The following is a 56,966-nucleotide window of genomic DNA, read 5'->3' on the forward strand; positions in this document are numbered from 1 at the left end:
TGCCCCGCATGATCCACGAACAGAACGGCGTTTTGGGCCGCGTGAACGAGCTGTTTTCCAAACACGTCGATGTGGTTGCCTGTGGCACATGGCCGACCACTTTGCCTGACGGGGTTCAGGGTGTGCATGTAGGCAATCCAGTGCGCAGGGCTGTGCTTGAGCGGGCGGGAGCGGGGTACATCCCGCCGGGCAACTACCCGATGGAAATTCTGGTGATGGGTGGCAGTCAGGGTGCACGCATCCTGAGCGATGTGGTGCCGCCAGCGATAGCGGGCCTGCCGATGGACATGCTAAAAAACCTGCGCATCAGTCATCAGGCGCGCAACGAAGATGGCCAGCGGGTTGCGGATTTTTATGCGCAAGCCGGGATTGACGCCGATGTGCAGCCGTTCTTTGACGACGTGCCCCGCCGCATGAGCGAGGCCCAACTTGTGATTAGTCGCGCAGGGGCGTCATCAGTGGCGGATTTGTCTGTGATTGGGCGGCCTTCGATTTTGATCCCTTTTGCCGCTGCAACGGGCGATCACCAAACCGCAAATGCACGGGGGCTGGTCGAGGCCGGTGCGGCAATCATGGTACCAGAGAGTGCTGCCACCCCTGAAAGTCTGGGCGCGCAAATTCAGTTGATTTTGGGCGATTCCGATGGTGCCTTGAAAATGTCGTTGGCAGCCATTTCAATTGCCAAACCTGAAGCGGCCGAGGCCTTGGCGCAGATCGTCGAAGAACTTGCGAAAAAAGGAAATGACAAATGAATGCAGCGGCGACAAAACTGCCTACCGACGTGGGGCCGATCCATTTTGTGGGGATCGGTGGGATTGGCATGTCAGGCATCGCCGAAGTGCTGTTGAACCATGGATATACCGTGCAGGGGTCTGACCTCAAAGCGACCAAGATCACCGATCGCCTGGCCAAGCTGGGGGCGTCGATTTTTGAAGGCCAGGAGACCCAGAATATAGAAAACGCCGAAGTCATTGTCATTTCATCGGCGATCAAGCCCGGTAACCCGGAACTGGATGCCGCGCGCGCACGGGGTCTGCCGATTGTGCGGCGGGCTGAAATGCTGGCTGAACTGATGCGGCTTAAATCCAACATTGCGGTTGCCGGAACGCACGGCAAGACAACGACGACGACACTTGTCGCCGAACTGTTGGTCGCAGGCGGTATTGACCCAACTGTGGTCAACGGCGGCATCATTCACGCCTACGGGTCCAACGCGCGGATGGGTCAGGGCGAATGGATGGTGGTTGAGGCGGACGAATCTGACGGCACCTTCAACCGTCTGCCCGCGACAATCGCAATTGTCACGAATATCGATCCAGAGCATATGGAACACTGGGGCGACTTTGACACGCTGCGTCAGGGGTTCCTTGATTTTGTGTCCAACATTCCGTTTTACGGGTTGGCGGTTTGCTGCACGGACCATGAAGAAGTGCAAAAGCTGGTTGGCAAGATCACCGACCGCCGGGTTTTGACCTATGGTTTCAACGCCCAGGCCGATGTGCGCGCCACCAACCTGCATTACAAAGCGGGTGTTGCCTATTTTGACATTGATCTGCAGTCCGAAGAGATCACGATCAAAGACTGCAGCCTGCCGATGCCCGGCGATCACAACGTTTCCAACGCCTTGGCGGCTGTTGCTGTGGCACGGCATCTGGGCATGAAGGCTGATGAAATTCGCGACGCACTTGCCAAGTTTGGCGGCGTGAACCGCCGCTTTACCAAGGTGGGCGACGTTGATGGGGTGACGATCATCGACGATTATGGCCATCACCCGGTTGAGATTTCTGCGGTACTCAAGGCCGCGCGGCAGGCCACCGAAGGGCGGGTGATTGCGGTTCATCAACCGCATCGGTATTCACGGCTTAGCCACCATTTCGAAGACTTCTGTGCGTGCTTTAATGACGCGGATGTCGTGGGCATTGCCGATGTGTATGCCGCCGGTGAGGACCCGATTGAAGGGGCTGATCGTGACAGCCTGGTTGCTGGATTGATCCAGCATGGCCACCGCCATGCCCGCGCGGTTCAGGGTGAAGATGATTTGGCGCGGCTTGTTGCCGAACAGGCGCGCCCCGGAGATATGGTTGTGTGTTTGGGCGCGGGGACGATTAGCGGCTGGGCCAATGGCCTCCCGGATCGGCTGCGTGCGCTCAAAGGGGCGGCGGCATGACCCTGCTTTGGCTCTCGATCCTGTGGGTCTTTGCCTCTGCCTGCGTTGCGATGTTGCCGATGCGCAGGCAGTATGTTCCGGGTGTCATCTTGCTGCTTGCGGCCCCGGCTTTGATTGTGATGATCGGCATGCAGGTAAACTGGGTCGCGGCGCTGTTGGCGCTGGCGGCCTTCGTGTCGATGTTCCGTAATCCGTTGAAATTTCTGATTGCAAAGCTCAAAGGTCAAAATCCGGAGGTGCCACGATGAGCATGTCTTTGTTGCTGGCGTGCCTCTGGGCTGTCATCGCAAATGTGCTGGCGATGACGCCCAGCAAGGATCATCATTGGCGCAATGCCTATGTCCTGATAGCCGTCGGTATCCCAATTCTGGGCTATATAACCGTGCAGCATGGGCCGTGGATTGGTCTGTTGGTGCTGGCGGGTGGGTGTTCCGTGCTGCGCTGGCCGGTGATCTATCTGGGCCGGTGGGTGCGCCGGAATGTGGCTGCGGTGAAAGGTCCGGCGGAATGAGTATGACAGTCACGACGATGCTGGCGCTTCTCGCGGTTTGGATGCTGGTCTGTGCGTGGTGCGGATACCGGATAAGGGTGATTGCATTTCTCGGGCTTCTGCTGCTTGGGATTGGGCTGAACATGGCTTGGATTGTGTTCGGGCTGAAAGCCGCTCCGTTTGAGGCGCATGCGCTGATGGCTCAGGCCGCGCTGGCGATGTATGGTATTGGAACGTTTGGTATCGGCTTTCTGGTGGGGCGTCTTGCACGCCAGTTTCGGGCCAGCCGGGTCGAATAGGCGCGTTGCCGGTTTGCCCTGAAGCAAGGCGAAAGCTAAGGTATATCTATGGACAAGCTGACACTGCTAACGCCGCGCGGCAGGCTCACGCCGGACCGGCCCCTGAACGATTTGACATGGTTGCGAGTCGGCGGGCCTGCTGATTTTCTTTTTTCTCCGGCGGATGTGGATGACCTGCGCGATTTCTTGCGCGCATTGCCGGATCAGGTGGCGGTTTTCCCCATCGGCGTGGGCAGCAATTTGATCGTCCGCGACGGTGGGCTGCACGCAGTGGTGATCCGATTGGGGCGCAGATTCAACAGCATTGAAATTGACGGCGACCATGTGACGGCGGGGGCTGCGGCATTGGACGCGCATGTGGCCCGCAAGGCGGCTGACGCGGGACTGGACCTTACTTTCTTGCGCACCATTCCAGGCAGCATCGGAGGTGCGGTGCGGATGAATGCAGGCTGCTATGGGAGCTATACGGCCGATTGTTTTGTGAGCGCACAGGCGGTCAACCGGAAAGGGGAAATGATCACGCTGACTGCTGCCGATCTGAATTTTCGGTATCGCCAGAGTGACTTAGCGGATGGTTACATCCTTATTTCAGCGACCTTTGAACCGCCGGGGGGTGATCCCGAAACTTTGCACAGCCGTATGGCCGATCAATTGCGCAAGCGTGATGAAACGCAACCGACCAAAGACCGCAGTGCGGGCAGCACGTTCCGCAATCCGGCGGGCTATTCCAGCACGGGCCGCGCCGAAGATGTGCATGACCTCAAGGCTTGGAAGGTGATTGATGATGCGGGAATGCGCGGGGCCATACGCGGCGGCGCACAGATGTCGCCCAAGCACCCCAATTTTCTGATCAACACGGGCAATGCCACGGCTGCCGATCTTGAAGGATTGGGCGAAGAGGTGCGAAAAAAGGTTTACGATTCAAGTGGTATAAGGCTAGAATGGGAAATCATGCGCATCGGTGAATTTGCAGGTGATCCGGTGCCTGAGGCATAAGCCGCAAAGCGGCGAACAGAACGACAAACGACAACAATAATCAGGGCCGCAAAAGGTCCGGGACTTAAAAGGCACCAAGGTGGGTACGTCGAGCAGGACAACCCCGACAGTGGCGGTATTGATGGGTGGCCTCTCGGCAGAGCGCGAGGTGTCACTGGACAGCGGGCATGCCTGCGCCGCCGCATTGCGGGAACGGAATTACAAGGTGGTCGAGGTCGATGCAGGCCGCGACCTTGCTGCCGTTTTGGCCGAGCTCAAACCAGATGCGGTCCTGAATTGCCTGCATGGCCGCTGGGGCGAAGATGGTTGTGTACAGGGTTTGCTGGAATGGATGGGTGTCCCATACAGCCATTCAGGCGTGTTGTCCTCATCCTTGGCGATGGACAAAAACCGCACCAAAGATGTTTACCGTGCCGCCGGATTGCCCGTTGTGGACAGTGTGATCGCCGCGTCCGCCGATGTGCGCAGATCGCATGTGATGGAACCGCCTTATGTGGTCAAACCCAACAACGAAGGATCCAGCGTCGGCATTTATCTGGTGAACGAGGATGCCAACGGCCCGCCGCAGCTTGACGCAGACATGCCGGAGTTTGTGATGGTCGAAGCCTTTGTGCCGGGGCGCGAGTTGACCACCACGGTCATGGACGGGCGGGCGCTGACGGTCACTGATATCCTGACGACAGGATGGTATGACTATGACGCCAAGTACAAAGAGGGCGGATCGACCCATGTGGTGCCTGCCGAAATTCCCGCGGATATTTTTAATCTGTGTCTCGATTTCGCATTGCGTGCTCATGTGGCCCTTGGTTGTCGCGGCCTGAGCCGGACGGATTTTCGATGGGATGAAGCCAAAGGCGCGGACGGTCTGGTGCTTTTGGAAACCAATACCCAGCCCGGCATGACTGCAACATCGCTGAGCCCCGAGCAAGCCCAGGCTGTTGGCATTTCCTTTCCTGATCTATGCTCCTGGATGGTGGAGGACGCGTCATGTTCAAGATGAAGCGCCACACCAACAGACCAGCCAAGTCAGACCCCGCACCATCGCGCTGGGCATGGCGTATGCAGCGGTTGATGTTGACGCCAGCGTTTCTATTCGGGCTGCGCGTCGGGGTGCCTTTTTGCATCACATTGCTGGCTGGTACGATTTACCTCTCGGATGCCGACCGCCGCACTGCCATAACGGATGCTGTTGCAGATGCGCGCGCCGGCATTCAGGAACGACCGGAATTCATGGTCAAGCTGATGGCGATTGACGGGGCCGAGGATAAACTGGCCGCCGAAATCCGTGCCGCTGTCCCGCTGCGGTTTCCGCAAAGCTCCTTTGACCTTGATCTCAAGGAAATCCGAGCTGATATCGATGCGCTGCATGGTGTCAAAAAGGCCAGCGTGCGCATTCGCCCCGGCGGCATTTTGCAAATAGAAGTGACACCGCGCGTGGCTGCCGCGATTTGGCGCAGCGAAGATGGTCTGACCCTGATCGACGAAACCGGCGCGCATATCAGCAACATCACCTCGCGTTCAGAATTTCCGCAGTTGCCCCTGATCGCCGGGGAAGGTGCGACACGGGATGTGGCCGAAGCATTGCGGTTGAGCCGCGTTGCCGGTGCGCTGGGCAATCGGCTGCGCGGTGTTGTGCGTATCGGTGGGCGGCGCTGGGATGTCGTGCTGGACCGTGATCAGCGGATCATGTTGCCTGAACAGGGGGCTTTGCAGGCTCTGGAACGGGTGATCGCGCTGGAACGCGCCCAAGAGATTCTCACCCGCGATGTGGCGCGTGTGGACATGCGGTTGGCGCAACGGCCAACCGTCCGAATGAACGAAGAGGCCACCCGCGAATGGTGGCACATCAGGCAGAGTGCAGGACAGTAACTATGATGGACCTTTACGACAGTCAAAGATCAATGCGGAACATGCGCAAGCTTGCCATGCAGCGTGGTGTGGTCGCAATTCTGGACGTCGGCAGTTCGAAGATCGCCTGCCTTGTGCTGCGGTTTGACGGCCCAAGCCAGCTTGATACGGACGGTGAGATTGGATCGCTTGCCGGGCAATCCGGGTTCCGGGTCATTGGCGCGGCGACCACCCGGTCACGTGGCGTGCGCTTTGGCGAAATTTGCGCGATGGGCGAAACCGAACGCGCGATCCGCACCGCCTTGCAAGCCGCCCAAAAGATGGCTGGTATCCGCGTCGACCATGTGATCGCCTGTTTCTCAGGGGGTGAGCCGCGCAGTTACGGGTTGGATGCTCAAATCGATCTGGACGGACAGGTCGTATCAGAACAGGACGTGGCTCAGGTGATGGCCAGCTGCGATGTGCCCGAGTACGGTGAAGGGCGCGAGGTTCTGCACGCGCAACCGGTGAATTTTGCGCTTGATCACCGCTCAGGGCTGAGCGATCCGCGCGGCCAGTTGGGCAATGCATTGTCCGTGGACATGCATATGCTGACCGTCGATGCCGCCGCCGTGCAACATTTGGCGCATTGTATCAAACGCTGTGATCTGGAACTGGCGGGCATCGCGTCTTCGGCCTATGTTTCGGGCATTTCGTCACTGGTTGAGGACGAACAGGAACTTGGTGCTGCCTGCATCGATCTGGGGGGCGGATCGACCAGCGTCTCGATCTTTATCAAGAAACACATGATCTATGCTGACACCGTGCGTATGGGAGGCGATCACGTGACCAGTGACATTTCGATGGGTTTGCAGGTGCCGACCGCCAATGCCGAGCGGATCAAGACGTTTTATGGAGGCGTGCATGCCACCGGGATGGACGACCGCGAGATGATCGAGATCGGTGGCGACACTGGTGACTATGAACATGATCGCCGCACCGCCAGCCGCGCTGAACTGATTGGCATCATGCGCCCACGCGTTGAGGAAATTCTGGAAGAGGTGCGCGTGCGTCTGGACGCCGCAGGCTTTGACCATCTGCCCAGCCAACAGATTGTTCTGACCGGAGGCGGCAGCCAGATCCCCGGCCTTGATGGGTTGGCAAGCAAGATTTTGGGACAGCAGGTGCGGTTGGGCCGACCGTTGCGGGTGCATGGATTGCCGCAGGCCGCAACCGGCCCCGGCTTTGCATCGGCAGTGGGTCTGGCGCTCTTTGCGGCACACCCGCAGGATGAGTGGTGGGATTTTGACATCCCCGCAGACCGGTATCCGTCGCGGTCATTGAAACGCGCGGTTAAATGGTTCCGGGACAACTGGTGACCGCAAAATGCGGTGCCTTGATCGATATAAGGTCGAATGTGGCAAGAAATTGCCCATATTTAGCGTCAAAATGGCGTTTTTTAGGTGACGTTACGGTCCCATACCGTTAGGATTATGGGAATTTAGACGGTCAAACCCCGCGGGACGGGGGCAAACATAACAGGCGGACAACATATGACACTCAACCTATCGATGCCCGGACAGGAAGATCTGAAGCCCCGTATCACCGTGTTCGGTGTTGGTGGTGCCGGTGGTAACGCGGTCAATAATATGATCGAAAAACAACTGGATGGCGTAGATTTCGTCGTGGCAAACACCGACGCGCAGGCGTTGCAACAGGCCAAGGCAGAGAACCGTGTTCAGCTTGGGATCAAGGTTACCGAGGGTCTAGGTGCAGGTGCACGGGCAAGCGTGGGCGCCGCCGCCGCGGAAGAATCAATCGAACAAATCGTCGACCATCTGGCGGGGGCGCATATGTGCTTTATCACCGCTGGTATGGGCGGTGGCACCGGTACAGGTGCCGCGCCAATCATCGCGCAGGCCGCACGCGAGTTGGGTGTTCTGACCGTTGGTGTTGTGACCAAGCCGTTTCAGTTTGAGGGTGCCAAGCGCATGCGCCAGGCCGAGGATGGCGTCGAAGCGCTGCAAAAGGTTGTCGATACGCTGATCATCATTCCCAACCAGAACCTGTTCCGTCTGGCGAATGAAAAAACCACCTTCACCGAAGCGTTCTCCATGGCGGACGATGTTTTGTATCAAGGTGTTAAGGGTGTGACAGACCTGATGGTCCGTCCCGGCCTGATCAACCTCGACTTTGCCGATGTGCGTGCCGTGATGGACGAAATGGGCAAGGCGATGATGGGCACCGGCGAGGCCGAAGGCGAAGACCGCGCCATTCAGGCCGCCGAAAAGGCGATCGCGAACCCGCTGCTGGACGAAATCAGCTTGCGGGGTGCCAAGGGTGTGCTGATCAACATCACCGGTGGTCATGACCTGACCCTGTTTGAACTGGACGAGGCCGCCAACCGCATTCGCGAAGAAGTGGACCCAGAGGCAAACATCATCGTCGGTTCGACAATGGACGAGAATATGGGCGGCCTGATGCGTGTCAGTGTCGTTGCAACGGGCATCGACGCCACGGATGTGAACACAGAAATGCCCGTGCCGCGCCGGTCCATGAGCCAGCCTTTGAAGCAGCAGGCGGTTTCAGAAGAAGCGCCAATGGCCACCGCAGCGGCTGCAACCCCGGTCGCAGCTGAGATGTCGCAAGAAGAAGAACAGCAGCAGATGTTCGACGATATCGATGTACAGCGTGCTGCGGCAGAAGATCAGGCCGAAGACATCTTTGCGGATGACGCATCGGACGACAGCGACGACTTGCCTGCGCCCGCGTATCAGCCACAGGTCGCGGCATTTGAGCCCCGCTCAGAAGAGATGCTGGACGTAGAGCCGGAGACCTTTGTTGCCCCGCGTGCGCCAACACCCGGCACGCCGTCACCAGAGGCGATGGCGCGTTTACGTGCAGCAGCACAAAAAGCATCACCAGAGCAGCAGCGCCCGATTGCCGCGCAAGCTCAGCAGCGACCAGCCGCAGTGCCCCAGCATGGCAGTGAGAAACCGCGCTTTGGGATTAACTCTCTGATCAACCGGATGACCGGCCATGCAGAGGGCGAAACGCAAGCTCAGCGCCCTGTACGCCAGCAACCACCGGTCCAAACCCGCGCTTCAGCGGCAGCGCCACAGCCCCAGGATGCGGCTGATGCGGATCAGGAACGGATCGAAATTCCTGCGTTTTTGCGCCGCCAGGCGAACTAATTCAGTCACATATTCTTTGAAAAGGGTTGCCTGAGGGTGGCCCTTTTTCTTTTATTATCAATGCATTGAAAAATAGACGGCGTGTTTGCGCCCAATTGTAACGGGCATGTTTCAGTCGGTTGCAAAGGTTGAATTGTCTAAAAGGAACGCCCCGCTTAGTTCAGTGTTCAAGCCCGGACAGCGATCTGGGAATGATGAGGACGATTCTTGTGCAGAACACGATCAAATCAGCGATGAGCTTTACCGGCAAGGGGTTGCACTCTGGCCAGCAAGCAACTGTGACTGTTCGTCCTGCAAGTGCGCACCATGGCATTTGGTTTGCGCGCACGGATGTGGTTGTGGGCGACCGGATGATCCCGGCGCGCTGGGATGCCGTTAATCGGTCGCCTCTGTGTACCAAACTTGAAAATGCAAATGGTCTGTCTGTCTCTACTGTTGAACATCTGATGGCGGCACTGGCGGGGTGTGGTATTCACAATGCGCTGGTTGAAATTGACGGCCCCGAAGTGCCAATACTTGATGGATCCGCGATCCCGTTTGTACGCGGGTTCATGGAACGTGGGATCCGCCGCCTTGCTGCACCGGTGATGGCATTTGAAGTGCTGAAAACCGTGACAGTAACAGACGGTGACGCTTCTGCGACACTGGCACCCTCCCATACCCTGCGGATTGATTTTGAGATTGATTTTGTTGATGCCGCCATTGGGCATCAGAAAAAATCACTGGTGATGAACAACGGGTCCTTTGCCCGCGAACTGTGTGACAGCCGCACGTTCTGCCGCAAGGCGGACGTTGATGCGATGCAGGCGAACGGTCTGGCACTGGGCGGTGAATCTGGGGAAAATGCCGTCGTTTTTGAGGGCGATCATGTGATCAGCCCGGGTGGTCTGCGCCATGCAGACGAACCCGTGCGCCATAAAATGCTGGATGCGTTGGGTGATCTGGCCTTGGCCGGTGCGCCGCTTTTGGGCCATTACACCGGAAACCGTGCCGGTCATTCGCTGACCAACACCTTGTTGCGCAAGCTTTTTGCGACGCCCGGTGCCGTGCGCATGGTTGAATGCGACGCATCTATGGCGTCACGCCTGCCGGGCTATGGACTGGTCTGGGATGAGATCCCGCAAGTCGCCTGAGACTGCATTGATTTTGCAGATAAAATCCCCAATGCGATATCTGAAACAACGCTTGCCATTGATCGTACAGGGTTGCGCATGTATTCAATTGCAAGCGTGGTTTTTGGACATGCACTATCGCTTTTGTGTGACGCGGCGCAGCTAAGTGTGGAATGGGCGTTTTGCATCGCAAATTATTGTGTTAGCTAGGTGCAAAGAGGGGTCAAAAATTGGCCATGGATGTGACGATGCAAAGGATGCAGGCATGACAGGTGCAGGGTCGCGTATGCGAGTGATCGGTGCAGTGTGCATTGTGGCAGCGCTTGCAGCGTGCGGCAACCGTGATGCCGGTCGTTTTACGGGGAACTTCTTTAACCCTCAGGAAATTCCCCTTGAAACTTATTCGGCAGAACAGATCTTTGAGCGTGGCGAATTTGAACTGAACCGCAGCCGTCCTGAAGATGCGGCGTTCTATTTTGCAGAGATTGAGCGCCTGTATCCCTATTCGGAATGGGCCAAACGCGCGCTGATCATGCAGGCGTTTTCCTACCATCAAGACAAGGATTATCCCAACAGCCGGTCCTCGGCGCAGCGGTTTATCGACTTTTATCCCGATGATGATGACGCCGCATATGCACAATATCTCTTGGCGCTCAGCTATTATGACCAGATCGACGAAGTGGGCCGTGATCAGGGTCTGACATTTCAGGCGCTGCAGTCCTTGCGCCAAGTGATCGAAGGATACCCGGACAGCGAATATACAAAATCGGCAATTTTGAAATTTGATCTGGCCTTTGATCATCTGGCGGGCAAAGAGATGGAAATCGGGCGTTATTATCTGCGCCGCGATCACTATACATCGGCGATCAACCGGTTCCGGGTTGTTGTCGAGGAATTCCAGACCACGACCCACACCGCCGAGGCACTGCACCGTTTGGTTGAAGCCTATCTGGCGCTGGGTCTGAATGAAGAAGCCCAGACTGCCGGTGCTATTCTGGGCCACAACTATCAGTCGACCGAATGGTACGAAGACAGCTATAAATTGCTGACCGGTCAGGGGCTTGAACCGAAGTTTTACAAAAATAACTGGTTGAGTGCCGTTTACCGTCAGACGATCAAGGGCGAGTGGCTGTAGGGGCGGTGGGTTTCACCCATCCGTTGGGGCAACGACATGCTGCGCGGACTTGATATTTCGGACATGCTGATCATTGATCGCCTGGAACTTGCGTTTCAGCCGGGGCTTAATGTGTTGACTGGGGAAACCGGTGCGGGGAAATCCATCCTGTTGGATTCGCTGGGTTTTGTACTGGGCTGGCGCGGACGTGCCGATCTTGTGCGTCAGGGCGCAGATCAGGGTGAAGTAACGGCATGGTTCGACCTCGCGCCGGGTCATCCGGCCCATGCGGTGTTGAAAGAGGCCGGTTTGCCAGCGGGCAATGAGCTGATTTTACGGCGCATCAATTCAAGCGACGGACGCAAAACAGCCTGGGTCAACGACCGCCGCTGTTCTGGTGAGGTGCTGCGGGAATTGTCGGACACTTTGGTTGAGCTGCACGGGCAGCATGATGACCGGGGGCTGCTTAATCCGCGTGGGCATCGGGCAATTTTGGATGGGTTTGCCGGAAATGACGCGGCAAAGGCCAAGGTGCGCGCGGCGTGGCAAGCCCTGAGTGCCGCACGTAAGGCGGCCAAGGCAGCCGCCATTGAACGCGAGGCTATTCAGGCCGAAGAGGAGTTCCTGCGCCACGCGGTTGCGGAACTGGACAAATTGGAGCCTCAGGCAGGCGAAGAGGCCATTTTGGACAGCAAGCGGCGGCTGATGCAAAGCGCTGAAAAAATCCGCGCGGATGTCGTCAACGCTTATGAGATACTGGGGCAGGGTGGTGCCGAAACCAGCCTTGGTGATGCGCTGCGCTGGCTGGACGGTGTGGCCCACAAAGCCGAAGGCGCGTTAGAGGCACCGATGGCTGCGTTGAACCGTGCGATGTTGGAACTTGACGATGCGATGTCAGGGGTAGCCAATGCCATTGACGCGATGTCGTTCAACCCGATCGAGCTGGAAGAGGCGGAAGAGCGGTTGTTTGCGATCCGTGCTTTGGCGCGCAAGCATGACGTGGCCCCGGACGATTTGGCCGGATTTGCAGAGATCCTGCGCGGCAAGCTGGCGGCACTGGACGCAGGCGAGGCGCAGCAGGCGGCTCTCGAAAAGGCAGTGCGCGATGCACGCGATGCTTATGATGCGGCGGCGGATGCTCTGGGTCAGGCGCGGCGCACCGCCGCGACAAAGCTTGATAAAGCAGTATCGTCTGAACTGGCCCCGTTAAAAATGGAACGTGCTGTCTTTGCGACCCAAATCACACCCGAGGACGCCGGGCCAGAGGGCCGCGATGCGGTGTCCTTCACAGTGGCCACCAACCCTGGCGCGCCCGCGGGGCCATTGGGCAAAATCGCGTCGGGGGGGGAACTGAGCCGGTTTCTGCTGGCGCTCAAAGTCTGCCTGACCCAAGGCCAATCCGGCCTGACGTTGATTTTTGACGAGATTGACCGCGGTGTCGGCGGTGCCACCGCAGATGCGGTGGGTCGGCGGTTGGCGGCATTGGCCGAAGATGGACAGGTTTTGGTCGTGACCCATTCACCGCAGGTGGCCGCCCTTGGCGCGCATCATTGGCGGGTGGAAAAGGCCGTGAGCAAGGGCATGACGACATCGACTGTGACGCCGTTGTCACCAGCCGAGCGTGTTGACGAGGTCGCGCGCATGCTGGCGGGCGATGTCATCACCGATGCCGCACGCGGTGCCGCCGAGGTGCTATTGGCCGGGTGATGTCAGTGTTTTCGAATAAAACCGACCGTATTTTCGTTCTGATTTCCATCACGTACTTGACCTTGACGCCCGCGCACCGTGATCATGACATCTTATGAGTGAACCTGACCCTTCCTTTTTGTCGCAACAGCTTCAGCTGGCAAAGGCGTCGATCAAACGCGGGTATGAGGTGATCCGACTGCGCGGTCCGGGCAAGGTTACGTTTTGGTTCATCGCGCTGCTGATCGGCATCGCCGCAGGTTTTGCGGCGCTGTTTTTCCGCAAAGGGATCAACTGGTTGCAGGCCACTCTTTATGGCACAGAGGATGTGCAACAGTTGCACAGTTTCATCACTGGCCTGCAGTGGTACTGGGTGGTTCTGATCCCGACATTTGGGGGGCTTACTGTCGGGCTGATCTTGCATCATTTCACCCGGGATGCGCGCGCGCGTTCAGTGGGCGATGTCATTCTGGGGGCCGCCTTGCATGATGGCCGGGTGGAAACCCGCGCCGGGATCGCATCAGCCATCGCCTCTTGGATCACATTGAGCACAGGCGGTTCATCAGGCCGCGAAGGGCCGGTGGTGCACATGGCCGGGGTTATCTCCACCTGGGTCAGCCGCCGGATTAATGCGGACGGCATCACCGGGCGTGATCTATTGGGCTGTGCGGTGGCGGCCGGGGTCTCTGCCAGCTTTAACGCGCCTATTGCGGGGGCGCTGTTCGCGTTGGAGGTCGTGTTGCGCCATTTCGCGGTGCATGCTTTTGCGCCCATCGTCATCGCCTCGGTTGCGGGCACGGTTATCAACCGTCTCGAATTTGGCGGGGTCACTGAATTTGTGCTGCCGACCTATGGCGATTTGCAGTTCTATGTTGAATTGCCCGCGTTCTTGTTGTTAGGGCTGACGTGCGGATTGATCGCTGTGGCATTGATGCGCAGTATCTTCTGGGCGGAGGATTTTGGTAATTACGTGCAAAAGCGCACGGGCCTGCCGCGCTGGTTGCGCCCTGCCGTGGCGGGCGCGCTGCTTGGGATATTGGCCCTGTGGTTTCCGCATATCATTGGCGTTGGCTATGAGACAATGTCGTTGGCGCTGACCGGACAGTTGGGCCTTTATGAGGTGATCATATTTGCGATGCTCAAGGTTGCGGCTGTTTCCATCACGCTTGGGGGGCGCATGGGCGGCGGTGTGTTTTCACCCTCATTGATGATCGGGGCGCTGGCGGGGTTGGCCTTTGGCCTGATCGCGACGGGGATATTTCCAGATGTATCCGGGGCATCAACGCTTTATGCGCTGGCGGGCATGGGTGCAGTGGCGGCGGCGGTCCTTGGGGCACCTATTTCCACCACCCTGATCGTTTTTGAGCTTACCGGTGACTGGCAGACAGGTTTGGCGGTGATGGTCGCAGTCAGCATGTCGACCGCGCTTGCGTCGCGCATCGTTGACCGCAGTTTTTTCCTGACCCAGATGGAGCGGCGGGGCATCCACCTTGCGGCCGGACCACAGGCCTATCTGCTCGCGATGTTCACGGCGGCCCGCATCATGCGCCGCCCAGAGGACGAACGCGCCGCCGACGAAAATGAATGCTGGGACCTGATCGATGCGGGCACATACATTGACGGCACTGCGACGCTTGAGGCGGCGATGCCGATCTTTGAACAATCATCAGCGCGGTTCATTCCTGTGGTCACGCTTTCCGCAGATGCGCCGCCTGAATTGATGGGCGCGTTGTTCCATGTCGATGCTCTTAAGGCCTATAATCGCGCTTTGGCTGCGACGGCGGCAGAAGAACATTCTTGAGCGATGAGCGCTCAGATCTGTTCGACCGTGATCTCATCTATGGGGTAAAACGCAAGGTGATCTTTGATTGCCGCGACAGCGTCATTGGGATTTTCATAGGACCAGACTGCGTCGTTCAAGGTGCGGCTTTTGGTCACCACGGAATAGTAACTGGCATCGCCTTTATGCGGGCAGTGTGTCGTCTTGTCAGAAGAATCCAGAAACGCCATGGCAATATCGCCCCGTGGGAAATAAATGACGGGCGGATAATCCCCTTCGGTCAATTTGAGCGCGTTTGTGGTTTCACCAAGAACGGCACCGCCTGCGCGGACGCTCCATGTGCCTTCGGCTTTTGTGATCTTGATATGGTCGGCCATAGTGAACCCTTTCAAACGCGTGATTTTACAGATGCCTAGAGCGGCGCTGTTGCGGCATCCAACCACAGTTTCGCGTCTGGTGAAAGCCGCGGGCCAATTTTTTGCGCAACCTGTGCGTGGTAGTCATTCAGCCAGTTACGTGCGGCAACTTCGAGCATCTCTGCCACGATCAGACGCCGGTCTATCGGTGCAAAGCTGAGCGTCTGCCAATGCAACATCTTGCGATGTGCATCGCCGCCGGGCAGGGCGGGGGCGTCCCGCACCACTAGCAGGTTTTCGAGGCGGATGCCAAAGGCACCCTCGCGGTAATATCCCGGCTCGTTGGACAGGATCATGCCCGCCAAAAAGGGAACATGGCTGATCTTGCTTAACCTTTGCGGCCCTTCGTGCACGCTTAAGTAAGCACCGACACCGTGGCCCAGTCCATGGTCGAAATCCTGACCCGCAAGCCACAGCGGTACCCGGCCAATCATCTCGATGTCACGTCCAGCGAGGCCCTGGGGCCAGCGCAGTCGGCTCATCGCGATCATCCCTGCCAAAACACGGGTGAACGCGACGCGCGCGTCATCACTGGGAGTGCCGATCGGAACAGTGCGGGTGATGTCGGTGGTCCCGTCCAGATATTGACCGCCCGAATCCAGTACCAGCAAGTGACCATCCTCAAGGGTGCTATCGGTTTCCGTCGTCACCCGGTAATGCATGATTGCGCCGTTTGGGCCGGTACCGGCAATGGTTTCAAAACTGATGTCCTGCAAGGCATTGTCACGGCGGCGGAAGGTTTCAAGCTTGGTCACCACCTCGGTCTCGGTCAAACTTCCGGGGGCCTTTGTATCGAGCCATGCCAGCAGTTCACACAATGCGGCCCCATCACGCAGATGCGCTTCGGCTGACCCTGCAATCTCGGCCTCGTTTTTGCAGGCCTTTGGCAAGGCACATGGGTCATCCCCCCACACCGCCCGCTCCCCCAGGGCATCAGCGATGATCACCGGGACAGATTGCTTGTCCAACCGTACCGGGCCAATCAGGGTCCCCAGATGCGCCAGCAGGTGATCAGGCGCATGCACCGTTATCTGATCGCCCAGATGGTCACCAAGGGCGGCAACCTTTTGAGGTTCCATGAAAAGATCAACGGCACCGTCTGCATGCAGCACGCCAAACCCATGCGCCACCGGGTTGCGCGGAATGTCCGCGCCCCGGATATTCAGCAGCCAGTTGAGGCTGTCGGGCAGGGTGATCACCGCCGCAGTCTGTTTTGCGTCGCTCAGTGTCTTGCCCAGCCGCGCCCGCTTGTCATTGTGGCTTTCACCGGCAAATTCAAGGGCGTGTGCTTTGGCGTCTTGCATCGGGGGGCTGGGTTGGTCCGCCCAGATGCGGTCGACCAGATTGGCACAGCGGCGCATTTCAATGCCGCTGTCCGCCAGCGCCTCATCCAGTTGTTCCAACTGTCCTGCGGTATGCAGCCACGCGTCAAATCCCACCACGCCGCCATCTGGCAATTGTTCAATCAACCACTCAGCGAGGCTGACCTCTGGCCAGGGCACCGGGGTGAAATCGGATGCCACCTGGGCCTTAACCTGAGTGCGGTACCGCCCGTCGATGAATACCCCCGCGACATCCATCAGGGCGGCGCAGAATCCGGCAGATCCGGTGAAGCCTGTGATCCATGCCAGTCGTTCATCATGGGCCGCGACATATTCGCCTTGATGCGCGTCGGCGCGGGGGATCAGGAAACCGGCAAGCCCTTCAGCCGCCAATTCAGCGCGCAACGCCTTGAGGCGGGGTGGTCCTTGTTCCGGCCGTGCTGTGACCTCGAAACTCTGGAACATCGCGTCCTCCCTCAATTAATTAATTAATAAGTCTGCGGAATGAGTGCCTTAGCTGACGCGGCGCATCCCCATGACACGCGCGCGCGCGCGCGGATCGCTGTCAAACAATGCTGCAAGTTGTTCGGTCATGGCACCGGCCAATTGGTCCACATCGGTGATCGTGACCGCACGTTCATAATAGCGGGTTACGTCGTGCCCGATGCCAATCGCCAGCAATTCGACCGCCTTGCGTTTTTCGACCATCGCAATCACATCGCGCAGGTGCTTTTCGAGATAGTTCGCAGGGTTTACCGACAAGGTGCTGTCATCGACCGGCGCACCATCACTGATCACCATCAGGATTTTGCGGGACTCGTGCCGCGCCATCATGCGGCGGTGCGCCCATTCCAGCGCCTCACCGTCGATATTTTCCTTCAGCAGACCTTCTTTCATCATCAGCCCCAGATTGAGATGGGTGCGCCGCCAGGGCGCATCTGCGGATTTATAGATGATGTGACGCAAATCATTCAGGCGACCGGGCTGCACCGGGCGACCCGCGTTCAGCCATGCCTCGCGGGCCTGGCCCCCTTTCCAGGCGCGGGTGGTAAAGCCAAGGATCTCGACCTTTACATTGCACCGCTCCAGCGTTCGGGCCAGCACGTCCGCACAGATCGCCGCGATTGAAATGGGGCGGCCCCGCATCGACCCAGAGTTATCAAGCAGCAGTGTCACGCAGGTGTCGCGGAACTCGGTGTCTTTTTCGACCTTAAAGCTGAGCGGCGTTGTCGGGGTCGCCACAATCCGCGCCAGCCGGCCTGCATCAAGCGTGCCTTCCTCCAGATCAAATTCCCATGATCGGTTTTGTTGGGCTTGCAGGCGGCGCTGGAGTTTGTTGGCCAAACGACTTACCGCGCCTTTCAAAGGTTCCAACTGTTGATCCAGATAGGCCCGCAGGCGTTCCAGTTCAATCGGGTCGGCGAGATGTTCGGCACCGATCACCTCGTCTTCGCTGTCCATATAGACCAGATAATTGGGGTCGGCCTCTGACACGGGTTGCGGGGCAGGCGGCTCTAACGGGGCGTCGCCTTCGGGCATTTCCGCTTCGTCTCCAAGCTCCTGATCGGCCAAGTCGTCCATGCTGACCTGAGCTTGTGATGCATCATGGCTGTCTTCCTGCGACTGTTCGGGCGATCCTTCGGCTTCGTCATCGTCTTGGTCGTCCTGACCCGTGCTGTCCGGGTCTTGCTCTTCTTCGGCACCTTCTTCGGCTTCGTCTTCCTGATCTTCGTCCATCGTATCAGGGTCGTCACCCAATTGATCGCCATAGCCCAGATCACTGATCATCTGGCGGGCAAATTTGGCAAAGGCAGATTGGTCATCCAGGATTTCGGTCAGGTTTTCCAGTGTACCGCCTGCGCTGTCCTCAATGAACCCGCGCCATAATTCCATCGCGTTCTCAGCGCCGGCAGGCAGGGGGCGGCCGGTGGCCAGATGCCGCACCAGATACCCCGCAGCCGCGGCCAGCGGAATGTCACTGGCCTGTTTGGCCTGATCATAGCCCTTGCGCAACGCGTCATGCTTGATCTTAACGTCGATGTTGCCAGCAGTGCCCGGCATGTCCCGTGCGCCCACAGCCTCGCAGCGCGCCGTTTCCATCGCTTCATAAAGATCGCGTGCCATCTCGCCTTGCGGCTCGTAACGCGCATGGGTCTGTCCGTTGTGATAGCGGCGGTTCAACGCCAGCGCGTCTGCCGTACCACGGGCCAGCAACACTTCCTCGCGGGTCATGCGGCGGCTGACCTGCGGCAGGCGCATAATATCGCCCGACAGGCCCGATGGATCGACTGAATAGCTGACGTTCAGATCAGGGTCGTTGGCCATCACCTTGGAGGCCTCAGCCAGCGCCTTTTTGAATGCGTCTGCCGGGTTATCGGATGGTTTTCTCATTCAATCCTCCCCTCAGGTGCAGACGCAAGTCCTTGTGCAAGGTTCAGCGTGTTCACCCCAAACTCGCACTCGCAGCACTCTCTGGCAATTCCTCATCGAACAAGCGCTGATAGAACTCGGCAACCGTCTGACGTTCCAGTTCGTCACATTTGTTCAGGAACGATAGCCTAAAGGCATAGCCGACGTTACGGAAAATCTCGGCATTCTGCGCCCACGAGATGACCGTCCGTGGCGACATCACAGTTGACAGCTCGCCATTCATGAACGCCGTGCGGGACAGGTCCGCGACGGTGACCATCTGTTTGATGGTCCTGCGGCCCTTGTCGGTGTTGTAATGCGGGTTTTTGGACAGCACGATGGCAACCTCGGCATCAATCGACAGATAGTTGAGCGTCGCCACCAGTGACCAGCGGTCCATCTGACCTTGGTTGATCTGCTGGGTGCCGTGGTAAAGTCCGGTTGTGTCACCCAGACCCACGGTATTGGCGGTTGCAAAAATGCGGAAATAGGGATGCGGCGTGATCACCTTGTTCTGGTCCAGCAATGTCAGCTTGCCGTCCGTTTCCAGCACGCGCTGGATGACGAACATCACATCGGCGCGGCCTGCGTCATATTCATCAAACACAATGGCGGTGGGGTTGCGCAGCGCCCAGGGCAGGATGCCTTCCTGAAATGCCGTGACCTGCTTGCCATCCACCAGCTTGATTGCGTCTTTGCCGATCAGGTCAATCCGGCTGATGTGGCTGTCAAGGTTGACGCGCACGCAGGGCCAGTTGAGCAGGCTTGCCACCTGTTCGATGTGGGTCGATTTGCCCGTCCCGTGGTAACCTTGGATCATGACGCGGCGGTTGTGCGTGAACCCGGCTAAAATGGCCAATGTGGTATCGGGATCAAACTTGTAGGTGCTGTCCAGCGCGGGCACGCGGTCAGAGCGATCGGCAAAGCGTTTGACCACCATGTCAGAATCGATGCCAAAGACGTCACGAACGGAAATCTCTTCGGTTGGTCTTGCGTTGATGTCCAGTGCGCCGTCGTCCATGCCGTATCTTCCTTTTACCCCATGCGCCGCGACTTTGCGACGCGCGTATCTGGTGCAACATATCTTGGTGAGGCGCAAGGGAAAGAGGCAACTGGTATCATCCGGTGTGGCCAGTCATCGGCGCGCTGGAAAAACGTCCCTTTTGTGCGCAAATGCCGCACTAAGGCGTCCGATCTTTGGTCGAACGCCCGGTGGCAGTGCTCACAGCAGTGCGCGGAACCAAAAACGGGGGCGTATCTTGCCGCCCAGCGGTGCCGGGCGGGTCCATAAACTTAGTCTTTGAAGTTGCGGCTGCCTTTGATCTGGTCCCATGCCCAGACGACTTGCTGCAATTGCTCTTCCTGGGATCGGTCGCCGCCGTTCATGTCGGGATGCAGCACTTTGATCAACAATTTATAGGCTTTGCGGATTTCCGGTTTGGTCCAGGTGTCCTTGGCTTCCAGAATTTCCAATGACCGCCGCTCCGTCGGGGGCAGGCGTCGCCCAGCCTGGGGGCCTCTGCCGGGATTTTGCGTGGCATTTGCGCCCAGCACCTGATGCGGGTCCTCAATGCCAAGCCGCGCCCAAGCCCGTGCCTCAGGATCGCCCAGTGGTTTGGTCGGGCGTTCCCATACCTTGTCGCTGGACATCTGCGCGTTCAGTTCGGCCTCGGTCGTGCCGTCAAAGAAATTCCACTTGAGATTATATTCGCGCACATGGGCCTGACAGAACCAAAAGAAGTCGTCCAACACGTCTGGCGCTTTTGGCGCGCGGTATTTGCCCGCCTCGTCACACCCTGCATGATCGCAGATACGCCGAGATGTCTCTGAGGCACCGGACATGCCGCGCCTGCCGCGTGGATTTTTCTTTTTCGAAGACGACACGGACATGTCGAATCCGAAGGGATCTGCTTTTGGCATGGGTTAGACCTTTCCGACTCAGGCTGGTCACTTTAGACGCTGTGGGGCGAGATTGAAGGGGGTAGGAGAAAAAAATGTCAGTTAACAAAGGTACGGTCACCCGCGAAATTGAGGAGAAGCTGCGCGCGGCGCTTGCGCCACGTGTGTTGGAGGTTGTCGACGATAGCGAAAGTCACCGAGGGCATGGCGGATATCGCGAGGGCGGTGAAAGCCATTTCAACGTGATGATCCGTGCCGATCATTTCAAGGGGTTAAGCCGGGTCGCGCGGCACCGTGCGGTGCATGCGGCACTCGGTCCGGACCTCATGGCGCGCATTCATGCCCTTGCACTTGATCTAGATGTTTAAGAACGTCGCCTAATTACTTGATTTTCCAGAGTCTCGCACCGCTGCAAGATTGGTGAGCGAGGCACCGACACGGTCCATGCTGCCGGTATCCTCGACGCCGTTGTCGAAAGGCTCGTCTTTTATTGGCACTGCATTTTGCTGCTGGGGATCGGCCTTGGGCGCGGCCCCTTCCTGTTTGGCCACAAGCGGTGCGACCTTTTCTGCCACGCGCGGTGTGTCCGCCTTTGCAGCAGGTGCCGCGGCGGTTTCCGGAGGTGTCTCGTCAGGTGCTGGCAGCAACTCGGGCGCAAACAACTCCGCTTCATTTTCACGCATCCGGCGGAACACCAGCACATTGCGCCACTCAGTCGTGGAGCCGGTCAGCCCCACGCGTTCCAGCGATGGCAGCGTTTCGGCGCGCTGATACTCCCAGCCATCCGCGGCCATGCCATTCATCAGTTCCTGTAACGCATGGGAAAACCGCGCCTCGGCACCTTTGATACCTTTTCCCTTAAGGCCTTTGGCGGGGGCGGGAACAACTTTGTACTCAAAACGCGGCATAAGCGGATTTCTCATATTTGGACATGACAATTGTAGCAAACGTGGCGCGATTGGGGAAGGGAGACGGTGCCTCCCTCAGCCGCCCAGCTTTTTCGCCACCAGTTCATTCACGGCCTTCGGATTGGCCTTGCCGCCCGTGGCTTTCATCACCTGACCCACGAACCAACCGGCCAGCTTTGGGTTCTCGCGGGCTTTGGCAACCTGATCGGGGTTCGCGGCAATGATCTGATCGACGGCGGCCTCAATTGCACCCGTGTCTGTGACCTGCCTCATGCCTTCGGTTTCCACAATCTCGGCGGGGTCACGGCCTGTCGTATAGCTGATCTCGAACACGTCCTTGGCGATCTTGCCCGATATCGCGTCAGAGGCGATGAGGTCGATGATGCCACCCAGATGGGCCGGGCTGACCGGGCTGTCAGCGATGTCTTTTTCGTCCTTTTTCAGGCGGCCAAAAAGCTCGTTGATCACCCAGTTCGCAGCGATCTTTCCATCGCGATCCCGCGCGACTTGCTCAAAATAGCCAGCCGAATCCAAATCCGCGGTCAGCACAGATGCGTCATAATCGCTGATGCCGAAGTCGCTGATAAAGCGCGCCTTTTTGGCGTCGGGCAGTTCGGGAAGGGTGGCGGCGATGCCATCGACCCATGCCTGTTCAATTTCCAAAGGCAGCAGATCGGGGTCCGGGAAATAGCGGTAATCATGCGCCTCTTCCTTGGACCGCATCGACCGGGTTTCCTGTTTGTCTGGATCAAACAGCCGCGTTTCCTGTACCACTTCGCCGCCCGCCTCAACGATGGCAATCTGGCGGCGGGCCTCAACCTCAATCGCTTGCTGGATAAAGCGCATGGAGTTCATGTTCTTGATCTCGCAGCGGGTGCCGAGGTGCGAGAAGTCCTGAGATTCGTGATACTTTTCGTACTGGCCGGGACGGCAGATAGACACGTTGACGTCCGCGCGCATCGCGCCGGACTGCATGTCGCCATTGCAGGTGCCCAAGTACCGCAAGATCTGGCGCAGTTTGGCGAGGTAGGCAGCGGCCTCTTCGGGGCCACGAATGTCGGGACGGCTGACGATTTCCATCAGGCAAACGCCGGTGCGGTTCAGATCAACAAAGGACATGTTGGGGTCCATGTCGTGAATGGATTTACCTGCGTCCTGTTCCATGTGGATGCGTTCAATACGGACCAGACGCGCGGTGCCGTCGCCCATTTCGACCAGAACTTCGCCTTCGCCCACGATGGGGTGATAAAGCTGTGAAATCTGATAGCCCTGCGGCAGGTCCGGATAAAAATAGTTCTTGCGATCAAAGGCAGATTTCAGGTTGATCTCGGCCTTGAGGCCAAGCCCGGTGCGCACAGCCTGTTCGACGCAGTATTCGTTGATGACCGGCAGCATGCCGGGCATGGCCGCGTCGACGAAAGCCACGTTCGAGTTGGGTTCGGCCCCAAATTTGGTCGAGGCACCAGAGAACAGTTTGGCATTGGACTGCACCTGCGCATGCACTTCCATGCCGATGACCAGTTCCCAATCATGCTTGGCCCCTGCAATCACACGGGGTTTCGGGGTGTCATAGGTCAGGTCAAGCATTGGTGGCCTCGCGCACGATGTGGATCAGTTGGGTCTTAGATCACGTGCCAAGGCGTCGCAAGTGGGATGAGGGTTAAGGTGCAGTCGCGGCAGTTGCCTGAAAGGGCGCTCAAGGTCAGTCGCAAGGGGTCTAGCTGGCCATCGTAACCGGGCCCGTATCGGTAAAGACGATCTTTTGACCTGATAATATTTCGCGTTGAAACAGCGTTGAGATGATGCGCATTGCGTCATCGCGGCCCGACGCCGCAAAGCGGGTGAGCGAATGAACACGCAAATTGTTGTCAAATCCGCGGGCTGCATGGGCCCAGATCATCGGATGCAATTCGGTCAGATATTCGCGCACGATCCAGCGGGCGGCATCCGCAATCTGGGTGCGGACCTGATCGGCTTCGTCATTGCCTGAAAAAGAAAGGCCGATCGCATTGGCACAATAGGCAGCCAAAAGGTTGGTGGTGTAGGGATCTGCGCGTCGATCAAGGATGTCACGCAAGCCTTCGATAAAGAATGGCAGATCCAGATTTGCGCAGGCCTGATCGTCGCAGGCAATTGCGTCAAACATCACCCAGGTATAACCGCCAGCACCCCAGATACTTTGGGTGCGTGCCGCAGTGCGCCGCGCCTCAAGCTCCAACTCGCGGTAGCTGCCGCACCAGCGTGGTAACAGGTAATTGCCCATCGCGCGCATGGATCGCGGGTTGGACGGGTTCAAATCAATCAGTTTTTCATAAAGGTCTGCGACGGTCAGTCGGCCCTGTTCAGTGCCGCCGACCAAGGCGCAACAGGTCGCGGCGAGCAGGGGGGAATCCAATGCCTGACCGCAATACGGTTTCAGGATGTCGCGCGCGCGGTCAAAGTGCGCAGAGAATGCTTCGCGGTTCTGGCTCGACAATTCTGCGTCCCACCCGGTGCCGCGCCACGCCCAGCCGATATCAATATGGGCTTGTGCCACGATCGTGGCGATGATGTAATTTCCCGGAAATTCGGATAGAATATATTCGAGCGCCTCAATGCCGGCCATCATGGGGGCCCCTTTTGGGGGTCTGCCATCCTGAAGGGCATGTTCGACAGCCAAAACCACATCAGCCCGTGCGCCAAACGCCATCAGGTCTGCAATTGGCATCGAACCTGGGGTCATTTCGCGGTTTTGATCGGCATGATAAATCATCTCTGCAAGATCGGCCCAGCGTTCTTGGCGCGCGAGGCTCTGGGCACTGCGCTGATGTTTATCGCGCAACATATCTTCTGCCGTCGGATCAGGGCAGCTGATGTTCAGAAGCGCTTCAATGGGTTGAGCGAGGTTTTGGTGCTTTGGGACGGGACGGCGGCGCAAGGAAGTGGCAAGATGGCCATCATCCAAAGTCTCAATAAAGCTATCTGACGGGTAGTCGCCTTGTTGGCTTAGCACCCTTTTGAAAAAACTGGTTAAACGATTCATAACTGAAATCCGAACTAAATACTTCACATGCCCGAGCATATGCTGGTCCATTGAGGCGCAACGGTGGCGCAGGCACGGTAATATCGCGATTTAGGCACACCTTTAACGTGCAATGACAAATGAATGCCGCATTGTCGGCGCGAATGGTTAAATAAGCTGAGCGAACTCAAATAGCGTATCGCTTTGTTTCGCCACATGCGGGTGGTTGAGTGAATCGCTTGCAAAATTCCTACGAGAACGTTTAAATTATAGGTGATGAAACATGTTCTTTGGGGGGGGGCGCTGGCTTTGTTGTCGGCGTCGGTTGCTGCGGAAACGCCAAGAAGCGTTCGCTCGTCCGGGAATCATGCGCAAATATCACAACCTTTGATTGTGTCGGAGTCTGACGAACTAGCCAAATCGACCGTCGCCGTGGATGATGTCGCGTTGGCTGGAAAAAAGGCCATTTTGATGTCGCCGGACCACCCTTTGACATTGGCGTCACGGGACGATGCCCCCGCTGAACGGACTGTCCAAGTGCCAAGGTTTTACACGGATGTCCGCCCTCCGGCGCGCAGCGCATTTTTACCGCGCACAAGGTGGCAACACATGGGCGGACATGAGGTTTGGACGCGCGCTGCCCTTTCTGCGCTCAAAGCGCATGGCAAGCCTCTGGTGGATCTGGTGCCCGGTGATATTGAAATGTGGTGTCCTGCATACAAGACCGCCACAGATCAGACACGCGGTGCGTTCTGGGTTGGGTTCCTGTCCGCTTTGGCCAAACACGAAAGTACGTACAAGCCTTGGGCCGTGGGCGGCGGTGGCCGTTGGTATGGATTATTGCAAATTCTACCAGGCACTGCGCGGGGGTATAAATGCAACGTAGGAACGGGCCAGGCGCTCAAGAATGGTGCCGCAAATTTAAGCTGTGCCGTGCGTATTATGGCTGTAACCGTGCCGCGGGATGGGGTGATCTTTGGTCGGGGCGGGCGTGGTGTTGCCGCCGATTGGGGCCCGATGCGCAGTGCAGCCAAGCGTCGGGACATGGCAGGGTGGTTGCGCGGGCAGAACTACTGCAAACCCGTCAATGCAACCCGGCCCAAAGAGCGCCCGTAGTCCTTTATCATTGCAACAGCTGAAAATGGTGCCTCTGGGTTTTCACCCCGCGGGTTTCTAACGCGTCCTGGAATGCCTGATGTGGTGGGGTCGATTCAAATGGCAACCTTATCTTGCGCCCTGTGGTCAATACTGCCGTAACCCGCACCGAAAAATCGAGCCGCGTATCAAGGCGAATGTGATCAATCTCGGACAGTTCCAGTGTCCCGTTTCGGCGGCCGGAGAACCAACTGAGGGTCTGGTTGTTCAGCGTAAGCCCGCTGAGCGGATTGCGGATCAGGTCAGAGACGGCGGGCAGGGTGAAGGCCGCCAGAAAAGCCACGATCCACAGTGCCGCATCCAACCAGATCCAAGCAGCCACGAGTGCCACCCAGATGCTGACCACAATCAGCAGGGTTTTGCGGCTGCGCGCCTGTTGGTCAAAAACAAAGGGTGCCGTCATTTCAGCCGAAAGACCCGTGCCAGATCGCTAAGCGCTTCGGATTGGCGGGTGCTTGGACCGCCTGCGCTGGTGTGGGTCATGTCGTTCAGAATTGCCATCAGATCATCGAAATAAGATGCGCCATCCATTTTGTGCAGCTTTTTCGCCAGACGGGGAAACGCCTGAACCGGCCCGTGGCATTCCTCGACAAACCAGCGGCCCAGAATGGCAATTTCCTGCGCTGTATCTGCATCAAGGTTCAAATGCTTGCGCATTGAGATATCCATCTGGGCCCGCGCATCTGTTGTCGGCAGGTCGTCCATCTCAAGAAATGCCACCGCAAGCCCGCCGATGGCGAGTTTGGGATCGTCAATGCCCTCAACCGGGTGCTGGTTGGCCCGGCGGCGAAACCCAAAGCGGCGTGCGGCGTTTTTCACGTCACCGGCGGCATCCATCAATTCTCCGGCAATTTCGGTACCCCGTTTGACACGGTTCATCCAAAAATAGGCGGTGATGCCCATGCCGATCAGGGCAATGAGAATCGGCATGGTCTACGCGCCCCTGATGCGGGTCAGCATTTCAGTGGTGTCGGGGCTCAGGTTCGGTGTCGCAAGGATGCGGTCCAGTTGCGTTGCGATCTTTGCCTGCCGGTCAGCATCATAACGTGCCCATGTCTGAAATGCCGAGCACATGCGCGCTGTGGTTTGCGGGTTGACGGGATCAAGACGGATCAACCAGTCGGCCAGCAGGGTATAGCCCTTGCCGCTCGCGTGGTGGAACCCGGCATGATGCATGGCCAGCGCGCCCAGAACGGCGCGGAAACGGTTTGGGTTCTTCCAGTTGAAGTCGGGGTGCCGGGTCAAGGCATCAGCAACATCAGCGGCGTCCCGGGGTTCCGCTTCAAGCACCTGCAGACCGAACCATTTGTCCATGACCAGCCGGTCGTCCTTCCATTGCGTCTCAAACGCCTGCAACAGCCCGTCGCCCTGGCCGGCGCGCAGCGCGCAGGCGAGAGCGGAGAGTTGTAGCGTCATATTATCGGCAGCTTTGTATTGCCGCGCTGCCAGTTCCGCGCCCTCGCGACGACTGATCAAGCTGAGCATGGCCCCTGCCAGCGCCCGCTTGCCCGATTGTTCTGCATCGGGACGATAGGTGCCCTCAACTTGATGCGCGTCATAGAGAATGCGCAAGTCGTCACCCAGATGGCGGGCAAGGACGTCTCGGAGGCTTTCGAGGGCATCGTAGATTGCTGCCGGGTCTGGTGTTTCGCCTGCATCGTGAAGGGCTGTGGCAAGGTCAGAATCGCTGGGCAGCCCCAGCATCAGCGCACGGTAGGCAGGGTCGAGCGTGCCATCGGTCACGACATTACGCAGCCCGTCAAGGTATCGGTCGGCGGGCGTAGTGCCTGTTCGGATGATTGCCAGAAGCGCCTGCCGGGCGAGTGTGCGACCTTGTTCCCAGCGGTTGAAGGGGTCCGTATCATGGGCAAGCAAATGCGCTCGGTCCGCGTCGCTGAGTGGCTGATCCAGTACAACAGGCGCAGAAAAGCCGCGCAGGATCGATGCAACTGGCGCGGCGTCCAACCCGTCAAAGGTGAAGCTCTGCTCGGCTTTTGTCATCTCAAGAATGCCTGTTGGTACGACTTCAGTGCCACCTTGGGCAATAAGCCCCACGGAAATTGGAATGACATACGGCTGCGGATCGGGCGTTGCTGTGCTGGGCGGTGTGGACTGGGTGAACGCCAGCGTCAGGGTGCCGTTCTCAAAGCTTTCTTTCACAGACAGCCGTGGCGTTCCGGCCTGTGAATACCAGCGTTTGAATTGTGTAAGGTCACGACCCGTGGTGTCCTCAAATACCTTGAGCCAATCCTCGATTGTGGCTGCATCGCCGTCATGGCGGTCAAAATAGAGGTCAAGCGCCTGTGCATAAGCCCCATCCCCGACCAGCCGTTTGAGCATGCCAATAACCTCGGCCCCTTTTTCATAAACGGTGGCCGTGTAGAAATTGTTGATCTCCTGAAAGCTTTCTGGCCGGACAGGGTGCGCCAATGGTCCTTGATCTTCGGCAAACTGACGACCGCGCAGATCGATTACATCCGAGATACGCTTGACCGGGGCTGACCGCATATCCGAGGTGAACTGACTGTCGCGGAAAACGGTCAGGCCTTCCTTTAGACACAACTGAAACCAGTCACGGCAGGTGATGCGGTTGCCGGTCCAGTTGTGGAAATATTCATGCGCGATGATCGCCTCGATCCGTTCAAAATTCGTGTCGGTCGAAGTTTCGGGCGAGGCCAGCACGGCAGAAGAGTTGAAAACGTTCAGCCCTTTGTTCTCCATCGCGCCCATGTTGAAGTCATCCACCGCCACGATGTTGAACAACGCCAGATCATATTCGCGGCCATAGACATCCTCGTCCCATTTCATCGACGCTTTCAGCGCTTGCATGCCAAAGGCGCATTTGCCCTCATCACCGGGGCGGACATAGAGGTTCAGTTCAACGTCGCGCCCGTTCATGGTGGTAAAATGATCGGAGTGGGCGACAAGCTCGCCGGCCACCAGCGCAAAGAGATAGGCAGGTTTGGGCCATGGGTCATGCCATTCAGCATGGTGGATTTCAGAGACCGCAAGATTGCCGTTGGACAGCAGCACAGGATGCGGGCCGTTGATGGTGACGCCAAAGGTCGCCATCACATCGGGGCGGTCGGGGTAATAGGTGATCTTGCGAAAACCTTCGGCCTCACATTGGGTGCAATACATGCCGTTCGACATATAAAGCCCCTCAAGTGCAGTGTTGCCTTTCGGATCAATCTCAACCTCGGCTTCCCAGATGAATGGCGCGTTCGGCACGGGACAGGTAAGACCCTCATCGGTCAATGTGGGGGTGACGGGGTTGCCATCGATGACTGCACTGACAAGCTTGAGCTTTTCTCCATGGAGAAAGAACGTGCTGTCCTTGGCATCGGGATTGGGGCGAAACGCGATGCGGCTTTTGACGCGGGTGTGATGGGGGTCCAGATCAAAGGTCAGCTTGACATCATCAACTACGAAGCCAAATGGGGAATAATCGGCCAGATAAATGGTATGGGGGGCAGCATCACGCATCGCGGAACCTCAACTTGGAACGAACTTGTTGGTCATACGTTATGTCCGTAGCAATGGACCCGCAAGCAGGGTTCCCAATTGAATGAAACACGATAAAGGAGAAGAATATGTCAGCTCCCGATACGAACGTTGAAAAGCAAAAGGACCGTCACAAGGCCCCGCTACTGGGGATGAAAGGTGTGATCGTTTTCGCCGCCCTGATGCTTATCGGTCTGGTTTTCTACACCGTCCTGCAAAGCGACGAGGCAGAGACCGAAGCGGTGATCGAAAGCACACCGACTGTGGATACGACTGTCGGCAACTAAGCATCTTGCGATGACCAAAGACAGGTGCGGGGCCATTGGCCGCCGCACTTTCTTTTATGTACCAATGACAGAAGCGGCAGTGCTGAGCAGCCCAATTCACCTTGCATCCAAAAATTGGTAATAAAATTTTACCAGTTCTGCTTGATCATCGAAAACTTTCTGGGTAAGCCTTCGCTAAGGCTGGCTTTTACGAGATGTCCGAGGGGCGAATAATGACAAGAGTTGATAAAGATGGCTTGCAGGTTGATCTGCAGCTTGCTGATTTCCTGGAGAAAAAGGCCCTTCCCGGGACAGGTGTTGCCGCAGACGTCTTTTGGACGCAGTTTTCCAAACTTGTCCACGAGCTGGGCCCCAAAAATCTCGCTCTGCTGGCCAAACGAGAATACATCCAAAAGCAGGTCGACAGCTGGCACGTGCAGCACAGGGGTCTGGATCATGATGCGGAAAGCTACACCGCGTTTCTACGTGAGATCGGCTATCTGATGCCCGAAGGACCGGCGTTTGAGATTGAAACCGAAAACGTAGATCCCGAGATTGCACAGGTGCCAGGGCCACAGCTTGTTGTTCCGATCACGAATGCGCGCTTTGCGCTGAATGCGGCGAACGCCCGCTGGGGCAGTCTTTATGATGCGCTTTATGGGACTGATGCGCTGGGCGATCTGCCCAGCGGCAAAGGGTATGATGCGGCACGCGGTTTGCGGGTCGTTGCAAAAGCAAAGGCGTTTCTCGACGAGGTGGCACCGTTAGCCGTTGGGTCACATGTGTCTGCTGAAGGATACCGGATCGAGGGCGGCACATTGATTGCCGCTGTGGGGGACGGTGTTCCGCTTGCTGATACTTCACAGTTTGTAGGATTTCAGGGGGCTGCCGCAGCGCCAACAAATATTTTGTTGAAAAACAATGGGCTGCACATCGATATTCATGTGAACTCTGATCATCCTATCGGCAAAGACGATCCTGCCCATGTCTCAGACATCACGCTGGAATCAGCGATGTCCACGATCATGGATTGCGAAGACAGCGTCGCGGCCGTCGATGCCGAAGACAAGGTTGTGGCCTACAGCAACTGGCTGGGCCTCATGAAAGGCGATCTGACGGAAACCTTTGAAAAGGGCGGAAAAACCCTGACGCGGGTTATGAACACCGATCGCGTGTATGAAGGACCGGACGGTGATACGGTGACGCTCAAGGGGCGGTCGCTGATGTTGATCCGAAATGTCGGGCATTTGATGACGAACACGGCAGTGCTGGACCGGGATGGGGCGGAAGTCGGCGAAGGTCTGATGGATGCAATGATCACCACACTGATTGCGATGCACGATTTGCAGCGCGAGGGCGGCAATTCGGTCACAGGCAGCGTCTATGTCGTAAAACCAAAAATGCATGGTCCCGAAGAGGTTGCCTTTGCTGACGAGATTTTCACGCATGTCGAGGCTGCATTGGGACTACCAAAGAACACGGTCAAGCTGGGTATCATGGACGAAGAACGGCGGACTTCGGCCAATCTGGCTGAATGCATTCGCGCCGCAAAACATCGGGTAGCGTTTATCAACACAGGATTTCTGGACCGGACGGGGGATGAAATTCATACTTCGATGGAAGCCGGACCGATGGTGCCGAAAGGCGACATGAAAAATACTGCATGGATTGCTGCCTATGAGGATCGCAATGTCGATATCGGCCTTGCCTGCGGGTTACAGGGGCGGGCGCAGATCGGCAAAGGTATGTGGGCGATGCCCGATCTTATGGAAGACATGCTGAAAACCAAGATCGGCCACCCAAAGTCCGGTGCCAATTGCGCCTGGGTGCCATCGCCAACTGCGGCCACATTGCACGCCACGCATTACCACCAGGTTGACGTGCTGGCCCGTCAGGAAGAGATCAAAGAGGGCGGTGCGCGTGGCACATTGGCGGATCTGCTGACGATACCCGTGATGGCCGGACGCAACCTTTCTGAGGCCGAAATTACCCGCGAGATCGAAAATAACGCCCAAGGCATTCTGGGTTATGTGGTGCGCTGGATTGATCAGGGTGTGGGGTGCTCCAAGGTGCCCGACATCCATGATGTCGCGCTGATGGAAGACCGCGCAACTTGCCGCATTTCGGCGCAGGCATTGGCCAATTGGCTGCATCATGGTGTGATCAGCGAAGGACAGGTAATGGCCGGACTGAAAAAGATGGCCGCAGTCGTGGACCGCCAGAATGCCGGTGATCCGCTTTATACGCCAATGGCACCGGGATTTGACGGCATCGCGTTTCAGGCGGCCTGTGATCTGGTTCTCAAGGGGCGCGAGCAGCCGTCGGGATACACTGAGCCTGTTTTGCACGCGCGGCGTCTTGAACTGAAAGCCGCAGCGGGCTGACGCTTGCCTTACCATTTTGGGTGTGAGGGTTTCTTGCCCCACACCTTTGACGCGCAGTATATCAACAGGGACATAGAGGAAATTTTCATGGCACTATCGCTCAACAAAGCCCGCACAATTATCAGGAACACCCTGAAGAAAGGCCGCGAGATGGAGCTTAAACCTCTTTCTGTTGTGGTGCTCGATGCTGGCGGCAATGTGCAGGCATTTGAGCGCGAAGATGGGGCGTCTCCCGGTCGTTTTGCGATCGCCCATGCCAAGGCATACGGTGCGGTGATGCTTGGTATGGCCGGCACCGCCCAGATGAAGCGTGCTGAAGAGCAGGCATATTTCATGGCTGCGGTTAACGGGGTTTTTGGCGGCCAGGTGATCCCGGTTCCGGGCGGTGTGTTGCTGCGCAATAAGAAGAACGAGGTCATTGGTGCCGTGGGTGTGACGGGCGATACTTCGGGCAATGACGCGATTGCGGCCATGGCGGGCATTGAGGCGGCAGGTGTCATCGGAGAGATTTAGGCGTTGCCCGGTTGAGGTGGCAGGTATCTGAGCGTATCATCTGCCAAAAAGACTGGGATAAGGTGAGTTATGGCGCGACCAATCGTCGGAATTATTGGAAATTCATATCTTTTGAATGACCAGTATCCCGTTCATGCGGGCGGGCAGATGAATTCGGATGCAATATCTGAAGTGTCAGGCTGTGTGCCCCTGATCATTCCCAGCGATCCGCGCCACGTGAGCGTGGCTGAGTTGCTGGACATCTGCGACGGTTTCTTGCTGACCGGCGGGCGACCGAATGTGCATCCCGAAGAATACGGCGAGGCGGAAACCGCAGCCCACGGCGAATTTGACCGGGCGCGTGATGCCATTGCGTTGCCGCTTGTGCGCGCCTGCGTCGAGCGGGGACAGCCGTTTTTGGGTATTTGCCGGGGCTTTCAGGAGGTGAATGTCGCCATGGGTGGCACGCTCTATCCCGAAATTCGCGATCTGCCGGGCCGGATGAACCACCGGATGCCCCCAGATGGGTCGCTGGAAGAAAAATTCGAGCTGCGCCATGATGTGACCTTTGCGCAAGGGGGCGTGTTTCATGATGTCATGGGCGCTCAGATCGTGCGCACCAATACGCTGCACGGGCAAGGTATCAAAGAACCGGGGTTGCGCATCGTGGTTGACGGGCACGCCGAGGACGGCACGCCAGAAGCGATTTACGTCAAAGGGGCGCTGGGCTTTACGCTGGCTGTGCAATGGCATCCTGAATGGGATGCGGCAAATGATCCGGTGTCTCGCCCCCTGTTTGAGCGTTTTGGCGATGCGGTTCGCGGATGGACGGCAAAGACTGACGTGCCTGCGCTCAAAGCTGTCTAATAGCATCAGGGGTGGCGATTATCTTACATGGCGCGCTGGATATCGTCGCGGTAGCGATGGGGCGGAGGCGGCGTATGATTCAATCGTGCTGCACCGTAGCCGATTGGTTCGGGTGCCACAACGCCGGTGGCCATATCACGGTGCAGTGACGTGTGGGGCCAGTCTTGCGGTGTGGCACAAAGACCCGCATGGACCGGGCTGAGGTAGATCAGATCGCGGTGGCGGGCAAAGTCCAGGCTGTCGTTGATCTGATGTTCCCAATGGCGACGTTGCCAAATGCCTTTCTCACCACGCTGGATTTGAGCGAGGTTTCGATGTGCGGGCATCGGCTGGCTACGGGAGAACCTGGATTTGAACATGCGGATGCGATTTGCATAGCCGGTTTCGCCCGTTGGCAAGGTCCAGATTGTGTGGATGACAAAGGGTAATACGCAGATTGCGTCAATCTGGAAGGTATGGCGCAGCTTTGTTTCGCGCATGGCGGTGCGCAGGTGCGTAATTTGCCGGATGAGCAGGTCACTGCTGCGGTCCGCAAGGCGGATCGTGAAAAAGAAGGTGCCACCGGGACAGCGTCTGGGAATATGTTCTGACATGAGCATGAAGGTAGCGTCTGGGTGGTTAACGCGCATTTAACGGATGCTACAGGCACCGCCCCTTATGACGTCACATTTGCCCGCCCGCAATCTCGATGCATTGGCCATTGATGCTGCCAGATCCCGGTCCAGTCAACCACGCGGCGGCGGCGGCAACTTCGCTGGTTTCAATCAGGCGTTGGTGGCGGTTGGCCTTGATCATCATGTCGCGGGCCTTTTCCTCGGTCACACCGGCACGTTCAGCGATAGAGGTTGTGTTGCGTGTCACGATGGGGGTGTCCACATAACCGGGGCAGAGTGCATTAAACGTAAAGGCTGACCCCATGTAATCCTCGCTCAGTGACCGGATCAGCCCGATCATCCCGTGCTTTGACGCAGAATAGCAGGCGGCCCCCGGCAGGCCCCGCAATCCTGCCATCGAAGAAACGGCAATGACCCGGCCCCAATCGGTCTGGCGCATGGATTTCAGGCTTTCACGGATGGTCAGAAACGTGCCATCCAGATTGGTTGCCATCATGTTGCGCCAGAAAGCCATATCGGTCTTGTGCACGGATTTACCTTCGGCGATGCCCGCGTTGGCGATGCATATCTGAACCGGACCTCGGGCCGCGACCGCGGCAGCGATGGCGTCAGTGACTCTTTGTTCATCCCGCACATCCATCGTCATGCCGGTTATCCTGTCGGTGGCGACCTCATCCAGGACGGCCTGACGCCGCCCGGTGATTGTCACCTGCGCGCCTTTGGCCGCAAGATCTTGCGCGATGGCAAGGCCGATGCCGGTCCCGCCGCCCGTGACAAGCGCGTGTTTGCCTTCCAGATACATACCTAGCCTCCCTTTGGATGCTCTGATGCTGGCCCGTGGGGGGCAAAGGTGCAAGAGATCGTTTTCAGGCGCAAGGGGCGCTCGTTCGCAATCTTGTTGTGCTTTAACGACAGTCTGGTGCGGCTGGAACAATTCCAGATTGTTCTTTTGATTTGAGAAAGATAGCATGCGCATCACGGCAACCTGAAAACAGGGCCAGTTCAAAAAACCCGTATTGGAGCAGTAAAAATGAAAATCCTTCCGCTCGCCATTTTCGGCGCAACTTCCCTGTGGATGCAGGCCGCGCATGCGGTCGAAGTCACGGGTGGCTCTATGGGGCTGTCCTACTCCGCGTTCACCGATGACACGAGCGTCAGCCGGGTTGGCATCGACGGGTCAGTTGAACTGGGTTTTAACCGGAACATCAGCGCGCAGGTCGATTTGGGATACAGTGACTTCAACACCTCGGGGCTGAATACCACCACATTGGGTCTGCACGGCATTTACCATGCTAATGACGCGACATCGTTTGGTGCGTTCTATGCCAACGAAAACGCGGATGGCGGCGGTGATGCGGACATTTACGGCATAGAGGCTGGTCATGAAGCAGGTCAGTTCGAATTTGAAGGCTACCTTGCACGGGTTGATGGGGCGGCTTCGGACGGCGACATGCTGGGTGTTATGGCGCGGTACGAATTTGCAACCGCGCTGGGCGTGACCGGTTCGTATGATTACGTTGACGTTGCCGGGTCGGATTTTTCCAAATTAGCGGTCAAATTGGACCGGGACGTGGCACCGAACGTCAACCTATATGTGGAGCTTGGCACAGCCAAGGCCAGTAGCGGTGGTCTATCTGGCACCGAACCATTTGTCGGGCTTGGCGGCAAATTCGTATTCGGCGCGGAGCGTGGGGCGACATTCGAACAACGTGGCTTTACGCGGATTTTCCCCGGTCTTTAAAGGGCCGCCCAAATCAGAGAAGTAAAAAGGCTGGAATCCATGGGTTCCGGCCATTTTTATTGTTGGCTAAGTGCCTCACATGATGTCCCCGCGTCTTGTGAAAAACGACGTGGCACGTTATCGCTGGATAGGAAAATCGTGCCACGGGGGACACGATCAGATCGATGCGGGGAATTCTGAATTGAAGATCGGAACACCAAAAGAGATTTTTGAGGGCGAAGCCCGGGTTGCAATGACGCCAGACTCAGCGCAGCAACTGCAAAAGCTGGGTCATGAGTGTGTGATCGAGACGGGCGCGGGTGCTGCGGCAGGGTTCGATGATGCGTCCTATAAAGCGGCTGGCGTTGAGGTTGTTAAAACTGCGGCGGCCCTTTGGAAAGCCGCTGATGTGGTTGCCAAGGTCCGCGCGCCGGATGCCGCAGAAATGAAAAGACTTCGCGAGGGACAGACGCTGATCTCGTTCTTCAGCCCTGTCGCCAATGAAAAAGAGATGAAGCAGGCTGCCGACAAAGGTGCCACCGTGGTTGCGATGGAGATGATCCCCCGTATCAGCCGGGCACAGAAGATGGACGCACTCAGCTCCATGGCGAACATCGCGGGCTACCGGGCTGTGATCGAGGCGGGCAATAACTTTGGCCGTTTCTTTACCGGGCAAATCACTGCGGCGGGTAAAATGCCGCCCGCAAAAGTACTTGTCGTGGGCGGCGGCGTCGCTGGTTTGGCTGCAATCGGCACATCGACATCGCTTGGTGCTATCACACTGGCGTTTGACGTGCGCCCCGAAGTGGCCGAGCAGGTTGAATCGATGGGTGCCGAATTTGTGTACCTTGATTTTGAAGAAGAGCAGGCAGATGGCTCCGCTTCTGGTGGGTATGCTTCTGTGTCGTCCCCCGAATTCCGCGAAGCACAGCTTGCCAAGTTCCGCGAATTGGCCCCTGACGTTGATATTGTTATCACAACGGCGCTGATCCCGAACCGCGAAGCGCCTGAATTGTGGACCGAAGATATGGTTGCGGCGATGAAGCCGGGATCGGTGATTGTCGATCTGGCGGCGGAAAAGGGCGGCAACTGTAAGCTAACCGTGAAGGACGAAAAGATCGTCACCAAGAACGGCGTGACCATCATCGGCTATACGGATTTCCCAAGCCGGATGGCGGCGCAGGCTTCGACGCTTTATGCCACCAACATCCGCCATCTGATGACCGATCTCACGCCAGAAAAAGACGGTGTGATCAATCACAACATGGAAGACGACGTGATCCGGGGTGCGACCATTGCGCATGACAATGCCGTCACATTTCCGCCGCCGCCCCCAAAGGTGGCGGCCATCGCAGCCCAGCCGAAAAAACCCGCTGCCAAAGAGTTGACGCCGGAAGAAAAGAAAGCGGCAGAGACGGCAGCGTTCAAGGCGGCGACCAAATCTCAGGTCACTTTGCTGGCTGTTGGCGGTGCTGTAATGCTATTGATCGGTGCCTTCGCACCGGCCAGCTTTATGCAGCACTTTATCGTGTTTGCGCTGGCCTGTTTCATCGGCTTCCAAGTGATCTGGAACGTCAGCCACGCGCTGCACACTCCGCTTATGGCGGTGACAAACGCCATTTCCGGCATCGTGATCATTGGCGCGTTGTTGCAGGTGGGGTCAGGCAGTTTCCTGGTGATCCTGCTCAGTTTCATCTCGATCCTGATTGCATCTATCAACGTGGTGGGCGGGTTCCTCGTCACGCGTCGGATGCTTGCCATGTTCCAGAAATCTTAAGGGGGTAGGGTTCCATGTTCTCACTCGGAATTACGTCTGCCGCCTATATCGCGGCATCGGTACTTTTCATTCTCAGCCTTGGTGGGTTGAGCAATCAAGAAAGCGCTAAGCGTGCTGTTTGGTACGGCATCGTCGGCATGGGCGTGGCGATCTTTGCCACGGTCTTTGGCCCCGGTGTCAGCAACGTTCTGCTGATCCTCATCGCCATTGCTGCGGGCGGCTATGCCGGTTACTATGTGGCTGGCCGCGTGCAAATGACAGAGATGCCACAACTGGTTGCGGCGCTCCATTCTTTCGTCGGCCTCGCGGCGGTCTTTATCGGCTTGAATGCCGATCTGATGCTGGGGTCTGTCGTGGCGATGCGCGACAGCGGCTTGTCGATCTATGACGCTGATCTTACGGGCTTTGGTGAAAAGCTCTGGAAAAAGGATGCGGTGGAAATTGCGATCCTCAAAGTTGAGGTGTTCCTGGGCATCTTCATTGGTGCGGTGACGTTCACCGGCTCGGTCATTGCCTTTGGCAAACTGGCGGGCAAGGTCGATGGGAAGCCAACGCAATTGCCGGGCGGTCACATGCTCAATGCCGCGGCCTTGATCGTCGCGCTGATCCTGGGCGTCATGTACTTTAACGGTTCTGGCATCTGGACAATGGTGCTGGTCACGCTGATTGCCGGTTTTATCGGCTGGCATCTGATCCTTGGTATTGGCGGCGCGGACATGCCTGTCGTCGTCTCGATGCTCAACAGCTATTCAGGCTGGGCGGCGGCGGCGATTGGTTTCACGCTTGGCAACGATTTGTTGATTGTCACCGGCGCGCTGGTTGGCTCGTCTGGTGCGATCCTCAGCTACATCATGTGCAAAGCGATGAACCGCAAGTTCATCAACGTGATCCTTGGCGGCTTTGGCGGGACAAAAGGCCCGCAGATGGAAGTCGAAGGGGAACAGATCGCCATCGAAGCGGATGGTGTGGCCGCAGCGTTGAACGATGCTGAATCGGTTATCATCATTCCGGGTTATGGCATGGCGGTGGCGCAGGCGCAGCAAGCGGTCAGCGAGTTGGTCAAGAAACTGCGTGCACGGGGCAAAAATGTGCGGTTCGCCATTCACCCCGTTGCCGGGCGTCTGCCCGGTCACATGAACGTGCTCTTGGCCGAGGCGAAGGTGCCTTATGATATCGTGATGGAAATGGACGAGATCAACGACGATTTCCCCAAGACGGACGTTGCCATTGTGATCGGTTCCAACGACATCGTGAATCCGGCCGCACAGGACGACCCCAACAGCCCGATTGCCGGTATGCCGGTGCTGGAGTGCTGGAAGGCGAAAACGGTTTTCGTGTCGAAACGCGGGCAGGGGACGGGCTATTCCGGGATCGAAAACCCGCTGTTCTTTAAAGAGAACACACGAATGTTTTACGGCGATGCCAAGGCCAGCCTTGATAAGCTGATCCCGCTGATCGACTGACTAAGGCGGCGGACCTTGGGTCCGTCGTGTTTGAGACAGGGAAAAGGCGGGCCTTTCGAGGCCCGCCTTTTTTCATGTTAACCGGGCAAGGCACGACGTGGCGCATCTACAAGCCAGGATTCCAGCGCCAGCAGCCCGGTCGCACGCGTCGCGACAAGGCCACCCCAGGCCCCAAGCACATTGGCGACCACCGCAGCCCCCACAATCCCTGGATAGCCAAACGTCAACGCGCCAATCCACGCCAAAGGCAAGTAGAGCACAAAGATGCGCCCCAGGCTGAGCGACATGGACCACAGCGCCTTGTCGCGTGCATTCATCGCCGCATTGGCAGTGATCACAATGCCGTAGCCAAACAAAGACAGACCAACATAGCGCAGGTAGGTGGCGGCATATGCCGCGTCCTCTGCGCTGGCTGCGATCAGGTCTGCGATGGGCGTGGCGAAAAGGCCCAACACCACAGCCACAAGGGCCCCGTACCCAAGACAAAACCAAAACGCATGACCAACGCCTTTTTGTGCGCGGTCCTTGGCATCTGCACCCCAGTTCTGCCCAACCACTGGCCCGATCCCTGCAGATAACGCCAAGAGCGGCACAAGGGCCATGGATTGGACCCGCGTTGCGGCACCAAAGCCTGCCACAGCGGTTTCTCCGATGGTCGCGACGGCAGCCGTCACAAGCGCCATTCCAGCGGGATTGATCGCGTTGGAAAAGGCAGCGGGCAAGCCGACATTCAGGATATTGCGGGCGGATGCAACCGCCCCATCCAGCAGCTTGCCACACCAGCCAAGCAGGCCGCGCCGCCAGGCGATCCAAAGGGCGAGGGCAGCAGCAATAATGCGCCCAATCAATGTGGCGATCGCAGCCCCCTGAACGCCCAGCTCCGGCAACCCCCAAAGCCCAAATATTAACAGGGGGTTCAGGCCAACGTTGACCACCGCTGCAAGCACCATGATCCAGGCGGATGTAATGCTGTCTCCGTGGGCGCGAAAGACTGCATTGGTGATCATCATTGTCACCAGGAAAGGAAAGCTCAGTGCCCAAAAGGGCATGTATTCAGCAATCTTGCCGCTGACCTCTTCACCCGCACCTAAAGCGTAGAAAATCCAAGGATAGCAAAGCGAAACCAACCCTGCCGCCAGCAAAGACAGGCCAAGCCCGAGGCCAATGCCATGCAATCCCAACCGGCGCGTGTCCTCGTCACCGTCGCCGCGACCGACCCCTTGGCTAAGTGCGGCATTGGCACCGGCACTTAACCCGATTGACAGGGACGTGACGGCCGTTGTGACCGGATAGATGAACCCGACTGCGGCGAGGGCCGTGCCGCCAATCTGTCCCAGAAAATAAGCATCAGCCAACCCGACGCTCAGCACCGCAAAAATGCCAAAACTCATTGGCGCGGACATCGCCGCCAGGGCGCGCCACACAGGTCCTTGGGTCAAATCCCGACTTTTATCTTGATCAGCGTCATCGGTTTTCGGGTCAGACAAGGCGGTATCCTTTCGCGGTCAACAGCGTCTTGATCTAGGCCGCAGTGGGTGGCTGGCCAGTAGGATGGTCGCGCGTATGTGTCTCAGTATGCAGATGTACACCGCAATATCCTGAAATATATGGATTATTATCTATTCAATCCCGTTGAAATGCGTATGTTGGCCCGCAAATTGCAGCTGCTTAACGGACAGGTGATATGGTCCCGATCAAAGATTATCCGCACCGCTATGCCTTAACGGGTGAATTGCATGCGCGCCCGTTTCCAGCGCTCAATGCACCTTCGACGGCGGTGTTCCTGTCCGTCAAACAGCCTCATGATGCTGCGGCCCGTGACAAGTCGCTTGACCTTGCGCATTTGAGCCAGCTGCTGGAGCATTATGGCGCGCCGCTTCCCGACCCCGCAGCGACCCATTATTACGGGGAGATGGGGAAATACTGGCTGAAATGGGAACAACACACTGAATTTGTGACCTACACCGTCTTTCTTGAGGGGGTCAGCGACCGCGCTTTTGATCCCGGCGCGTTTGAAGTATTTCCCGATTATTGGCTCGAAGCCGCACCGGGCGGGCGGATCACCTCGGCACTGCTGCGGCTGATGCCGATGCCGCATGACGAAGGCGCAGTCGCGGATCATCTGTCCGACTGGTTTGTGCCTGAGAGCCTTGCTGTGGCGTCCGTTCTGGACAGCGCTGCAGTAGTGGCCAGCGACTTTCGCATCGATTCTACCGGGCATTTGCGGATTGCAGTGTTTGTCGACCCCTCCACCGGCAGCCGCAGGACCGGGCGCATCGTGCAGCGGCTATGTGAGATTGAAACATATAAATCAGCGTCGATGCTTGGTTTTGAAATGGTGCGCGGCATGGGACCGCAGCTTAATTTGCTGGATGCCAAGCTGACGGACCTAATGGCGCAGATGCGCGGGTCTTCGGCGCTGGCCGAGGATACGCTTCACGCGTTGTTGGATATCTCGGTCGAACTGGAAACGCTGGCGGTGAAATCTGCGTTTCGATTTGGCGCAACAGGGGCCTATCAGGCAATTGTCAATCAACGCATTCAGGTCCTGCGCGAAGAGCGGTTTATGGGGCGGCAGGGATTTGGCGAATTCATGATGCGCCGCTATGAGCCTGCGATGCGCACCGTCGCGTCCACGGACACCCGGCTGCAATCCATGTCAGCCCGCGCGATCCGGGCCAGCGAATTGTTGCGGACCCGCGTCGATGTCGAACGGTCTGCACAAAATCAGGCGATTCTTGCCAGTATGGACAAACGTGCAGACCTGCAATTGCGGCTGCAACACACTGTTGAGGGGCTGTCGGTGGTTGCCATCAGCTATTACGCCGTGTCGCTGGCAGGGTATCTGGCCTACCCACTGATCGAGGTATTCGGGGTCAGCAAAGGCATGCTGACCGCCATGATCACATTACCGGTTGTCGCGGGCGTGTGGTGGAGCCTGCGCCGCCTTCGGAAAAAGATCGGCTGAGCAGCACGTTCATCAAAGCCGCACCCGCCGCAATCATGACAATTGCAAAGATCGCAGCAACAGAAAGGGTTGGTACTCCTGACAGTCCCGCGCCCAGCGTGCATCCGCCCGCCAGCACACCGCCGACACCCATCATGCCCGCACCCGCCATATAGCGTCCGGTCTGGCGGGCCGAGGTAAAGCTTTGCCATTCAAAGCCGCCAAAGATCAGGCTTGCCGCCAACGCACCGACAAACACGCCGCCCAAAAGTCCGGTGCCAAACCCTGCCGGGATTGCGCTGCTTGCGATGGCCCAAAAGAGTGTCTCGGCACCGGGTGATGTGAACGACAGGCTTTCCATCGCAATCGGATCAAAATCATCAAACAGGACAAAGCCGGTGCCGACCCAGGCCAGCGGGACCAAAAGACCAATGAGGGCCGCCATGAGAAGGGATCCCGCCTTGTTGCCAGACCGCAATGCAAATGCAACTGCAGCGATTGCGATCAGGCCCGCCCAAAATAATGCCCCGCCGGGCAGAGCGGCAAGGCTCACGGCATCACCGAAGTCGATGGTCACGCTGCCCACCGCGACACGCAGAGGGGCCAGAATGCCTTTGAGGGTCATATGCGCCACCACAGCAAAAACCAGCACCACCAGCCCCGCGCGCAGGTTGCCTGACCCGGTCAGCACGCTGAGCCGGGAAATACAGCCGCGTGTCAGCACCATCCCTGCGCCAAACAAAAGTCCGCCAAGGGCAATGGCCAGCACCGGCAGGTCCGAGACCATGAAGCGATGATCGGCAAAGGTGATCCACCCTGCAAGAACAGCCGCCTGAGTGCCAATCACCGCAACCGCCAGGGCGGTCAGCCACACGCCTGCGGCCGCACGGCGGTCGTCGCCAACAAGGGCGCGGCGAAAACAGAATTGGGTGCGCTGGGCAAGCAGACCAAAAGCGATGCCAATCACCAGTGCCAAGAGCACAGAGGCTTGCCCGGTCGTGATGTCTTCAAATCCAAATGACTCGAACATCGAAAAAATCCTCAAAGGCAGAATTATTTCCCAGATGAAGGCTTGCTCATATGCAATCAAGTCAGTTCGAACATGATGAACCCAAGTCCAGCTGAATAAAATTCCAAAATCCAGACGGAAGTTGGACTAAAATTCATTGTTCTTCAAATACACAAAATGCACCACCCGCCAAGGGCGATGCAATTGCTGCTGTGGTTCTTATTTAACTCAGCGGCCTCTGATCCGTGGATCAAGCGCATCACGCAGCCCGTCGCCAAGGTAATTCACACTCAGCACCGTCAGCGAAATCGCAATACCGGGAAGCAGCACGCGCTCAGGGAACTCCTGCATGCGCTGAACCGCATCGGCCAACAGCTTGCCCCATGTTGGATAATCGGACGGGAAACCGACACCCAAAAAGCTCAACGCGCTTTCTGTGATGATCGCGGTCGCCAGACCCAAAGTTGCGGACACCATGATCGGTGAGATCACATTGGGCAGCAGATGTCTGCGGATGATCTTGCCCGGCGTCGTACCGATGGACCGCGCAGCCAGGATGAATTCGCGTTCCTTGAGCGCCAGAATGTCACCGCGCACAATCCGCGCTGTCTGCATCCAGGACGTCAGACCAATGACCGAGACGATCAGAATGAACATCCCGCCTTCCGGCCCAAAGCTCGCGTTCAGCGGTTGACGGAACAAGGTAACAGCCAGCAGAACCAACGGTAGAATGGGCAGCGACAGCACCAGATCGGTAAAGCGCATCAGCCAGAAATCGATGCGTTTGAAATATCCTGCAACGACCCCGATGGCCGTACCGATAAGCAATGCCAAAATCATTGCCAACCAGCCAACCGCCATAGACACACGTCCCCCGGCAATCATCTGGGCCATGATATCGCGACCCAGCTGGTCAGTGCCAAAGGGGTGCGCCCATCCGGCTTTGGCCTCGCTGTCAAAAAGCAGCTGATAAACGGGCCGCCAGTTCTTGTTTCGGATATCCAACCCTTTGGGGTCCACATCCCAAAGCCAGGGACCAAAGATCACCGCGCAAGTGATGAACAACAAAAAGCCGCCGCCAAACAATGCACCTTTGTGCTTGCGAAATTGATCCCAGACATCGCGCCACTGGCTACGCGGCGGCTTTTGCGGCTCTTTGTCTTGCAGCGCGCCGAACGTTTCCAGATCGGCCTCGATGGGGCTGGCTGGGATTGCTTGCTCAGTCATAGCGGATCCTCGGATCAAGCAGTCCGTAAAGCACGTCTGCGATAAGGTTGAAGAGCACGATCAGGATCGCAAAGATAAAGGTCAGCGTCATGACCATCGGCAGGTCATTTGCAAAAAGTGCGGTGAGCAGCAGTTGCCCAATGCCGTTGACCTTGAAAACGTTCTCGGTGATGATCGCACCCCCAAAGATTGCCGGCATGCCAAGTGCGATCACCGTGACGACGGGGATCATTGAGTTGCGCAGAACATGCACCATGACCACCACGCTTTCGCTCAGACCTTTGGCGCGGGCGGTGCGCACATAATCCTGATTGAGGTTGTCCAGCATCGCGCCGCGCATGTAGCGGCTGATCTGTGCGGTCGTCTGCAGGGCCAAGACCATCACCGGCATGATCATCTGATAAATTTGCACTTTGAAAGACGCCCAGTCGTTGACGACGTGGGTGGTGTCATAGATCGACGGCAGCCAACCGAAATATACCGAAAAGATCACGATGAGCAGAGGGCCGGTGAAGAACGGCGGGATCGAAAAGCCGACCATGGTGACAAATGTCCCGGCCTGGTCAAACAGCGAATAATGCCGGTAAGCAGAATAGATCCCGATGGGGATCGCGATCACGATGCCAACGACATAGCTCAGCCCGACAACCCACAGGGTCTGCGGCATCCGCTGGACAACGATGTCCATGACAGGCGAACGGGTCTGCCAGCTGATCACACGCAGTTGTCCTTCGGAAAATGATGTGTCCGGCAACCAGCCAAACAGGGTGGTCTTGTTGGTCAGCCAGTCGATGAACACCATCGGTTCAATCCAGAAGAATTGGATAAGCCATTTGTAATACTGGATGTACCACGCCTGACCCAGACCAAGCGCTTCGCGCATCTTCTGTTTGACCTCTGGTGGTACGGTCAACGGCACCTGCGCCATCGGGTCGCCGGGGGCAAGCTGGAGTAAGCCAAAAATGATGAAACTGATGAACAAAAGCGTCGGGATGGAAAGTAGTAAACGTCGGATGGTGAAGGTCAACATCGGGCGGCGCCTTTGCAGATCGGTCTTGAGGGAATGCAGGGCGGAGTTTTATCCCCGCCCTACGAAGAAAAAGGGCTGGCGGGTTTGCACCCGCCGTTCCCAATCACTTTTTGCGGTACCAGTCAGCCACATTCCACAGCTCAGAGTCCCAGGTGTTCAGGATCACACCACCAAGGGTGTTCGAAGCCGCAGATACACGACCACGGTCAACCAATGGGACAATTGTCATTGTCTCTTTGGTGATGATCTCGTTCAGGCGCTTTGAGATCTCTCCGCGCTTCTCCAGTTCACCGGTGCGCGACAATTCGTCGAGCAGGGTATCGTACTCTTCGTTGCAGAAGCGGTTGATGTTTTCACCCTGCCATTGGCTGGATGGTTTTGGTTCGTTTCCGCAGCGGTAGGCCGACAGATATGCCTGCGGGTCTGTGCCGTCAAAGTTGTTGGCGTACATTTCCACGTCCGCATAGAACTTTTGAAACGTGTCAGGCGACCCTGGGTCACCGCCAAAGAACACAGACGCATCCAGGTTGCGCAACTCGACTTCGATGCCGATCTGGTTCCACCAGTCTTTGATCAACGCCTGGAAGTCCTGACGCACAGCGTTGGTAGATGTCTGGTAGAGGATCGACAGTTTCACACCGTCTTTGTCGCGTATGCCATCACCATCGCTGTCGACCCAGCCGGCCTCGTCCAGCAGCGCCTTGGCACCATCAATGTCCTGCGTCAGGCACTCTGTGTTGTCAGAAGCATAAAGCGCAGGCGCAGGTACGAGGTTACAGGTCGGACGACCGGCTTGACCATAGCCCACTTCAACCAGCAATTCGCGATCGATTGCCATGGAAAGTGCTTTGCGCACGTTGAAGTCGCTCAGGAACGGGTGCGGGTGTGCAACCGTTGACCGTTCGCCTTCTGGCAGATCAGGAGATGGGTTTGTGAGGTTCATCTCAAGACGCTCGACCAATGTACCGAAAGCCGAAATTGGTGTGCCTTTGCCCGCTTCGGCCATTTTGGCCAAAACGTCCGGTGCAAGCTGCATGTTCCAAGCATAGTCGTATTCGCCTGTTTCCATGACCGCACGACCGGCCGCAACCGCATCACCACCACCTTTGAAGGTCAGCGACGCAAAAGCAGGCTTCCCTTCGTGACGGAAATTTTCGTTGGCTGCCATCGTGATCACGTCATTTGGACGGAATTCGGTGACTGTGAACGGACCTGTGCCAATTGGGTTAAAGTTGGCTTCGGTACATTCAGGGGCTTTCGCGCCCAAACATTCAGCAAACTGTGCCTTTTGAATGATCGGAGACTGGCCACCCATGAACGGACCGTAGGGGTTTGGCTTGGCTTCGCTAAAGTGAACGGTGACCGTGCGGTCATCAATAACTTCAACTTCCTTCACACCATCAAACTTGGACGCCTGCGCACAGCCACCTTCGGGGTGCATGCAGTATTCCGCCGTAAAGGCGAGGTCAGCAGAGGTCACTGGCGTGCCGTCTGACCATTCCATGCCTTCCGCGATTTTCCAGGTGATGGATGTCAGGTCTTCGCTGACGCCACCGTTTTCAACGGTCGGGATCTCTTCGGCAAGATAGGCCACCAAAGCACCGGTTTCGTCATAGCGGCCCATCGGTTCCAGGACCAGCGATGCTGATTCCAGATCTTTTGTACCACCGGACAGATAGGGGTTCAGGATCGATGGCGCTTGCCAATAGATGATCTTGACCTCGCCGTCGCGCCCGCGTTCGCCTTCATGGCCATCCGCAAGGGCGAAAGGCGCAAATGCAGTAGATGCAATGGCGCCCATCAGTAGGGTTCTCATTTTCATATCTTACTCCTTGTTGGACACATTTATGGTGTCACGTTATTGGGGCAGGTTTGTTCCTGCCAGTTTATCATCGTTCTGGGGTTGTCCTAAGAACAACAGGTAACTTCGCGTTATCGTGCGGAATTTGTTGCTTTCTGCCAATGCTTCCCCAAAGCGCATGCGCACATCGAAACAGGTTTGGACAAAAAAGCAACCCTTGTAGCGACCCCTGACCGGCAAAATGTTCAGTTCGCCTCATTGGGGTGCCAGATTATGTGGTGTTTGACTTGTTTGGTGAATTGGCCTTAGCGTCACGAGAAACGCATTCCAAATAATTGCGATAGGGGAAAAGATGCTGGATCACGCAAACGCGGCACCAATCGCCCAGATTAGAGAGCTCAGAGTAGAGTTTCAGACCAAAGATGGTCCTGTGGTCGGCGTCGAACACGTCAGTTTTGATGTGCGGTCGGGCGAGACCGTCTGTGTGGTGGGCGAATCAGGTTCAGGCAAATCTGTCTCTTCCCTGTCGCTGATGCGCCTGGTCGAATATGGCGGTGGTGAAATCTCTGGCGGTCGCCTGCTTTTTGATCGTCTGGAGGGCGGTGAGATTGATCTGGCGAAAACAGATCAAGACGTGATGCGCCACATTCGCGGCAATGAGATCGGGATGATCTTTCAGGAACCGATGACCGCGCTCAATCCGGTTTTTACCGTTGGCAAACAACTCACTGAAGGGCTGCGCCTGCATAAGGGAATGAACAAGGCGCAGGCCGAAGAGCGCGCGCTGGCATTGATGAAGCAGGTTCGTATCCCGGAGCCTGAGGCGCGTCTCAAACAATATCCGCATGAACTTTCAGGCGGTATGCGCCAGCGTGTGGTGATTGCAATGGCTCTGGCCTGTGAGCCGCGTCTGTTGATCGCGGATGAACCGACGACCGCGCTTGATGTGACGATTCAGGCCGAAATTCTGGCGCTGATGGATCGGCTGAAGCGCGAAACCGGAACTGCGGTCATGTTCATCACGCACGACATGGCGGTCGTCGCCCAGATGGCGGACCGGGTTGTCGTTATGTTCCGGGGCAAAAAGGTCGAAGAGGGCACAGTCGAAGAGATTTTCGAGAACCCACAGCATCCCTATACCAAAGCTTTGCTGGCGGCGGTGCCTAAACTGGGCGAAATGACCGGTAAACCGTACCCAGAGCCGATGAAGCTTTTGGGAACCAAGGACAAGGAAATCGTGCCGATAAAAGGGACCGACGAGGTGCTGCTGACGGTCAGAAACCTTACCACTCGGTTCCCGGTCAAGGGCGGGTTTCTGCGCCAAACGGTTGCAAATGTGCATGCGGTTGAGGACCTGTCGTTTTCGATCAATAAGGGTCAGACCTTGAGCCTTGTTGGCGAAAGCGGGTGCGGCAAATCCACTGCCGGTCGGTCAATCCTTCGGCTGGTTGAACCAATGACCGGCGAGATCAATCTGGCCGGCAAAGACATCATGGCATTGAATTCTCACGACCTGCGCACCGCGCGGCTGGACATGCAGATGATCTTTCAGGATCCCTTTGCGTCGCTCAACCCGCAAATGCAGCTGAGCGATCAAGTCGCCGAACCGATTCATAATTTCAATACATTAACAGGCTCGGCGGTTACAGAACGGGTTGAAATGCTGTTTGACCGTGTAGAATTGCCGCGCAGTTTCATGCGGCGTTTTCCGCATGAACTTTCAGGCGGTCAGCGCCAGCGTGTGGCCATCGCCCGCGCATTGGCGCTTAACCCCAAACTGATCATCGCGGATGAAGCGGTGTCCGCACTTGATGTGTCGGTACAGGCGCAGGTGCTGAACCTGATGCTGGAATTGCAGCAGGAAATGGAATTGTCGTTCCTGTTCATCAGCCATGACATGGCCGTGGTGGAACGGGTCAGCCATCAGGTGGGCGTGATGTATCTGGGCCGTATTGTTGAACTGGGTCCCCGTGGCCGGGTGTTCGAAAATCCACAACATCCCTACACGCAGGCCTTGATGAAAGCGGTTCCCATCGCCGATCCCCGCAAACGCAAAGATGAAAAAGATCTGAACTTTAAGCCGATACCGTCACCCATTCACCCAGTAAGCTATGTTGCGGAACCATCGGTTTACGACGAAGTAGAAAAAGGTCATTTCGTGTTGACCACTGACAGCGGCTACTGAACAGCGGCATTCAAAGGACAGCCAAAATGGTAGAGCGCATGACCCCCTTTGCGTTGATGGAAAAGCTGATCAGCTTTCCCACAGTCAGCCGTGACACCAACATCCCGCTGATTGACTGGGTTGCCGGTTATCTGGACGGTCACGGGATCGAAAGCCACCGCTACATCGATGCAGAACAGCCTAAACACGCGCTTTTTGCCCATGTTGGCCCATGGGAAGAAGGCGCAATTGTACTTTCCGGGCATACGGATGTGGTGCCTGTTGACGGCCAGCCATGGGACACCGACCCGTTCAGCGTGGTTGAAAAGGATGGCAAATATTATGGGCGCGGCACCTGTGACATGAAAGGGTTCGACGCGCTGGCGCTTTGGGCCCTCGTCGAAGCGCACCATGCCGGTGTCAAACGTCCACTGCAAATCGCGCTCAGCTTTGATGAGGAAGTCGGATGCACTGGCGCGCCGCCGATGATCAAAGCCATGCAGCCGGTTCTGCCCAAAGGGTCGGCGGTGATTGTCGGCGAGCCGTCAACCATGCAGGCTGTGACCGGGCACAAGGGGGGCACCGGCTTCAATACCCATGTGATTGGGTTCGAGGTTCATTCATCGCTGTTGCACACCGGCGTCAACGCGATCATGGCGGGGGCCAAGCTGATCGAATGGGCCAACGAGATGAACACCGAAAACATGGGCCGCAAACCGAGCGCGCTGGCGGCGATGTTCGATCCGCCCTTCACCACCGTGCACGTCGGCATGATCGAGGGTGGCACCGCGCATAACATCACCGCCAAAGATTGCTTTTTCGCGATGGATTTCCGCGTGGTGCCGGGCGAAAACAAGGATGCCTGGGGCACCGCCTATCTCAAAAAGGTGCGTGAGGTCGAAAAACAGATGCAAAAGGTTGTGGCAGATACCCGCATCGAGGTGACGCTGCGCTTTGATGTTCCCGCTTTGGAGCCCGAAGATGACGGTGAGGCGGAAACGCTGGTCCGCCAGATCACAGGTGACAATGCCAGCCATAAGGTCAGCTATGGCACCGAGGCCGGGCAGTTTCAGGAGGCGGGTTATAGTGCGGTCATTTGTGGGCCCGGTGACATCGCGCAGGCCCACCAGCCCAACGAATTTATCGAAGTGGCGCAGTTCAATGCGGGTCATGATTTCATGCGCAAACTGGTGGCGCGGTTGCAAAGCTGACGTCGGGGTGAGCGATTCGCGCAGCTTGGCTGGCGCAGTCCGCAAGATGCGCGCCCGCTGAACATTGCCAGGAAAGCCCAATTCAAATGAACCCGTTTCCTTTCAACGTTGTGACCCCCATCACCTATCGGGGTCCAGCCCCGGACCGGGCTGACGTCGTTGTTATCGGCGGCGGGATCATTGGTGTTTGTACGGCACTTTTCCTGGCGCGCGGCGGTCACAGCGTTGCATTGCTTGAAAAAGGCCGCATCGCAGCTGAACAATCATCGCGCAATTGGGGATGGATTCGGCAGCAAGGCCGGGACCCCGATGAAATTCCGATCATGATGGAGGCGCGACATTTGTGGCGCGAATTGGCGGGCGAGACCGATATCGACATCGGATTGCGCCAGCAGGGGGTGACCTATCTGGCGAAAGACGCCCGCGCGTTGGGCCGTTACGAGGCGTGGTTGCCCCATGCGCACGCCCATGGGATCGACAGCCGTATTTTGTCATCCGATGAAACGGCAGAGATGTTTCCGGACTGCGCACAGCGCTTTGCAGGCGCGTTGACGACACCTTCGGACATGCAGGCTGAACCAACAGTTGCGGTGCCGGCCTTGGCCGCGATTGCCGCACGTGCCGGCGTTGCGATTGTTGAAAATTGCGCCGTGCGGATGCTGGACATTGCCGCTGGCCGGGTTGCGGGCGTGATCACGGAGAATGGCCGCATCAGGACGACCCAGGTTGTATTGGCGGCCGGGGCGTGGTCATCGCTGTTTCTGCGCAACCATGGTGTGACGTTACCGCAACTCTCGGTGCGCGAAAATGTGGCGGCGACAGGCCCCTTGCCTGACATTCATGCCGGGGCCGCCGCTAGCCAAAAGGTGGCGTTTCGCCGCCGCAAAGATGGTGGATATACATTGGCCCGGCGGGGCGCATCAGATTTTTTTGTCGGGCCGGATGCGTTCCGCAGTTTGCCCAAATACCTTTCGCAATTGCGTGCGGATCCCTTTGGTCAGCGGTTGCTGCCCGCAGCGCCAAAGGGGTTTCCCGATGCCTGGACGACGCGCCGGCACTGGACCGGTGATGAGCGTACGCCGTTCGAAGACATGCGGATCCTTAATCCGACACCAAACATGCGTGAAATCAACCATTTGTCAGGTGATTTTGCCGAAATGTTTCCGGCGCTGCCTCCTGTTACGATCAAATCTGTTTGGGCGGGTATGATCGACACAATGCCCGATATCGTTCCCGTGGTGGATGTTTGTGCGCAATTGCCGGGTCTGACCATTGGCATGGGGATGTCCGGTCACGGATTTGGCATCGGTCCGGCCATGGGTCGGGTGCTGGCGGCTCTGGTCACTGGTGACGCGGTAGGGCATGATCTAACCAGATTCCGTGCCACCCGATTCACCGACGGCAGCGCGATGCGGCTGGGGCCGAACGTCTGATCCCGCCGAACAGGGGAAAGCGACATGCCAATCAAGAACCGATTTGCTGAAACGCACGCCGAGATTACCGGGTGGCGCAGGCATCTGCACCAATATCCCGAGTTGCTGTTTGACGTGCATGAGACCGCAAAATTCGTTGAGCAGAAGCTGCGTGATTTTGGCATTACCGACATTACCACCGGCATTGGCCGTACGGGCGTTGTCGCGGTGGTTGAAGGCAAGACCAACACATCAGGGCGCACCTGCGGTCTGCGTGCGGACATGGATGCACTGCCAATCCACGAGGCGACAGGCCTTGAATACGCGTCAAAATTACCCGGCAAAATGCACGCCTGTGGTCATGACGGGCACACGGCGATGTTGTTGGGGGCTGCCCAATATCTGGCCGAGACGCGAAATTTCGATGGCCGCTGCGTCCTGATTTTTCAACCCGCCGAAGAAGGCGGCGGTGGCGGCAATGAGATGGTCAAAGATGGCCTGATGGACCGCTGGGACATTCAGGAAGTGTACAGCATCCACAATATGCCGGACTACCCCGTGGGCGAGTTTGCAATTCGCCCCGGTGCATTGCTGGCCGCCACAGATCAGTTTGACATTGTGATTGAGGGGCAGGGTGGCCATGCCGCTGCGCCTCATGAGGCGATTGATGCCAATCTGGCGGCAGCGCATGTGCTGGTTGCGCTGCAATCTATTGCCAGCCGTAATGTGGACCCGATCAAACAGGTGGTTGTGTCGGTCTGCACCCTGCGCAGTGATACTGACAGCTATAATGTGTTGCCGCAGCAAGTGATATTGCGCGGCACCGTGCGCACGCTGGCCGATGACATACGTGTTCTTACCGCAGAAAGGCTGCGTGCCCTGGTGACGCACACGGCGGCGGCCTATCAATGCACGGCCGAGATCACCTATCACGGTGGCTATCCCGTGACGGTGAACCATGATGAAAATACGGTTTTTGCTGCCGATGCCGCTGAAAGCATCACGCCCGGTGTCTGGCGCGATACCCCACCAATCATGGCAGGTGAAGATTTTTCCTATATGCTCAATGCGCGCCCGGGTGCCTATATCATGATCGGCAATGGTTATGGGCCAACGGTGCATCACCCAAAGTATGATTTCAACGACGATGCCATTCCGGCGGGCTGTTCCTGGTTTGCCGAAATCGTCGAAACACGGCTGCCTGCGGCCTGACAACACCGGTGGGCGATATGCCCATCTTAAACCGACCCACGCAAGGGGGGCGCATCGCCCGCCGCGCTGACAAAAAAGGACGACCTCTATGCCCGTAAAGAACCGTTTCGCAGAATTGCATGATGACATCACCGCATGGCGGCGTGACCTGCATGAGCATCCCGAGATATTGTTTGAAACCCACCGGACCTCGGCCACGGTCGCCGAAAAATTGCGCGCCTTTGGCTGCGATGAAGTGGTTGAAGGGATCGGGCGCACCGGCGTTGTGGGTGTGATCAAAGGCAAGGATACCAAATCGGGCAAGGTCATCGGGCTGCGCGCCGATATGGATGCGTTGCCGATCCATGAACAAACAGGGGTTGAATACGCCTCGAAAACGCCAAATGCGATGCATGCCTGCGGCCATGATGGCCATACGGCGATGCTGCTTGGGGCGGCGCAATATCTGGCTGAGACCCGAAACTTTGACGGCACAGCCGTGGTCATCTTTCAGCCCGCCGAAGAGGGCGGCGGCGGGGGTCGTGAGATGTGCAAGGATGGGTTGATGGACCGCTGGGGCATTCAGGAAGTTTACGGCATGCACAATTGGCCGGGCATGCCCACGGGACAATTTGGCATCCGCACCGGCCCGTTCTTTGCCGCAACAGATTTGCTCGAGATTGAGGTTGAAGGGCTGGGGGGGCATGCCGCCAAACCCCACGAAACCATTGATACCACAGTGGTCGCCAGCCACATCGTCACCGCGCTCCAGACCATTGTCAGCCGCAATGCCGATCCGATTGGCAATATCGTGGTGTCGATTACCTCATTCGAAACCTCATCCAAAGCTTTCAACGTGATTCCGCAGCGGGTCAACATGCTGGGAACTGTGCGCACGTTGAGCAATGATTTGCGCGATCTGGCAGAAAAGCGGGTTGTCGAGATATGCGAAGGCATGGCCACCACGTTGGGGGCCAAGGCTACCGTGACATATACCCGTAACTATCCGGTCATGGTGAACCACGATGTGCAGACCGAATTTGCCGCCGATGTGGCGCGCTCGGTCTCGGGGGATTGTGTCGAAGCGCCTCTGGTGATGGGGGGCGAAGACTTTGCCTTCATGCTTGAAGAGCGGCCCGGTGCCTATATCCTCATGGGCAACGGCGACGGCGCAATGGTCCATCATCCGATGTACAACTTCAACGATGAAGCGATCCCGGCGGGATGCAGCTGGTGGGCCGGGATTGTGGAACAGCGGATGCCCGCGTCAGGATGATCGGCAAGGTCGGCCTTGCGCCGCCCTTACGGTCGCAGTTACCTGGCCCAAAGCGCACGATAAACAGCGCCAATGCCATCAGCTTCGGCTTTGGCGCTGAAATGGGTTTCTGCAATCTCTCGGGCACGCATGGCCTGCGCGCCGGGATTGTCGGCTGATATCCAGTCCATTGCGGCCGCAGCCGCAGCTTCGGCGTCCAGGGGTACAATGCTACCGACACGTCCCTGAGCCGAAAAGCTGCGGTAATATCCGGCGTCGCTGCCAATAAAAGGCACACCTGACGCCAGCCCTTCAAGGGGGACCATACCGTAGCCTTCGTAACGCGGCAGTTGCATGACCAATGACAAAGCACGCATCAACGCTGGCAGGTCCTGTGCCGGAATCTCTCCGACAAATAGCAATCGATCCGCAAGGCCGGCCGCTGCCACTTTGTCTTTGAGAACCCGCAGGAAACCTTCAAATTTGCCACCTGCGCGACCCACAACCAATGCTGTGGCACCGGGCCGTTGCGGCAACAGGCGCAGCATCGCATCAACAAAGACATCCGTGCCTTTTTCGGGGCGGATACGGCCGACGGTGGCAATGCCGTGGGTGCCACCGTACCCCAAACCGGCCCATGCGGCACCGCGATCCGGGGCGGGGCAGAACACGTCGGTATCCACACCATGCGGCACCACGGCGCGTACGTGGGGGACAAATTCGGCGGCCTTGTCGGTCGTGGCAATCACCGCATCCATCCGGGAAATCAGCCAGCGGGGATAGGCGGAATGCAACCGCTGCGCGGCGGAGGTGAAGACGATTCTGATCGGCGCACGGCGCACGTCACGCAGCCAAATCGCACTGCGCATTTCAGGGTTGCGGCGGACATGCCAGATGGCAAATGGCTTGTCCTTGGGCGCGGTCAACGACGCCCGATGGGCATCGCTGCGGCTTATCGGGGCGAGGCAGGCGGGCAATGGCTGTCCGACCAAAGCCATGTCATAGCGCGCCGTTTGCTGGCGCACCACATTGGCGGTCGTGGCCGAGACGCCGGTGAAATGCGGGTTGTAATTGGTGACAAAAAGTTCAGGCATCCGTATCCAACCCCAGGGCTTTGACGAGCCTTCCGGCGATACTGTCCAGTTTGTCTGTTTGACCATCAGCAAAATCGCGTGCGGCGGTACAGGCTTTCGTGCGCGCCGCGTCGTCGGCCAACCACGCCTCCAGCTTCTCAATCAGATCATTTGCATCTGTGACCAGTTGGGCGGCACCCAGACCTTCCATCTCGGCAAAGGTTTCGGCGAAGTTGGTGACGTGGATACCCGACAAGACTGCCGATCCTGATTGCGCCACTTCGTAGGGGTTGTGCCCCCCGATTGGGCGCAGCGACCCGCCCAGAAAAACAACATCGCTTAGCGCATACCAGGTCCCAAGCTCGCCCAGCGTGTCTGCCAGAAACACCTGTCCGCCAGGTGCATCGCCGTGCGTTCGGCGGGTCAGGCTGAGGCCTGCACCGGAAATCAGGGCCGCCACTTCGTCGCCGCGTTCCGGGTGACGGGGCACCAAGATCAGGCACAGATCGGGAAAGCGCTTGAGCAAGGCCTTATGCGCCCTCAGCACCACTTCCTCTTCGCCGGGATGTGTTGAGGATGCGATCCAGACCGGGCGATGACCCAAAGCGGCGCGCGCCTCAAACACCGCATCGTGATCGATGGGCAAAGGGCCGGCCATGGATTTGAGGTTGATGCCGCGCGCCACCCGATCAGCAGGCGCGTTCAATCCCACCATGGCCCCTGCCATCGCATCATTCTGGGTCAGGATCAGGTCGAACACCTCCAGCATATAGGCGCTGAGTTTTGGCATTTTGCGCCATTGCGCCATGGAAGCCTCGGACAGGCGGGCGTTGACCATCGCCATGCGCGCACCGCTTGCATAGGTCCGGCGCAGCATTTGTGGCCACAACTCGCTTTCTACAAACACGGCCGCATCTGGCCGCCAGTGTTTGAGAAAGCGTTTGAGAGGGCCGGGCGCGTCGAGAGGGGCAAATTGATGGAACGTGCGCGGCGGCATCCGCTGTGCCACCAGACGCGCGGAAGTTTCCGTGCCAGAGGTGATCAGAAAATGCGCACGCGGCAGGGCCACGCCGATGCGGGTAATCAATGCCAGCACAGACAGGCTTTCCCCCACAGATGCGGCATGAAACCAGATCAGAGGGCCACCACCATGCCGTTCTTCTGTGGCGTGGCCCAATTTCTCGTGGGCGCGGGTCACAGACACGCCTGCATCGCGCAGTTTTCGGATACTGCTGCGCGCGGCAAAAGGCACGATCAGGCTGCTCGCCATCACCCAGGCACGATAAAGAAATGGGGCGTCCATGACGCCTTAACCGCCTGTGTGGCTCATATGGCGGGGCATTTTCCCGTCCAGTCGCTGGCGTGAATAGTCGAAATCGTGGCCCTTGGGTTTGCGATCAATCGCGGCGCGAATGGCGTCTTTCAGGGGTGCGTCATCGTGCGGATGGTTGCGCAGAGGTGCGCGCAGATCGGCCACGTCCTCTTGACCCAGACACATATAGATCTCGCCCGTACACGTGATGCGCACCCGGTTGCAGCTTTCGCAGAAATTATGTGAAAGCGGCGTTATAAAGCCGATTTTCTGGCCTGTTTCCTCAAGCCGCACATAGCGCGCCGGTCCACCCGTTCGTTCCGCCAGATCAGTGACGGTGTAATGATCGGCATAGCGCGCACGCACATCTTTGAGCGACCAGTATTGGTCCAGCCGGTCCTCATTGCCGATATCGCCCATCGGCATCACTTCGATCCACGTCAAATCCATATCGCGCTCTGCGCACCATGCG

Annotated in this window: 50 protein-coding genes (2 of these 50 cut by a window edge); 29 read left to right on the forward strand and 21 right to left on the reverse strand. The window is 57.6% G+C overall.

Annotated elements, in window-relative coordinates; genetic code table 11:
* From ACEWL3_RS04670 to ACEWL3_RS04735, 14 genes are all read left to right on the forward strand, one after another.
* Window positions 1–752: the 3' portion of a UDP-N-acetylglucosamine--N-acetylmuramyl-(pentapeptide) pyrophosphoryl-undecaprenol N-acetylglucosamine transferase gene (locus ACEWL3_RS04670; protein ID WP_386179615.1), read on the forward strand. It extends 349 nt beyond the left edge of the window; only the last 752 of its 1,101 coding nucleotides appear in the window; its start codon lies beyond the left edge, outside the window; its stop codon occupies window positions 750–752.
* A complete protein-coding gene (murC, locus tag ACEWL3_RS04675) occupies window positions 749–2,167 on the forward strand; it encodes a UDP-N-acetylmuramate--L-alanine ligase (protein ID WP_386179618.1) in 1,419 nt (472 codons plus the stop codon). The genes ACEWL3_RS04670 and murC overlap by 4 nt, the downstream gene beginning before the upstream one ends.
* The gene (locus ACEWL3_RS04680) at window positions 2,164–2,415 is read left to right on the forward strand and encodes a DUF2484 family protein (protein WP_386179621.1); all 252 of its coding nucleotides are present in this window, start codon (window positions 2,164–2,166) and stop codon (window positions 2,413–2,415) included. Before murC ends, ACEWL3_RS04680 begins: the two co-directional genes overlap by 4 nt.
* Complete coding sequence (locus tag ACEWL3_RS04685; protein WP_386179624.1) at window positions 2,412–2,678, forward strand: DUF2484 family protein; 267 nt, start codon at window positions 2,412–2,414, stop codon at window positions 2,676–2,678. The genes ACEWL3_RS04680 and ACEWL3_RS04685 overlap by 4 nt, the downstream gene beginning before the upstream one ends.
* Window positions 2,675–2,956: a hypothetical protein gene (locus tag ACEWL3_RS04690; RefSeq protein ID WP_386179627.1), complete on the forward strand. Its 282-nt coding sequence runs from the start codon at window positions 2,675–2,677 to the stop codon at window positions 2,954–2,956. The genes ACEWL3_RS04685 and ACEWL3_RS04690 overlap by 4 nt, the downstream gene beginning before the upstream one ends.
* 48 nt (window positions 2,957–3,004) lie before the next feature.
* Window positions 3,005–3,952, forward strand: coding sequence for a UDP-N-acetylmuramate dehydrogenase (murB, locus tag ACEWL3_RS04695; RefSeq protein ID WP_386179630.1), 948 nt, complete (start codon window positions 3,005–3,007; stop codon window positions 3,950–3,952).
* Window positions 3,953–4,073: 121 nt separating this feature from the next.
* The gene (locus ACEWL3_RS04700) at window positions 4,074–4,952 is read left to right on the forward strand and encodes a D-alanine--D-alanine ligase (protein WP_386180475.1); all 879 of its coding nucleotides are present in this window, start codon (window positions 4,074–4,076) and stop codon (window positions 4,950–4,952) included.
* Window positions 4,940–5,821 (forward strand): cell division protein FtsQ/DivIB, encoded by an 882-nt coding sequence (locus ACEWL3_RS04705; RefSeq protein WP_386179633.1) that lies wholly within the window; start codon window positions 4,940–4,942, stop codon window positions 5,819–5,821. Before ACEWL3_RS04700 ends, ACEWL3_RS04705 begins: the two co-directional genes overlap by 13 nt.
* A gap of 2 nt (window positions 5,822–5,823) precedes the next feature.
* Window positions 5,824–7,158, forward strand: coding sequence for a cell division protein FtsA (gene ftsA / locus ACEWL3_RS04710; RefSeq protein ID WP_386179636.1), 1,335 nt, complete (start codon window positions 5,824–5,826; stop codon window positions 7,156–7,158).
* A 174-nt stretch (window positions 7,159–7,332) separates the two neighbouring features.
* Complete coding sequence (gene ftsZ / locus ACEWL3_RS04715) at window positions 7,333–8,973, forward strand: cell division protein FtsZ (protein ID WP_386179639.1); 1,641 nt, start codon at window positions 7,333–7,335, stop codon at window positions 8,971–8,973.
* Between the two features lie 191 nt (window positions 8,974–9,164).
* Window positions 9,165–10,106 carry a UDP-3-O-acyl-N-acetylglucosamine deacetylase gene (gene lpxC, locus ACEWL3_RS04720; protein ID WP_386179643.1) on the forward strand — a complete coding sequence of 314 codons (942 nt, stop codon included), beginning with the start codon at window positions 9,165–9,167 and terminating at the stop codon, window positions 10,104–10,106.
* Window positions 10,107–10,350: 244 nt separating this feature from the next.
* The gene (locus ACEWL3_RS04725) at window positions 10,351–11,220 is read left to right on the forward strand and encodes an outer membrane protein assembly factor BamD (protein WP_386179646.1); all 870 of its coding nucleotides are present in this window, start codon (window positions 10,351–10,353) and stop codon (window positions 11,218–11,220) included.
* 36 nt (window positions 11,221–11,256) lie between these two features.
* Window positions 11,257–12,906, forward strand: a complete 1,650-nt coding sequence (gene recN / locus ACEWL3_RS04730) for a DNA repair protein RecN (protein WP_386179649.1) — start codon at window positions 11,257–11,259, stop codon at window positions 12,904–12,906.
* Between the two features lie 94 nt (window positions 12,907–13,000).
* Window positions 13,001–14,686 carry a chloride channel protein gene (locus ACEWL3_RS04735; RefSeq protein ID WP_386179652.1) on the forward strand — a complete coding sequence of 562 codons (1,686 nt, stop codon included), beginning with the start codon at window positions 13,001–13,003 and terminating at the stop codon, window positions 14,684–14,686.
* An 11-nt stretch (window positions 14,687–14,697) separates the two neighbouring features.
* Here the strand turns inward: ACEWL3_RS04735 and ACEWL3_RS04740 are convergent, their stop codons facing one another.
* The 5 genes from ACEWL3_RS04740 to ACEWL3_RS04760 form a co-directional block, all read right to left on the reverse strand.
* Window positions 14,698–15,042 (reverse strand): DUF427 domain-containing protein, encoded by a 345-nt coding sequence (locus tag ACEWL3_RS04740; protein ID WP_386179655.1) that lies wholly within the window; start codon window positions 15,040–15,042, stop codon window positions 14,698–14,700.
* Between the two features lie 35 nt (window positions 15,043–15,077).
* Window positions 15,078–16,868 (reverse strand): aminopeptidase P family protein, encoded by a 1,791-nt coding sequence (locus tag ACEWL3_RS04745; RefSeq protein ID WP_386179658.1) that lies wholly within the window; start codon window positions 16,866–16,868, stop codon window positions 15,078–15,080.
* A gap of 48 nt (window positions 16,869–16,916) precedes the next feature.
* Window positions 16,917–18,794 carry a cobaltochelatase subunit CobT gene (gene cobT, locus ACEWL3_RS04750; protein WP_386179661.1) on the reverse strand — a complete coding sequence of 626 codons (1,878 nt, stop codon included), beginning with the start codon at window positions 18,792–18,794 and terminating at the stop codon, window positions 16,917–16,919.
* Window positions 18,795–18,846: 52 nt separating this feature from the next.
* Window positions 18,847–19,833, reverse strand: a complete 987-nt coding sequence (gene cobS, locus ACEWL3_RS04755) for a cobaltochelatase subunit CobS (RefSeq protein ID WP_386179664.1) — start codon at window positions 19,831–19,833, stop codon at window positions 18,847–18,849.
* A gap of 272 nt (window positions 19,834–20,105) precedes the next feature.
* Entirely contained in the window at window positions 20,106–20,732 is a 627-nt protein-coding gene (locus ACEWL3_RS04760) for a J domain-containing protein (RefSeq protein ID WP_386179668.1), read from the reverse strand.
* A gap of 74 nt (window positions 20,733–20,806) precedes the next feature.
* Between ACEWL3_RS04760 and ACEWL3_RS04765 the strand changes: the two genes are divergently transcribed.
* Window positions 20,807–21,079, forward strand: a complete 273-nt coding sequence (locus ACEWL3_RS04765) for a BolA family protein (RefSeq protein ID WP_386179671.1) — start codon at window positions 20,807–20,809, stop codon at window positions 21,077–21,079.
* A 9-nt stretch (window positions 21,080–21,088) separates the two neighbouring features.
* Here ACEWL3_RS04765 and ACEWL3_RS04770 read toward each other — a convergent pair whose 3' ends face one another.
* The 3 genes from ACEWL3_RS04770 to ACEWL3_RS04780 all read right to left on the reverse strand — a co-directional run bounded on the left by ACEWL3_RS04770 (window position 21,089) and on the right by ACEWL3_RS04780 (window position 24,641).
* Entirely contained in the window at window positions 21,089–21,619 is a 531-nt protein-coding gene (locus ACEWL3_RS04770) for a DUF4177 domain-containing protein (RefSeq protein ID WP_386179674.1), read from the reverse strand.
* Between the two features lie 75 nt (window positions 21,620–21,694).
* Window positions 21,695–23,206: an Asp-tRNA(Asn)/Glu-tRNA(Gln) amidotransferase subunit GatB gene (gene gatB / locus ACEWL3_RS04775; protein ID WP_386179677.1), complete on the reverse strand. Its 1,512-nt coding sequence runs from the start codon at window positions 23,204–23,206 to the stop codon at window positions 21,695–21,697.
* Window positions 23,207–23,336: 130 nt separating this feature from the next.
* Window positions 23,337–24,641: a hypothetical protein gene (locus tag ACEWL3_RS04780; RefSeq protein ID WP_386179680.1), complete on the reverse strand. Its 1,305-nt coding sequence runs from the start codon at window positions 24,639–24,641 to the stop codon at window positions 23,337–23,339.
* 372 nt (window positions 24,642–25,013) lie between these two features.
* Between ACEWL3_RS04780 and ACEWL3_RS04785 the strand changes: the two genes are divergently transcribed.
* Window positions 25,014–25,736, forward strand: a complete 723-nt coding sequence (locus tag ACEWL3_RS04785) for a transglycosylase SLT domain-containing protein (protein ID WP_435000533.1) — start codon at window positions 25,014–25,016, stop codon at window positions 25,734–25,736.
* A 7-nt stretch (window positions 25,737–25,743) separates the two neighbouring features.
* On the opposite strand, the gene ACEWL3_RS04790 is transcribed toward ACEWL3_RS04785, so the two are convergent.
* From ACEWL3_RS04790 to pepN, 3 genes are read right to left on the reverse strand one after another with little or no spacing between them, the layout of a single operon-like run.
* Window positions 25,744–26,178, reverse strand: coding sequence for a hypothetical protein (locus ACEWL3_RS04790; protein ID WP_386179686.1), 435 nt, complete (start codon window positions 26,176–26,178; stop codon window positions 25,744–25,746).
* Window positions 26,175–26,705, reverse strand: a complete 531-nt coding sequence (locus ACEWL3_RS04795; protein WP_386179689.1) for a hypothetical protein — start codon at window positions 26,703–26,705, stop codon at window positions 26,175–26,177. Before ACEWL3_RS04795 ends, ACEWL3_RS04790 begins: the two co-directional genes overlap by 4 nt.
* Window positions 26,706–26,708: 3 nt before the next feature.
* Window positions 26,709–29,261, reverse strand: a complete 2,553-nt coding sequence (gene pepN / locus ACEWL3_RS04800; protein ID WP_386179691.1) for an aminopeptidase N — start codon at window positions 29,259–29,261, stop codon at window positions 26,709–26,711.
* 107 nt (window positions 29,262–29,368) lie between these two features.
* On the opposite strand from pepN, the gene ACEWL3_RS04805 reads away from it, so the two are divergent.
* The 4 genes from ACEWL3_RS04805 (at window position 29,369) to ACEWL3_RS04820 (ending at window position 33,288) form a co-directional block, all read left to right on the forward strand.
* Entirely contained in the window at window positions 29,369–29,566 is a 198-nt protein-coding gene (locus ACEWL3_RS04805) for a hypothetical protein (RefSeq protein ID WP_114879080.1), read from the forward strand.
* 212 nt (window positions 29,567–29,778) lie between these two features.
* Window positions 29,779–31,929 carry a malate synthase G gene (locus ACEWL3_RS04810; RefSeq protein WP_386179695.1) on the forward strand — a complete coding sequence of 717 codons (2,151 nt, stop codon included), beginning with the start codon at window positions 29,779–29,781 and terminating at the stop codon, window positions 31,927–31,929.
* Window positions 31,930–32,016: 87 nt separating this feature from the next.
* On the forward strand, window positions 32,017–32,442 hold the full coding sequence (locus ACEWL3_RS04815; RefSeq protein ID WP_386179697.1) for a GlcG/HbpS family heme-binding protein: 426 nt from the start codon (window positions 32,017–32,019) through the stop codon (window positions 32,440–32,442).
* A gap of 69 nt (window positions 32,443–32,511) precedes the next feature.
* Window positions 32,512–33,288 (forward strand): gamma-glutamyl-gamma-aminobutyrate hydrolase family protein, encoded by a 777-nt coding sequence (locus tag ACEWL3_RS04820; protein ID WP_386179700.1) that lies wholly within the window; start codon window positions 32,512–32,514, stop codon window positions 33,286–33,288.
* Window positions 33,289–33,311: 23 nt separating this feature from the next.
* Here ACEWL3_RS04820 and ACEWL3_RS04825 read toward each other — a convergent pair whose 3' ends face one another.
* Together ACEWL3_RS04825 and ACEWL3_RS04830 are read right to left on the reverse strand one after the other, a co-directional pair.
* Window positions 33,312–33,881, reverse strand: coding sequence for an REP-associated tyrosine transposase (locus ACEWL3_RS04825; protein ID WP_435000534.1), 570 nt, complete (start codon window positions 33,879–33,881; stop codon window positions 33,312–33,314).
* Between the two features lie 70 nt (window positions 33,882–33,951).
* Window positions 33,952–34,704: an SDR family NAD(P)-dependent oxidoreductase gene (locus ACEWL3_RS04830; RefSeq protein WP_386179706.1), complete on the reverse strand. Its 753-nt coding sequence runs from the start codon at window positions 34,702–34,704 to the stop codon at window positions 33,952–33,954.
* Window positions 34,705–34,932: 228 nt separating this feature from the next.
* Here ACEWL3_RS04830 and ACEWL3_RS04835 point away from each other — a divergent pair, with 228 nt between their 5' ends.
* From ACEWL3_RS04835 to ACEWL3_RS04845, 3 genes are all read left to right on the forward strand, one after another.
* Entirely contained in the window at window positions 34,933–35,643 is a 711-nt protein-coding gene (locus ACEWL3_RS04835; RefSeq protein WP_386179709.1) for a porin, read from the forward strand.
* Window positions 35,644–35,824: 181 nt separating this feature from the next.
* On the forward strand, window positions 35,825–37,399 hold the full coding sequence (locus ACEWL3_RS04840) for a Re/Si-specific NAD(P)(+) transhydrogenase subunit alpha (RefSeq protein WP_386179712.1): 1,575 nt from the start codon (window positions 35,825–35,827) through the stop codon (window positions 37,397–37,399).
* Window positions 37,400–37,413: 14 nt separating this feature from the next.
* Window positions 37,414–38,862 carry an NAD(P)(+) transhydrogenase (Re/Si-specific) subunit beta gene (locus tag ACEWL3_RS04845; RefSeq protein WP_386179715.1) on the forward strand — a complete coding sequence of 483 codons (1,449 nt, stop codon included), beginning with the start codon at window positions 37,414–37,416 and terminating at the stop codon, window positions 38,860–38,862.
* Between the two features lie 77 nt (window positions 38,863–38,939).
* On the opposite strand, the gene ACEWL3_RS04850 is transcribed toward ACEWL3_RS04845, so the two are convergent.
* A complete protein-coding gene (locus tag ACEWL3_RS04850; protein WP_386180478.1) occupies window positions 38,940–40,253 on the reverse strand; it encodes an MATE family efflux transporter in 1,314 nt (437 codons plus the stop codon).
* 293 nt (window positions 40,254–40,546) lie between these two features.
* Here ACEWL3_RS04850 and ACEWL3_RS04855 point away from each other — a divergent pair, with 293 nt between their 5' ends.
* On the forward strand, window positions 40,547–41,830 hold the full coding sequence (locus ACEWL3_RS04855) for a DUF3422 family protein (protein WP_386179718.1): 1,284 nt from the start codon (window positions 40,547–40,549) through the stop codon (window positions 41,828–41,830).
* Here ACEWL3_RS04855 and ACEWL3_RS04860 read toward each other — a convergent pair.
* The 4 genes from ACEWL3_RS04860 to ACEWL3_RS04875 form a co-directional block, all read right to left on the reverse strand.
* Complete coding sequence (locus ACEWL3_RS04860) at window positions 41,766–42,839, reverse strand: YeeE/YedE thiosulfate transporter family protein (RefSeq protein ID WP_386179721.1); 1,074 nt, start codon at window positions 42,837–42,839, stop codon at window positions 41,766–41,768. The genes ACEWL3_RS04855 and ACEWL3_RS04860 overlap by 65 nt on opposite strands.
* Before the next feature lie 207 nt (window positions 42,840–43,046).
* Window positions 43,047–44,045 carry an ABC transporter permease gene (locus tag ACEWL3_RS04865; protein WP_114879072.1) on the reverse strand — a complete coding sequence of 333 codons (999 nt, stop codon included), beginning with the start codon at window positions 44,043–44,045 and terminating at the stop codon, window positions 43,047–43,049.
* A complete protein-coding gene (locus ACEWL3_RS04870) occupies window positions 44,038–45,075 on the reverse strand; it encodes an ABC transporter permease (RefSeq protein ID WP_386179725.1) in 1,038 nt (345 codons plus the stop codon). The genes ACEWL3_RS04865 and ACEWL3_RS04870 overlap by 8 nt, the downstream gene beginning before the upstream one ends.
* A gap of 103 nt (window positions 45,076–45,178) precedes the next feature.
* Window positions 45,179–46,897, reverse strand: coding sequence for a peptide ABC transporter substrate-binding protein (locus ACEWL3_RS04875; RefSeq protein WP_386179728.1), 1,719 nt, complete (start codon window positions 46,895–46,897; stop codon window positions 45,179–45,181).
* 331 nt (window positions 46,898–47,228) lie between these two features.
* Here ACEWL3_RS04875 and ACEWL3_RS04880 point away from each other — a divergent pair, with 331 nt between their 5' ends.
* The 5 genes from ACEWL3_RS04880 (at window position 47,229) to ACEWL3_RS04900 (ending at window position 54,130) form a co-directional block, all read left to right on the forward strand.
* Entirely contained in the window at window positions 47,229–49,061 is a 1,833-nt protein-coding gene (locus tag ACEWL3_RS04880; RefSeq protein ID WP_386179731.1) for an ABC transporter ATP-binding protein, read from the forward strand.
* A gap of 26 nt (window positions 49,062–49,087) precedes the next feature.
* Window positions 49,088–50,251: an acetylornithine deacetylase gene (gene argE, locus ACEWL3_RS04885; protein WP_386179734.1), complete on the forward strand. Its 1,164-nt coding sequence runs from the start codon at window positions 49,088–49,090 to the stop codon at window positions 50,249–50,251.
* 86 nt (window positions 50,252–50,337) lie between these two features.
* Window positions 50,338–51,684 (forward strand): NAD(P)/FAD-dependent oxidoreductase, encoded by a 1,347-nt coding sequence (locus ACEWL3_RS04890; protein WP_386179737.1) that lies wholly within the window; start codon window positions 50,338–50,340, stop codon window positions 51,682–51,684.
* A 24-nt stretch (window positions 51,685–51,708) separates the two neighbouring features.
* Window positions 51,709–52,875 (forward strand): M20 aminoacylase family protein, encoded by a 1,167-nt coding sequence (locus tag ACEWL3_RS04895; RefSeq protein ID WP_386179740.1) that lies wholly within the window; start codon window positions 51,709–51,711, stop codon window positions 52,873–52,875.
* Between the two features lie 88 nt (window positions 52,876–52,963).
* The gene (locus ACEWL3_RS04900; RefSeq protein ID WP_386179743.1) at window positions 52,964–54,130 is read left to right on the forward strand and encodes a M20 aminoacylase family protein; all 1,167 of its coding nucleotides are present in this window, start codon (window positions 52,964–52,966) and stop codon (window positions 54,128–54,130) included.
* Window positions 54,131–54,168: 38 nt separating this feature from the next.
* Here ACEWL3_RS04900 and ACEWL3_RS04905 read toward each other — a convergent pair whose 3' ends face one another.
* The 3 genes in view from ACEWL3_RS04905 to moaA are tightly spaced (at most 6 nt apart) and all read right to left on the reverse strand, a layout consistent with a single transcriptional unit that may run on beyond the window.
* Complete coding sequence (locus tag ACEWL3_RS04905; protein ID WP_386179746.1) at window positions 54,169–55,203, reverse strand: glycosyltransferase family 4 protein; 1,035 nt, start codon at window positions 55,201–55,203, stop codon at window positions 54,169–54,171.
* Window positions 55,196–56,485, reverse strand: coding sequence for a 3-deoxy-D-manno-octulosonic acid transferase (locus tag ACEWL3_RS04910; RefSeq protein ID WP_386179749.1), 1,290 nt, complete (start codon window positions 56,483–56,485; stop codon window positions 55,196–55,198). Before ACEWL3_RS04910 ends, ACEWL3_RS04905 begins: the two co-directional genes overlap by 8 nt.
* A 6-nt stretch (window positions 56,486–56,491) precedes the next feature.
* A protein-coding gene (gene moaA, locus ACEWL3_RS04915; RefSeq protein WP_386179752.1) for a GTP 3',8-cyclase MoaA crosses the window boundary here: on the reverse strand, window positions 56,492–56,966 show its 3' portion. The gene runs 533 nt beyond the window's last position; the window shows 475 of its 1,008 coding nt (coding positions 534–1,008); the start codon falls outside the window, past its right edge; the stop codon is at window positions 56,492–56,494.

The sequence above is a fragment of the Sulfitobacter sediminivivens genome, from assembly GCF_042611115.2.
Classification (GTDB): domain Bacteria; phylum Pseudomonadota; class Alphaproteobacteria; order Rhodobacterales; family Rhodobacteraceae; genus Sulfitobacter; species Sulfitobacter sediminivivens.

What these genes read in the sequence shown, in the direction of transcription:
- cobT (WP_386179661.1), bottom strand. Translation starts at nt 18,794, where the DNA reads ATGAGAAAACCATCCGATAACCCGGCAGACGCATTCAAAAAGGCGCTG.
- ftsA (WP_386179636.1), top strand. Translation starts at nt 5,824, where the DNA reads ATGATGGACCTTTACGACAGTCAAAGATCAATGCGGAACATGCGCAAG.
- ACEWL3_RS04875 (WP_386179728.1), bottom strand. Translation starts at nt 46,897, where the DNA reads ATGAAAATGAGAACCCTACTGATGGGCGCCATTGCATCTACTGCATTT.
- ACEWL3_RS04860 (WP_386179721.1), bottom strand. Translation starts at nt 42,839, where the DNA reads ATGTTCGAGTCATTTGGATTTGAAGACATCACGACCGGGCAAGCCTCT.
- ACEWL3_RS04815 (WP_386179697.1), top strand. Translation starts at nt 32,017, where the DNA reads ATGGCACTATCGCTCAACAAAGCCCGCACAATTATCAGGAACACCCTG.
- cobS (WP_386179664.1), bottom strand. Translation starts at nt 19,833, where the DNA reads ATGGACGACGGCGCACTGGACATCAACGCAAGACCAACCGAAGAGATT.
- ACEWL3_RS04870 (WP_386179725.1), bottom strand. Translation starts at nt 45,075, where the DNA reads ATGTTGACCTTCACCATCCGACGTTTACTACTTTCCATCCCGACGCTT.
- ACEWL3_RS04735 (WP_386179652.1), top strand. Translation starts at nt 13,001, where the DNA reads ATGAGTGAACCTGACCCTTCCTTTTTGTCGCAACAGCTTCAGCTGGCA.
- ACEWL3_RS04845 (WP_386179715.1), top strand. Translation starts at nt 37,414, where the DNA reads ATGTTCTCACTCGGAATTACGTCTGCCGCCTATATCGCGGCATCGGTA.
- ACEWL3_RS04835 (WP_386179709.1), top strand. Translation starts at nt 34,933, where the DNA reads ATGAAAATCCTTCCGCTCGCCATTTTCGGCGCAACTTCCCTGTGGATG.
- ACEWL3_RS04770 (WP_386179674.1), bottom strand. Translation starts at nt 21,619, where the DNA reads ATGCCGCGTTTTGAGTACAAAGTTGTTCCCGCCCCCGCCAAAGGCCTT.
- ACEWL3_RS04825 (WP_435000534.1), bottom strand. Translation starts at nt 33,881, where the DNA reads ATGTCAGAACATATTCCCAGACGCTGTCCCGGTGGCACCTTCTTTTTC.
- ACEWL3_RS04880 (WP_386179731.1), top strand. Translation starts at nt 47,229, where the DNA reads ATGCTGGATCACGCAAACGCGGCACCAATCGCCCAGATTAGAGAGCTC.
- ACEWL3_RS04805 (WP_114879080.1), top strand. Translation starts at nt 29,369, where the DNA reads ATGTCAGCTCCCGATACGAACGTTGAAAAGCAAAAGGACCGTCACAAG.
- ACEWL3_RS04765 (WP_386179671.1), top strand. Translation starts at nt 20,807, where the DNA reads ATGTCAGTTAACAAAGGTACGGTCACCCGCGAAATTGAGGAGAAGCTG.
- ACEWL3_RS04855 (WP_386179718.1), top strand. Translation starts at nt 40,547, where the DNA reads ATGGTCCCGATCAAAGATTATCCGCACCGCTATGCCTTAACGGGTGAA.
- murB (WP_386179630.1), top strand. Translation starts at nt 3,005, where the DNA reads ATGGACAAGCTGACACTGCTAACGCCGCGCGGCAGGCTCACGCCGGAC.
- gatB (WP_386179677.1), bottom strand. Translation starts at nt 23,206, where the DNA reads ATGCTTGACCTGACCTATGACACCCCGAAACCCCGTGTGATTGCAGGG.
- ACEWL3_RS04705 (WP_386179633.1), top strand. Translation starts at nt 4,940, where the DNA reads ATGTTCAAGATGAAGCGCCACACCAACAGACCAGCCAAGTCAGACCCC.
- ACEWL3_RS04745 (WP_386179658.1), bottom strand. Translation starts at nt 16,868, where the DNA reads ATGTTCCAGAGTTTCGAGGTCACAGCACGGCCGGAACAAGGACCACCC.
- ACEWL3_RS04900 (WP_386179743.1), top strand. Translation starts at nt 52,964, where the DNA reads ATGCCCGTAAAGAACCGTTTCGCAGAATTGCATGATGACATCACCGCA.
- pepN (WP_386179691.1), bottom strand. Translation starts at nt 29,261, where the DNA reads ATGCGTGATGCTGCCCCCCATACCATTTATCTGGCCGATTATTCCCCA.
- ACEWL3_RS04820 (WP_386179700.1), top strand. Translation starts at nt 32,512, where the DNA reads ATGGCGCGACCAATCGTCGGAATTATTGGAAATTCATATCTTTTGAAT.
- ACEWL3_RS04810 (WP_386179695.1), top strand. Translation starts at nt 29,779, where the DNA reads ATGACAAGAGTTGATAAAGATGGCTTGCAGGTTGATCTGCAGCTTGCT.
- ACEWL3_RS04795 (WP_386179689.1), bottom strand. Translation starts at nt 26,705, where the DNA reads ATGCCGATTCTCATTGCCCTGATCGGCATGGGCATCACCGCCTATTTT.
- ftsZ (WP_386179639.1), top strand. Translation starts at nt 7,333, where the DNA reads ATGACACTCAACCTATCGATGCCCGGACAGGAAGATCTGAAGCCCCGT.
- ACEWL3_RS04865 (WP_114879072.1), bottom strand. Translation starts at nt 44,045, where the DNA reads ATGACTGAGCAAGCAATCCCAGCCAGCCCCATCGAGGCCGATCTGGAA.
- ACEWL3_RS04680 (WP_386179621.1), top strand. Translation starts at nt 2,164, where the DNA reads ATGACCCTGCTTTGGCTCTCGATCCTGTGGGTCTTTGCCTCTGCCTGC.
- ACEWL3_RS04890 (WP_386179737.1), top strand. Translation starts at nt 50,338, where the DNA reads ATGAACCCGTTTCCTTTCAACGTTGTGACCCCCATCACCTATCGGGGT.
- murC (WP_386179618.1), top strand. Translation starts at nt 749, where the DNA reads ATGAATGCAGCGGCGACAAAACTGCCTACCGACGTGGGGCCGATCCAT.
- ACEWL3_RS04700 (WP_386180475.1), top strand. Translation starts at nt 4,074, where the DNA reads ATGGGTGGCCTCTCGGCAGAGCGCGAGGTGTCACTGGACAGCGGGCAT.
- recN (WP_386179649.1), top strand. Translation starts at nt 11,257, where the DNA reads ATGCTGCGCGGACTTGATATTTCGGACATGCTGATCATTGATCGCCTG.
- argE (WP_386179734.1), top strand. Translation starts at nt 49,088, where the DNA reads ATGGTAGAGCGCATGACCCCCTTTGCGTTGATGGAAAAGCTGATCAGC.
- ACEWL3_RS04905 (WP_386179746.1), bottom strand. Translation starts at nt 55,203, where the DNA reads ATGCCTGAACTTTTTGTCACCAATTACAACCCGCATTTCACCGGCGTC.
- ACEWL3_RS04830 (WP_386179706.1), bottom strand. Translation starts at nt 34,704, where the DNA reads ATGTATCTGGAAGGCAAACACGCGCTTGTCACGGGCGGCGGGACCGGC.
- lpxC (WP_386179643.1), top strand. Translation starts at nt 9,165, where the DNA reads ATGATGAGGACGATTCTTGTGCAGAACACGATCAAATCAGCGATGAGC.
- ACEWL3_RS04850 (WP_386180478.1), bottom strand. Translation starts at nt 40,253, where the DNA reads ATGAGTTTTGGCATTTTTGCGGTGCTGAGCGTCGGGTTGGCTGATGCT.
- ACEWL3_RS04740 (WP_386179655.1), bottom strand. Translation starts at nt 15,042, where the DNA reads ATGGCCGACCATATCAAGATCACAAAAGCCGAAGGCACATGGAGCGTC.
- ACEWL3_RS04725 (WP_386179646.1), top strand. Translation starts at nt 10,351, where the DNA reads ATGACAGGTGCAGGGTCGCGTATGCGAGTGATCGGTGCAGTGTGCATT.
- ACEWL3_RS04760 (WP_386179668.1), bottom strand. Translation starts at nt 20,732, where the DNA reads ATGCCAAAAGCAGATCCCTTCGGATTCGACATGTCCGTGTCGTCTTCG.
- ACEWL3_RS04790 (WP_386179686.1), bottom strand. Translation starts at nt 26,178, where the DNA reads ATGACGGCACCCTTTGTTTTTGACCAACAGGCGCGCAGCCGCAAAACC.
- ACEWL3_RS04895 (WP_386179740.1), top strand. Translation starts at nt 51,709, where the DNA reads ATGCCAATCAAGAACCGATTTGCTGAAACGCACGCCGAGATTACCGGG.
- ACEWL3_RS04685 (WP_386179624.1), top strand. Translation starts at nt 2,412, where the DNA reads ATGAGCATGTCTTTGTTGCTGGCGTGCCTCTGGGCTGTCATCGCAAAT.
- ACEWL3_RS04690 (WP_386179627.1), top strand. Translation starts at nt 2,675, where the DNA reads ATGAGTATGACAGTCACGACGATGCTGGCGCTTCTCGCGGTTTGGATG.
- ACEWL3_RS04910 (WP_386179749.1), bottom strand. Translation starts at nt 56,485, where the DNA reads ATGGACGCCCCATTTCTTTATCGTGCCTGGGTGATGGCGAGCAGCCTG.
- ACEWL3_RS04780 (WP_386179680.1), bottom strand. Translation starts at nt 24,641, where the DNA reads ATGAATCGTTTAACCAGTTTTTTCAAAAGGGTGCTAAGCCAACAAGGC.